General features: G+C 69.5%; 47 protein-coding genes and 1 tRNA gene (2 of these 48 only partly in view). 36 read left to right on the top strand and 12 right to left on the bottom strand.

Annotated features, from left to right (window positions below):
• On the top strand, nt 1–273 hold the 3' portion of the coding sequence (locus KF684_06195) for an adenylyltransferase/cytidyltransferase family protein (GenBank protein ID MBX3352507.1). The gene continues 1,320 nt to the left of window position 1, outside the view; 273 of the gene's 1,593 nt are visible here — the last part of the coding sequence; its start codon lies beyond the left edge, outside the window; the stop codon is at nt 271–273.
• A 97-nt stretch (nt 274–370) separates the two neighbouring features.
• Here the strand turns inward: KF684_06195 and serC are convergent, their stop codons facing one another.
• The 3 genes from serC to KF684_06180 form a co-directional block, all read right to left on the bottom strand.
• Nucleotides 371–1,480, bottom strand: coding sequence for a 3-phosphoserine/phosphohydroxythreonine transaminase (serC, locus tag KF684_06190; GenBank protein ID MBX3352506.1), 1,110 nt, complete (start codon nt 1,478–1,480; stop codon nt 371–373).
• Between the two features lie 63 nt (nt 1,481–1,543).
• On the bottom strand, nt 1,544–2,527 hold the full coding sequence (locus tag KF684_06185; protein ID MBX3352505.1) for a hypothetical protein: 984 nt from the start codon (nt 2,525–2,527) through the stop codon (nt 1,544–1,546).
• 45 nt (nt 2,528–2,572) lie between these two features.
• A complete protein-coding gene (locus KF684_06180) occupies nt 2,573–3,814 on the bottom strand; it encodes a DUF1015 domain-containing protein (GenBank protein MBX3352504.1) in 1,242 nt (413 codons plus the stop codon).
• Between the two features lie 315 nt (nt 3,815–4,129).
• On the opposite strand from KF684_06180, the gene KF684_06175 reads away from it, so the two are divergent.
• A complete protein-coding gene (locus tag KF684_06175) occupies nt 4,130–5,272 on the top strand; it encodes a DUF1573 domain-containing protein (GenBank protein MBX3352503.1) in 1,143 nt (380 codons plus the stop codon).
• A 106-nt stretch (nt 5,273–5,378) separates the two neighbouring features.
• Complete coding sequence (locus KF684_06170) at nt 5,379–6,491, top strand: hypothetical protein (GenBank protein MBX3352502.1); 1,113 nt, start codon at nt 5,379–5,381, stop codon at nt 6,489–6,491.
• 1 nt (nt 6,492) lies between these two features.
• On the opposite strand, the gene KF684_06165 is transcribed toward KF684_06170, so the two are convergent.
• Together KF684_06165 and KF684_06160 are read right to left on the bottom strand one after the other, a co-directional pair.
• Nucleotides 6,493–8,751 carry a DUF2339 domain-containing protein gene (locus KF684_06165; protein ID MBX3352501.1) on the bottom strand — a complete coding sequence of 753 codons (2,259 nt, stop codon included), beginning with the start codon at nt 8,749–8,751 and terminating at the stop codon, nt 6,493–6,495.
• Nucleotides 8,752–8,850: 99 nt separating this feature from the next.
• Nucleotides 8,851–9,369: a hypothetical protein gene (locus KF684_06160; GenBank protein MBX3352500.1), complete on the bottom strand. Its 519-nt coding sequence runs from the start codon at nt 9,367–9,369 to the stop codon at nt 8,851–8,853.
• 123 nt (nt 9,370–9,492) lie between these two features.
• Between KF684_06160 and KF684_06155 the strand changes: the two genes are divergently transcribed.
• The 5 genes from KF684_06155 to KF684_06135 are packed head-to-tail and all read left to right on the top strand — an operon-like array spanning nt 9,493 to nt 14,448.
• Nucleotides 9,493–10,029: a 3-hydroxyanthranilate 3,4-dioxygenase gene (locus tag KF684_06155; GenBank protein ID MBX3352499.1), complete on the top strand. Its 537-nt coding sequence runs from the start codon at nt 9,493–9,495 to the stop codon at nt 10,027–10,029.
• Between the two features lie 6 nt (nt 10,030–10,035).
• Nucleotides 10,036–11,106, top strand: coding sequence for an amidohydrolase (locus tag KF684_06150; GenBank protein ID MBX3352498.1), 1,071 nt, complete (start codon nt 10,036–10,038; stop codon nt 11,104–11,106).
• A complete protein-coding gene (gene kynU / locus KF684_06145) occupies nt 11,103–12,419 on the top strand; it encodes a kynureninase (GenBank protein MBX3352497.1) in 1,317 nt (438 codons plus the stop codon). The genes KF684_06150 and kynU overlap by 4 nt, the downstream gene beginning before the upstream one ends.
• Complete coding sequence (locus KF684_06140) at nt 12,416–13,777, top strand: FAD-dependent monooxygenase (protein MBX3352496.1); 1,362 nt, start codon at nt 12,416–12,418, stop codon at nt 13,775–13,777. The genes kynU and KF684_06140 overlap by 4 nt, the downstream gene beginning before the upstream one ends.
• Nucleotides 13,778–13,791: 14 nt before the next feature.
• Nucleotides 13,792–14,448 (top strand): cyclase family protein, encoded by a 657-nt coding sequence (locus tag KF684_06135; protein ID MBX3352495.1) that lies wholly within the window; start codon nt 13,792–13,794, stop codon nt 14,446–14,448.
• On the opposite strand, the gene KF684_06130 is transcribed toward KF684_06135, so the two are convergent.
• From KF684_06130 to KF684_06115, 4 genes are all read right to left on the bottom strand, one after another.
• The gene (locus KF684_06130; protein MBX3352494.1) at nt 14,445–14,879 is read right to left on the bottom strand and encodes a RidA family protein; all 435 of its coding nucleotides are present in this window, start codon (nt 14,877–14,879) and stop codon (nt 14,445–14,447) included. The two genes, KF684_06135 and KF684_06130, sit on opposite strands and share 4 nt — an antisense overlap.
• Before the next feature lie 69 nt (nt 14,880–14,948).
• Nucleotides 14,949–16,427 (bottom strand): aldehyde dehydrogenase, encoded by a 1,479-nt coding sequence (locus tag KF684_06125; protein ID MBX3352493.1) that lies wholly within the window; start codon nt 16,425–16,427, stop codon nt 14,949–14,951.
• Nucleotides 16,428–16,476: 49 nt separating this feature from the next.
• Nucleotides 16,477–17,274 (bottom strand): SDR family oxidoreductase, encoded by a 798-nt coding sequence (locus KF684_06120; GenBank protein MBX3352492.1) that lies wholly within the window; start codon nt 17,272–17,274, stop codon nt 16,477–16,479.
• Between the two features lie 57 nt (nt 17,275–17,331).
• A complete protein-coding gene (locus tag KF684_06115; GenBank protein ID MBX3352491.1) occupies nt 17,332–18,939 on the bottom strand; it encodes a hypothetical protein in 1,608 nt (535 codons plus the stop codon).
• Between the two features lie 224 nt (nt 18,940–19,163).
• Between KF684_06115 and KF684_06110 the strand changes: the two genes are divergently transcribed.
• From KF684_06110 to KF684_06070, 9 genes are all read left to right on the top strand, one after another.
• A complete protein-coding gene (locus KF684_06110; protein MBX3352490.1) occupies nt 19,164–20,174 on the top strand; it encodes an AAA family ATPase in 1,011 nt (336 codons plus the stop codon).
• Between the two features lie 18 nt (nt 20,175–20,192).
• Nucleotides 20,193–21,128: a DUF58 domain-containing protein gene (locus KF684_06105; GenBank protein ID MBX3352489.1), complete on the top strand. Its 936-nt coding sequence runs from the start codon at nt 20,193–20,195 to the stop codon at nt 21,126–21,128.
• Nucleotides 21,125–22,117 carry a hypothetical protein gene (locus tag KF684_06100; protein MBX3352488.1) on the top strand — a complete coding sequence of 331 codons (993 nt, stop codon included), beginning with the start codon at nt 21,125–21,127 and terminating at the stop codon, nt 22,115–22,117. Before KF684_06105 ends, KF684_06100 begins: the two co-directional genes overlap by 4 nt.
• Nucleotides 22,114–23,253: a VWA domain-containing protein gene (locus tag KF684_06095; GenBank protein ID MBX3352487.1), complete on the top strand. Its 1,140-nt coding sequence runs from the start codon at nt 22,114–22,116 to the stop codon at nt 23,251–23,253. Before KF684_06100 ends, KF684_06095 begins: the two co-directional genes overlap by 4 nt.
• The gene (locus tag KF684_06090; GenBank protein ID MBX3352486.1) at nt 23,250–24,260 is read left to right on the top strand and encodes a VWA domain-containing protein; all 1,011 of its coding nucleotides are present in this window, start codon (nt 23,250–23,252) and stop codon (nt 24,258–24,260) included. The genes KF684_06095 and KF684_06090 overlap by 4 nt, the downstream gene beginning before the upstream one ends.
• On the top strand, nt 24,253–25,500 hold the full coding sequence (locus tag KF684_06085; protein ID MBX3352485.1) for a hypothetical protein: 1,248 nt from the start codon (nt 24,253–24,255) through the stop codon (nt 25,498–25,500). Before KF684_06090 ends, KF684_06085 begins: the two co-directional genes overlap by 8 nt.
• Nucleotides 25,501–25,511: 11 nt before the next feature.
• On the top strand, nt 25,512–27,377 hold the full coding sequence (locus tag KF684_06080; protein MBX3352484.1) for a BatD family protein: 1,866 nt from the start codon (nt 25,512–25,514) through the stop codon (nt 27,375–27,377).
• Nucleotides 27,377–28,183: an SH3 domain-containing protein gene (locus tag KF684_06075; GenBank protein ID MBX3352483.1), complete on the top strand. Its 807-nt coding sequence runs from the start codon at nt 27,377–27,379 to the stop codon at nt 28,181–28,183. The genes KF684_06080 and KF684_06075 overlap by 1 nt, the downstream gene beginning before the upstream one ends.
• A 251-nt stretch (nt 28,184–28,434) precedes the next feature.
• The gene (locus tag KF684_06070; protein ID MBX3352482.1) at nt 28,435–29,367 is read left to right on the top strand and encodes a hypothetical protein; all 933 of its coding nucleotides are present in this window, start codon (nt 28,435–28,437) and stop codon (nt 29,365–29,367) included.
• A 55-nt stretch (nt 29,368–29,422) separates the two neighbouring features.
• Here KF684_06070 and KF684_06065 read toward each other — a convergent pair whose 3' ends face one another.
• Together KF684_06065 and KF684_06060 are read right to left on the bottom strand one after the other, a co-directional pair.
• Complete coding sequence (locus KF684_06065; GenBank protein ID MBX3352481.1) at nt 29,423–32,749, bottom strand: hypothetical protein; 3,327 nt, start codon at nt 32,747–32,749, stop codon at nt 29,423–29,425.
• Nucleotides 32,750–33,017: 268 nt separating this feature from the next.
• Nucleotides 33,018–34,520, bottom strand: a complete 1,503-nt coding sequence (locus KF684_06060; protein ID MBX3352480.1) for a sigma-54-dependent Fis family transcriptional regulator — start codon at nt 34,518–34,520, stop codon at nt 33,018–33,020.
• Nucleotides 34,521–34,664: 144 nt separating this feature from the next.
• Here KF684_06060 and KF684_06055 point away from each other — a divergent pair, with 144 nt between their 5' ends.
• The 6 genes from KF684_06055 (at nt 34,665) to KF684_06030 (ending at nt 40,581) form a co-directional block, all read left to right on the top strand.
• Entirely contained in the window at nt 34,665–35,174 is a 510-nt protein-coding gene (locus tag KF684_06055; GenBank protein ID MBX3352479.1) for a cysteine dioxygenase family protein, read from the top strand.
• Nucleotides 35,171–36,598, top strand: coding sequence for an FAD/NAD(P)-binding protein (locus KF684_06050; protein MBX3352478.1), 1,428 nt, complete (start codon nt 35,171–35,173; stop codon nt 36,596–36,598). Before KF684_06055 ends, KF684_06050 begins: the two co-directional genes overlap by 4 nt.
• A complete protein-coding gene (locus tag KF684_06045) occupies nt 36,595–37,656 on the top strand; it encodes a sulfate ABC transporter substrate-binding protein (GenBank protein ID MBX3352477.1) in 1,062 nt (353 codons plus the stop codon). The genes KF684_06050 and KF684_06045 overlap by 4 nt, the downstream gene beginning before the upstream one ends.
• Before the next feature lie 111 nt (nt 37,657–37,767).
• Nucleotides 37,768–38,604 (top strand): sulfate ABC transporter permease subunit CysT, encoded by an 837-nt coding sequence (cysT, locus tag KF684_06040; GenBank protein ID MBX3352476.1) that lies wholly within the window; start codon nt 37,768–37,770, stop codon nt 38,602–38,604.
• Between the two features lie 10 nt (nt 38,605–38,614).
• Nucleotides 38,615–39,514, top strand: a complete 900-nt coding sequence (gene cysW, locus KF684_06035; GenBank protein MBX3352475.1) for a sulfate ABC transporter permease subunit CysW — start codon at nt 38,615–38,617, stop codon at nt 39,512–39,514.
• Nucleotides 39,511–40,581 (top strand): sulfate/molybdate ABC transporter ATP-binding protein, encoded by a 1,071-nt coding sequence (locus tag KF684_06030; protein MBX3352474.1) that lies wholly within the window; start codon nt 39,511–39,513, stop codon nt 40,579–40,581. The genes cysW and KF684_06030 overlap by 4 nt, the downstream gene beginning before the upstream one ends.
• Before the next feature lie 59 nt (nt 40,582–40,640).
• On the opposite strand, the gene KF684_06025 is transcribed toward KF684_06030, so the two are convergent.
• Nucleotides 40,641–40,713, bottom strand: a tRNA-Ala gene (locus KF684_06025).
• 122 nt (nt 40,714–40,835) lie between these two features.
• Here KF684_06025 and gndA point away from each other — a divergent pair.
• From gndA to KF684_05960, 13 genes are all read left to right on the top strand, one after another.
• Entirely contained in the window at nt 40,836–42,362 is a 1,527-nt protein-coding gene (gndA, locus tag KF684_06020; protein MBX3352473.1) for an NADP-dependent phosphogluconate dehydrogenase, read from the top strand.
• A 351-nt stretch (nt 42,363–42,713) separates the two neighbouring features.
• On the top strand, nt 42,714–43,148 hold the full coding sequence (locus KF684_06015; GenBank protein ID MBX3352472.1) for a helix-turn-helix transcriptional regulator: 435 nt from the start codon (nt 42,714–42,716) through the stop codon (nt 43,146–43,148).
• A gap of 441 nt (nt 43,149–43,589) precedes the next feature.
• Nucleotides 43,590–47,828: a hypothetical protein gene (locus KF684_06010; GenBank protein ID MBX3352471.1), complete on the top strand. Its 4,239-nt coding sequence runs from the start codon at nt 43,590–43,592 to the stop codon at nt 47,826–47,828.
• Between the two features lie 178 nt (nt 47,829–48,006).
• The gene (locus tag KF684_06005; GenBank protein MBX3352470.1) at nt 48,007–48,696 is read left to right on the top strand and encodes a dockerin type I repeat-containing protein; all 690 of its coding nucleotides are present in this window, start codon (nt 48,007–48,009) and stop codon (nt 48,694–48,696) included.
• A complete protein-coding gene (locus KF684_06000; protein ID MBX3352469.1) occupies nt 48,696–49,178 on the top strand; it encodes a type II secretion system protein in 483 nt (160 codons plus the stop codon). The genes KF684_06005 and KF684_06000 overlap by 1 nt, the downstream gene beginning before the upstream one ends.
• A 143-nt stretch (nt 49,179–49,321) precedes the next feature.
• A complete protein-coding gene (gspG, locus tag KF684_05995) occupies nt 49,322–49,765 on the top strand; it encodes a type II secretion system major pseudopilin GspG (GenBank protein ID MBX3352468.1) in 444 nt (147 codons plus the stop codon).
• A gap of 7 nt (nt 49,766–49,772) precedes the next feature.
• Nucleotides 49,773–51,539: a type II/IV secretion system protein gene (locus KF684_05990; GenBank protein MBX3352467.1), complete on the top strand. Its 1,767-nt coding sequence runs from the start codon at nt 49,773–49,775 to the stop codon at nt 51,537–51,539.
• Entirely contained in the window at nt 51,536–52,840 is a 1,305-nt protein-coding gene (locus KF684_05985) for a type II secretion system F family protein (GenBank protein MBX3352466.1), read from the top strand. The genes KF684_05990 and KF684_05985 overlap by 4 nt, the downstream gene beginning before the upstream one ends.
• Before the next feature lie 48 nt (nt 52,841–52,888).
• Nucleotides 52,889–55,150: a hypothetical protein gene (locus KF684_05980; GenBank protein ID MBX3352465.1), complete on the top strand. Its 2,262-nt coding sequence runs from the start codon at nt 52,889–52,891 to the stop codon at nt 55,148–55,150.
• Nucleotides 55,151–55,167: 17 nt separating this feature from the next.
• A complete protein-coding gene (locus KF684_05975) occupies nt 55,168–55,623 on the top strand; it encodes a type II secretion system protein (protein ID MBX3352464.1) in 456 nt (151 codons plus the stop codon).
• Nucleotides 55,617–56,285: a hypothetical protein gene (locus KF684_05970; protein ID MBX3352463.1), complete on the top strand. Its 669-nt coding sequence runs from the start codon at nt 55,617–55,619 to the stop codon at nt 56,283–56,285. The genes KF684_05975 and KF684_05970 overlap by 7 nt, the downstream gene beginning before the upstream one ends.
• Nucleotides 56,255–57,433: a general secretion pathway protein GspK gene (locus KF684_05965; protein ID MBX3352462.1), complete on the top strand. Its 1,179-nt coding sequence runs from the start codon at nt 56,255–56,257 to the stop codon at nt 57,431–57,433. The genes KF684_05970 and KF684_05965 overlap by 31 nt, the downstream gene beginning before the upstream one ends.
• A gap of 85 nt (nt 57,434–57,518) precedes the next feature.
• Nucleotides 57,519–57,671: the 5' portion of a PilN domain-containing protein gene (locus KF684_05960; GenBank protein ID MBX3352461.1), read on the top strand. Its footprint extends 1,179 nt past the window's final position; only the first 153 of its 1,332 coding nucleotides appear in the window; the start codon lies at nt 57,519–57,521; its stop codon lies off the right edge, out of view.

The raw sequence follows: 57,671 nt of genomic DNA, 5'->3' as shown, positions 1-57,671 counted from the left end.
CTCCCCAGTTTCGCCCCTCGCGCCGTCGACCCGCTGGGCTGCGGCGACGCGATGCTCAGCGTCGTCGGGCTCACGCTCGCCGCCGGGGGCGGGCTGTTCGACGCGCTGCTGCTGGGATCGATCGGCGCCGCGATCGAGGCCGAGACGCCCGGCAACCGCCCGCTGGTGCTCGAGCCCTTGCTGGATCGCGTCGAGGACGAGTTCGAAAGCGTCGCCCGCGCGATGAAGCGGCGCGAACGGCGCGAGGACCGGGGCACGCACGCGGTGGCGTGAAACGAACACGGGCCGGACGCGAGCGCCCGACCCGTGGTACGTGCTGTTCGATGAAGACCCTCCCCCGGCCCATCTCGCGAGCGGGAGGGGGGAAAGATCACGCCATCGCTTTGTTCGCATTCGCCTTCGCGAACTTCTCCATGAACGCGACCAGCGCCGTCACGCCCTCGGGCGGGAAAGCGTTGTAGATCGACGCGCGCATGCCGCCGGCGGAGCGGTGGCCCTTCAGGCCGTCCATGCCCGCGGCGGTCGCCTCCTTGATGAACTGCTTCTCGAGGTCCTCGGTCGGCAGGCGGAAGGTCACATTCATCAGCGAGCGCGAGCCCTTCTGGGCGTGGGCGCGGAAGAAGTCCTGCGCGTCGAGGAAGTCGTAGAGGGGCTTGGCCTTCGCCTCGTTGCGGCTCTGCATGGCCTTCAGCCCGCCCTCGCTCTTGATCCACTTCAGCACCTCGCCAACGGCGTAGATCGGGAACACCGGGGGCGTGTTCGGGCGGCTGTCGTTCTTCGCGTACTCGCGGTACTGGCACAGCGAGGGGATCGTCTTGCTGCCCTGCTCGAGGAAGTCCTCGCGCGCGATGACGATCGTCGTCCCCGCGGGGCCGAGGTTCTTCTGCGCGCCGGCGTAGATGAAGTGGAACTTCGTCACATCGAGCGGTCGCGAGAAGATGTCGGACGACATGTCGCACACGATCGGCACGCCCGAGGGGGCTTCCGGCATGCGGTGCCACTCGGTGCCGTAGATCGTGTTGTTGGAGCAGTAGTGCACATAGGCGGGCGACGCCGAGAACTTCAGCGCGTCCTTGCCGGGGATGTACGAGTGGTTCTTGTCCTCGCTGGAGCCGGCGAGGTGGACGCTCGCGAGGGCCTTGGCTTCCTTGTAGGCCTTGTTGGCCCAGACGCCCGTGTCGATGTAGTCGGCGGTCTTGTTCGTGCCGGCGAGGAAGTTCATCGGCAGCAGGTGGAACTGCGCGCTGGCGCCGCCGGTCATGAAGAGGATCTTGTAGTTGTCGGGGATGCCGGCGAGTTCGCGGAAGAGCGCCTGCGTCTCGTCGAAGACGCGGTCGATCGACCCGCCGCGATGGGAGTGCTCGAGCACGCCGATGCCGGTGCCGTGGATGTCCCAGATGTCCTTCTGGATCTGCTTCAGCACGCTCTCGGCGAGGACGCCGGGGCCGGCGGAGAAATTGAAGGTCTTGCGGGTGTGCATCTGGCGTGGTCCTTTCAGGCGGTGTGCTTGCGGCTCAGGTCGGTGCGTGCGTGAAGTCGTTGGTCAGACGGCCGCGGGCTTCTTCTGCGGCTTGTTGACGGTGTTCGGGGGTGTTCCGGTCTTCTTGAACTGCTCGACGATGCGGACGGTCTCGCCCGCGATGGCGTCCTGCGCCTGATCGGTCGACGCGCCGACATGGTGCGTGCCGACGACGCCGGGCTGCTTGAGTAGGTCGTTGGTGAACTCGCCGGTTGGGGTGGTCGGCTCGTTCTCGAAGACATCGAGCCCGGCGCGGACGCCCTTGCCGGTGATCGCGTCGAGCAGGGCCTTCTCGTCGACGACGCTGCCGCGGCTGGTGTTGACGAAGATCGCGCCGGGCTTCATCGCGTCGCAGAACGCGCGGTCGATCATGCCCTTGGTGTCGGCGTTAGCGGCGATGTTCACGCTGATGACGTCGGCGTTCTTCGCGACATCGAGGGGCGTGGCGGCGCGCGCGACGCCCAGTTCGCGGGCGGCGTCGTCGGTGAGGGAGCGCGACCAGACGAGCACGGGCATTCCGAAGGCCCTGCCCACATTCGCGACTTCCTTGCCGATGGAGCCGAGCCCGACGATGCCGAGGGTGCGCCCGCGCAGGCCGCGGGCCTTGCCGAACTCCTTCTTGTTCCACTTGCCCTCGCGGAGCTGCTGCGCCTGGTCTGGCACGCGCCGGTCGCAGGCGAGGATGAGGGCCCAGGTGAGTTCGGCGACGGCGGAGGAGTTCATGCCGGGGCAGTTGGCGACGAACACGCCGTGCTTCGTGGCGGCGTCGAGGTCGATGTTGTCGACGCCGGCGCCGGCGCGCACGATGAGCTTGAGCGACTCGGCCTGGGCGAAGGCCGGGGCCTTGACCTTGGTGGAGCGCACGATGAGGACCTCGGGCGCGTGCTCGGCGAGCAGCGAGCCCATGTCGTCTGCGGTGGCGTCGGGGAGGGAGACGACCTCGCAGCCGAGGCGCTTGAGCCCCTCGACGCCGGCCTTCTCGAACTTGTCCGCGATGAGAACCTTCATCGTTGATCGCGCTCCTTCGTTCTTCGTTCCCGGGTGTCGGTGTGTTCAGTCAAGCATATGGACGAGCAGGCCCGGGCGGATCTTGGGCTCGAAACAGGTGCTTTTCGGGGGCATGGTCTTGTTCGCGTCGGCGACGCTGAGGAGCTGCCCGATCGCGGTTGGGTGGAGCGTGAAGACGACCTCGGCCTCGCCTTCGTCGAGCATGCGCTCGAGCTCCCCGACGCCTCGCGCCCCGGGGACGCACTCGATGCGCGGGTCGCTGCGCGGGTCGGTCACGCCCAGGATGGGCTCGAGCACGAGGTCCGCGAGGAGCGACACATCGAGCGAGCGGACGGGATCGTCGCGGTCGACGCGATCGGCGTGGAAGGTCGCGCGCCGCCAGCCGGGGACGCCCTTGATGCGCACGCCGACCGTGCCCGCGCCGCCCGGCTCGGGGGTCGACGCGTCGGCGATGTCGGCGACCCTCGCCAGCGCGTCGAGGAACTGCGCCGGGGTGAGCCCGCGCAGGTCGCGGATGGCCCGGTGGAAGGGAAGGATCTTCAGCTCGCTCGCCGGAAAGAGCGCGACGAGGTAGCGGTCGCACTCCAGGTCGCCCCGCCCGGCGCCGCGCTCCTCGCGCAGCGTGGACGCGACGCGAGACGCGGCGGCGCTGCGATGGTGCCCGTCGGCGATGTACGCGCCGTCCAGACGCCCGAAGGCCTCGACGAACGCCGAACCGTCCTCGACCGCCCAGACCTCGTGCCGGATCGCGTCCGTGAAGTCGTAGAGCGGCGCCCTGGAGGTGTGCTCGCGAAGCAGGGACTTGATCCGCTCGTCGTCGCGGCAGGCCAGCAGCACGGGCGCGGCGTGGGCGCGCACGGCGAGCAAGTGCGCGACGTGCCGGTCTTCCTTCGCCGAGAGCGTTTTCTCGTGCTTCTTGATGCGCCCCTCGTCGTAGTCGCGAAGGTCGACGCAGCACAGCAGGCCGGTCTGCGAATGAAACTCGCCGGCGACCTCTCCCGACTGGCGATACACGAAGACCCGCGCCGCGTCGTCGCGCACGAAGACGCCCTCGTCGAGCAGGCGCTTGAAGGCCTTGGCCGCCTGCGCCGGGACGCGTGCGTCGCCCTCGACGAGGGGCTCGGGAACATCCGCCTCCGCGTGCACGACATGGAGGAACGACGACGGGTTGTCGCGCGAGAGCCGGATGGCCTCCTCGCGAGAGTCGACGTCGTGGGGGAGACCGACGACCCGCCCGACCTGCTCGGGTCGGGGTCGGACGGCGTGGAAGGGGGAGATGCGCGGCATCGGGGGCGTCGGAGGGGGGCAGGCCGCGGCGATCCGGTCGTGCCGCGTGGGAAGGAAGGGTATCGAGGTCGGGGCCGGATGCGAGCGCCGGGGAGCGCCCCGGGGGCGAATAGTGCGTTCTCGGGCGTTGCCGACGACCCGTCCGGGGGCCATGCTTCGGGCGGGTGGGCGCCCGGCCGGCGATTCGCCCCGGGGAGTTGGAACCCCCCGGGCGCGAGCGCGTCAGAAGGCCACGACCCCCTAAGTGTCTGATCGAGGAGAAAGTGTGCGATGAACAGGTCAAAACGGTGTGAACTTTCCCGGCGAGCCGGCGTGATGCTCGCGGGCGCCCTCGGCGCGACGGTGGCCCTCTCCAGCGCGTCCATCGCCCAGCTCGGCGGCGGCGGCGCGCAGCCCCCGCGACCCGCGGAGCCCGCCGCCCCTGCGCAGCCGCGACCCGTGACGCAGGACGGCGTGCGCGTCGCCCCTCAGAGCGCGCCCACCGACGGTCAGCAGGTCCGGCGCATGATCCCGCCCCTCAAGGCCTCCCCCGAGAAGGTCGAGATGGGCGTCATCCGCCCCCACGGCAAGAAGACCGGCACGATCACCCTCACGAACACCGGCGCCGAGACCATCAACATCGCGCGCGTCAACTCCTCGTGCTCGTGCACCGTCGCCGAACTCCCCAAGCGCACCCTCGCCCCGGGCGAGTCGGTCGAGCTCACCGCGACGCTCGACGCCGGCGAGTTCATCGGCTCCATGCAGCGCACCGTGCGCGTCTATGTCGAGGGCTACGCGCCCCCGTTCGAGGTCTGGGTCACCGCCGATGTCGCGTACGACATCAAGGCCGACCCCGTCTTTGTCGGCGCCTTCCAGTCCGACACCGGCGAGGTCCGCGTCACCGAGATCAACGGCAAGCCCTTCAACATCCTCTCCGTCAACGGGGCCCCTGCGGTCTTCAAGGACTTCGACGCCGCCAAGGACAGCCCGAAGAGCGAGTACTCCCTCGTCTGGAACATCCGCGGCGTCGATTCGAAGGACCTGCCCCTGTGGTGGGTCGTCGAGACCGATCATCCCGACGCGCCGGTCGTCGACCTGCGCGTCCTGCACCCGGCCATCATGCCGCGCCCCGACCCCAGGCGCGCCTGGCAGCTCGGCGCCGATCGCTCCATGCTCGGCTACGTCACCCCGGGCCAGCCCTCGACCTTCACCATCAACGTGAAGGAACGCCGGCGCTCCGAGGATGAGCCCGGCATGCCCACCGTCTCCGGCAAGAGCGAGCACCTCAAGTTCTCGCTCGTGAAGTCCGAGCGCACCGACGAGGGTTACGCCTTCGAGGTCACCGTCGTGGGCACCCTGCCGGCGAACGGCTCGACCCTCATCAACGAGCCCGTCACCATCAAGTGGCGCGACACCGAGGAGACCTACTGGGTCTTCGGGCGTCTCGCCATGCGCCCCGACCCGCGCGCGGCCCGCTGATCCCGCCGCGCCCCGCGCACACACTCCGCGCCGGCGATGGGGATCCCCCGTCGCCGGCGTCTTTCGTCTCCGAACCCACGCATCGCACCCCGCCGCGAGCACGACGATGTCCGACACACCCCGGCGCGCCCCGGCGCGACGACCCGACCATTTCAAAAAAGTTATCTCCCTCGTCGCGGCCCTCGGCGTCGTGGCCTTCCTCGCGCTGGGCGTCTACGGCAAACTGCTCACCACCAAGCCCGTCGACCAGATCGAGCCCATCCCGGGCGAGTATCAGGCGATCTTCGAGGCGGTCGTCGGGCTCATGCTCCTGGCGCTCCATCGATGGGGCGTCATGTGGGCCTTCATCGCCGCGATGTTCAGCGGGTTCGTGGGCGTCGCGCTCCACCGGCTCATCATCGGGGCCGAGTCCTGCGGCTGCTTCGGGGGCATCTCCATCCCGCCCCACATCACGCTCACGCTCGACGCGGCCATCGTCTTCATGAGCGCGTGGCTCGCGCGCGCCTGGGGCCTGCGCCCCTGGGGCTTCGCCCTCACGCTCGTTCTTGCCCCCACGCTCCTGGTCGCCGGCGCGATGTACAGCCGCCACGCCACGCCCCCGGGCGAGCACGACGCCGACTTCGGCGACATCTTCCGCGAGATCGAACCCCCTTCCGAAACGATCCCCTCGCCCACCACGCCTCCCGACGCGGCGCAGCCCGCTGCGCCCACCGACCGGCCCGGAGGCGAGGACTTCGGCGCCGCCGTCGAGACCGGGCGCGTCACGGCGCGCGACGCGCTGCTGCGCCTGCCGCGCGCCTTCGAGCGCGGCGCGCTGGGGCAGGCCGCGAAGCCCGCGTGGATGGACGACCTCGCGAAGGCGTCATCGCCCGACGCGCCGCTGCCCTGGCTGATCTATGTCTACAACCGCAACTGCGACATCTGCCAGAAGCACCTGCCCGAGTGGACCGACGCGCGCCAGATCTACGAGGAAGACCTCGCCGCCGGGAAGGCCGCGATGGGGATCCTCGCGATCGAGTGGGAGGACCTGATCCCGCTCAAGATCCCGACCTGGTCGTGGGGCAACCAGACGCCCATCACCCTGCTCGTGCAGAACGGGCGCATCGTCCGCGACTGGCGCGGCGAGGCGCAGCCGGGCGTGATCGACCTCTACTTCACCACGCAGGACGAGAGTCTCGACGCGGCCCTCGAGCGCGAGCCGGCCAAGGGCGCGCGATGAACTAGGCCGCACGCTCCTTCTCCGTGGTGTCTTTCGACGACGCGGCGCGCGACACGCGCGTGTACCCGGCGGCCACGCCGAGCATGAACAGCCCGACGCCCAGCAGACTCGCGACCCTCCACGCCGGCTCGACCGACGAGAGGTCGATCCCGACCGCTTTCGCCGCCGCCGTCGCGAGCAGCGCCAGCCCGGCGTGACGCACGAGGGGGACCGAGCGCACGAACCCCGCGACGATCATGCCCGACGCGAAGATCGCCCACCACAGCGTCAGCGACGCGAGCTTGGCTGTCTCATCCTCGATATGCAGCGACGCCAGGCGCGCGACCTCCGCCGAGCTGGCGATGAACGCGACTCCGACCACGCCTGCCGCGCACATCGCGCGCACTCCGCCGCCGATCTCCGGCAGGATCGTCGCGCGGCGGGTCGCCCACCGGACGACGGCGTACCCCGCCCCGAGCGCGAGCGCCACGAAAAGGGCGTCGTGCAGCAGGGGCGCCGACGCGTCCTCGTCCCATCGCAGGACGGGCCAGCCCGAGAGCCAGGCGACCGCAGCGATCGAGACGCCGACGCTCGCGAACAGCTGCGCCGGCAAACGCGTCATCGCCGCGGCGCCCAGCGCGTACGCCGTCGCGATCACGACCCACGCCACGCTCAGGCCCCTGGTCGTCGCTTCGTCGCTGACCACCGAGAGCAGGAGCAGGGTCGCGCCGATCCACAGGAAGCCCAGGCGCGTCGCGTCGCGCACGCTCGTCGGGCTGCCCGGGCGCGTGAACACTGCCGCGAGCGTCCAAGAAAGGAAGCCCAGCGACGCCATCACCGTCCAGCGGGTCAGCACCACGCCGCCCAGGTCGATCGTTTTCCAGGGCGAGATCGTGAACAGCCCGCTGTTGGTCAGCTCGAACGCCAGCTCGACGAAGACGAGTCGCGCCGTCGCGAGCGCCAACGCCACGACGCCGTAGACGCGCAGCCCGCGAGAGCCGATCGCGCGCGCCGCCGCCAGCGACGCGACCGCGAGCGCCAGCCCGGCGAAACTCAGCGCTTCGTCGCTCAGCGCCATCGCCAGCGCGAGCGCCAGCAGCGCGCCGCACTGGCACGCGAGCGCGACGCCCAGACTCGAGGACGCGCGATCCACCGGCGCGCGCAGAACCGCCAGCCCGCGCCCGAGCGTGAACGCCAGCGCGCCCGTCAGCGCCGCCCCGATCGCCGGCGCGTGCCAGGTCGTCAGCCCGCGATCATCAAGGACGAGGATCGCGAAGGAGATCGCCCACGCCGTCAGCGTGAAGCTCGTGAGCAGCCGGGGCGCAGCGCGCTCCCACGCGTTCGTGTGTCGCTCTCCGGATCGATCGTCGCGCCGGCACGCCCAGACCGTCTCGGCGTGGACCAGGGCCCAGCACGCGCTGACGAAGGCGATCGCCAGCGCAGGGTGCGTGGCGCCAGCGTCATACACCCACAGCGTGCCCAGGCCCAGCGTGCCCAGCAGCGCCGCGACGCGAGGCGCCGTGAACACCGGCCCGAGGCGCGCGTTCAGCACGAGCCCCGTGACCAGCAACGCCAGCAGATAGGAGGGCAGGAACGCCGGCGCCGCCGCGGAATCGCGCAGCAGGATCGGCGCGAGATACCCCCCGGCAAGCGCGAGCGTCGCGACGAACGCGAGTTTCGCCCGGCTGCCGAGCACCACGCCCAGCGCGACGATCACGAAGAGCAGCCCGAACGCGCCGGAGGGCGACACCAGGGAGTACATCGCGTGCGACGCGAACGCCGCCGCGTACATCACGCCCAGCCCGGCCGAGGTCAGCCCGGCCGACGCCAGACGACCCCATCGACGCAGCGCGATCTCGCCCGCTGCCAGCAGGGCCGCGCCGAACGCGCCGGCGCTCAGGCACTTCCACCCGTCGGGGATCCGTCCCAGCCAGCCCTGGTCGTACGCGAGCTTGAGGAAAAGCCCGGCCGCGACGACCACAGCCACGGCGCCCGCCGCGGCGAAGGTCTTGCCGCCGATGAGTCGCTCGATCTCGAAGGACGATCGCCGGTGGGTTTGCGTCGGGCCGTCCTGCGCCGCTCGCGTGGGCGTCTCGCCCAGCCCGGTCAGCTCGCGGGTGGGGATCGACCGGCTCTCGGCCTGGTCCGGCTCCGACGCGAGGGGTCTCTCGGGCTCGGGGGTGGGCGCGAGGGCTGGGAACACAGCGTTCTCGAGGCGCTGAACGCGGCAGGCGAGTTCCGCGACCCGGAGACGAAGCATGTGGTCTGGCGAAGCGGTCATTCGGGCTCCTTCGCCCCGAGGGGCGTTGCGGGACCCTTCCAGACTAGCATTTGCTAACTGTATGTCAAGTAAATATTAACTTTTCTCTAAATGCATGTTCTACATCGAGTTGCGCTGCTGCTTCGCGCGGGTTGGCGTGCGGCTCGCCCCGCACTCCGGGCAGACCGGCGCTCGCGACCGGGGCAGGCCGGCGAAGTCGTACCCACACCGGACGCAGGTCGCCCCGGGCGACGCGACGACGACGCGCCGGTCGAAATGGAACCTCGCTCTCGCGGCGACCACGAGGGACGCGTACAGAGTGAGGGCGGCCAGGATCCACAGCAGCGGGCCGATCCACACCAGGAGGAACAGGCACAGCAGCAGGGGGGGATAGACCACGGGCAGCGAGCGTCGCAGGTCGGTCCGCCACAGCGCCGCCATCACGGCCCCGGTGAACGCGAAGTTCGCCGCAAAAACCCCGGCCACCAGCATCGTCGTGCCCAGCGCGACCGGCTTGCCGGCCCCGGTGAGCGCCGCGATCGCCCCTGCGCCCCCGATCAGCGCGTGCGCGGCGCTCACCACGCCAAAGAGCGTCGCGAACCGCGCGGGCCCGAGGTTTGGTTGCGCTCGATCGGCCACCGCGCCATGCTACAAGCCGCACCCTCGTGGGGTTCCCCGTGCCCGGGTCTGATACGATTGGGCGATCTCCCGTCGCGGGCATCCCGCTCGCGGCTGTCCCTCGAAGCCGAAGGAGGATGCGCCATGGGCGTCGCCGCACCGATGAACCTGAAGAAGTGGGTCAACGACCACCGCGACAAACTCAAGCCGCCGGTCGGCAACCAGTGCATGTACGACGAGGGCGACTTCATCATCATGATCGTGGGCGGGCCCAACGCCCGGCGCGACTACCACATCAACACCACCGAGGAGTTCTTCTTCCAGATCGAGGGCGACATGAACCTGCGCATCCTCGAGAACGGCAAGCCCCGCGATGTCGTCATCCGCGAGGGCGATGTGTTCATGCTCCCGGCCAACATCCCGCACTCGCCCCAGCGCCCCGCCGGCACCGTCGGGATGGTCGTCGAGCGCAAACGCCCCGAGGGCGCCGTCGACATGCTCCGCTTCAACTGCGAGAAGTGCGGCGCCGTGCTCCACGAAGACACCTTCGAGCTCGAGAACATCGTCACGCAGCTCAAGGCCGCGATGGAGAAGTTCTGGAGCAGCGACGACCTGCGCACCTGCAAGAAGTGCGGCGCCAAACTCGAGAAGCCCGACGGCCCCATCATGCCCGTCGACTGATCGCTCATGCTCAAGATCGATGTCCACACCCACATCCTGCCCGAGACATGGCCCAACCTCTCCGAGAAGTTCGGCTACGGGGGGTTCGTGCGCCTCGAGCACTGCGGCGACTGTCGCGCGAAGATGATGATCGACGACAAGTCGTTCCGCGAGATCCAGTCCAACTGCTGGGACCCGAAGGTCCGTCTCGAAGAATGCGACGCCTGCAATGTCGATGTGCAGGTGCTCTCGACGGTCCCGGTGATGTTCAACTACTGGGCCAAGCCGCGCGACACGCTCGACATCTCGCGCATGCTCAACGACCACCTCGCCGGGGTCGTCGCCGATTTCCCCGACCGATTCGTCGGGCTGGGCACCATCCCCATGCAGGCGCCCGACCTCGCGTGCGAGGAATTGGAACGCTGCGTGAAGGACCTTGGCATGCGCGGCGTGCAGATCGGCACGCATGTCAACGGCTGGAACCTCGACGAGCCCACGCTGTTCCCGGTGTTCGAGACAGCCGCGAAACTCGGCGCCGCGGTCTTCGTGCACCCCTGGGACATGCTCGCGCGCGAGCGCATGCAGCAGTACTGGCTGTCCTGGCTCGTGGGCATGCCCGCCGAGACGACGCTGGCGATCTGCTCGATGATCTTCGGGGGCGTGTTCGAGCGACTGCCCGACCTGCGCGTCTGCTTCGCGCACGGCGCCGGCTCGTTCCCCGGCACCTGCGGGCGCATCTCGCACGGCTTCGATGTCCGACCCGACCTCTGCGCCGTGCACAACGGCAAGAGCCCCATGGACTACATGGGCTCGTTCTGGGCCGACACGCTCGTGCACGACCAGGAGTGTCTGCGCCGGCTCGTCTCGCTGCTGGGCGCCAACCGCGTGTGCCTGGGCAGCGATTACCCCTTCCCGCTGGGCGAGCACCGACCGGGCGAACTGGTCGAATCCATGCCCGACCTCGGCGAGAAGACGCAGGCGATGCTGCTCAGCGGAGCCGCGCTCGAATTCCTGAACATGACGGAGCGCGACCTGCGCGCCAAGGGCGCGGGCAAACTCCGCGACGCGATCAACGACACGAGAGGAGCCAGGGGTTGACCAGTCTCGCAGCGCACCACGAGTTCGACGCGAAGGCATTCCTCGCGCAGGTCGACGATTCGGACGAGTGCGCACGCGCCCTCGACGAGGCCGACCCCCTGCGCGCCGAGCGAGCGCTCTTCGCGATCCCGCGCGACAAAGCGGGCAAGGAGCACGCCTACTTCTGCGGCAACTCGCTGGGGCTCATGCCGAAGTCCGTCCCCGACGCGATGGCGCAGGAACTCAAGGACTGGGGCGACCTCGCGGTCGAGGGCCACTTCCACGCGAAGAACCCGTGGTTCTCGTACCACGAGATCTTCCGCGAGATGGGAGCCCGGCTGGTGGGCGCGATCCCGGGCGAGGTCGTGATGATGAACTCGCTCACGGTGAACCTGCACCTGCTGATGGCGTCGTTCTATCGCCCCACGCCCGATCGCTACCGCATCCTCATCGAGAAGGGCGCGTTCCCCAGCGACGAGCACGCCGTCGCGAGCCAGGCGCGGTTCTACGGGTTCGACGCGTCGGACGCGATCCTGCACATCACGCCGCGCAAGGGCGAGGACACGATCCGCGAGCAGGACATCGAGAGCGTGCTGAAGCGCGAGGGCGAGTCGGTCGCGCTCGTGCTGCTGGGGGGCGTGAACTACGCGACGGGGCAGTTGTTCGATATGGCGCGCGTCACGAAGGCCGGGCACGACGCCGGCGCCGTCGTCGGCTTCGACCTCGCCCACGCCGCCGGCAACGCGCCGCTGCGCCTGCACGAGTGGGGCGTCGATTTCGCGGCGTGGTGCTCGTACAAGTACCTCAACAGCGGGCCCGGGGCGGTCGCCGGCGCGTTCGTACACGAGAAGCACTGGGACGCCGACTACCCGCGCTTCGAGGGCTGGTGGGGCAACGACCCCTCGACGCGCTTCCGCATGGGGCCCGACTTCGTGCCCGGGCTGGGCGCCGAGGCGTGGCAGCTCAGCAACCCGCCCATCTTCGCGATGACGCCCCTCAAGGAATCGCTCGCGATCTTCGACCGCGTGGGCATGCACGCGCTGCGCGCCAAGTCGCTGCGCCTCCACGCCTACACGCGCATGCTCGTCGAGAAGATCAGCGAGGAGCGCTTCGGCAGCAAGCTCACGATCGTGACGCCCAGCGAGGACTCCGCCCACGGCTGCCAGTTGTCCATCCGCGTGCAGGGCGCGAAGGCGGCCCAGCAGGCGCTGATGCAGCGGGGCGTCGTCGCCGACTTCCGCGAGCCCGACATCGTGCGCATCGCGCCCGTCCCGCTCTACAACACCTTCGCCGACTGTCTGCGCTTCGCGTGGGCGATGGGTGAACTCGCGTGAGCGTGCACACGCGCCCGGTCGTCACCGTCTTCGGCGCAGGGCTCGCGGGCGCGCTGTGCGCGATCCGCCTGGCGCGAGCCGGCTTCCGTGTCGAGCTCTACGAGCGCCGCCCCGACCCGCGCGTCGCCGGAGCGGCGGGGGGCAGGTCGATCAACCTCGCGCTCTCCACCCGGGGCATCGAGGCGCTGCGCGAGATGGACCTCCACGAGCCCGTCCTCGCCGACGCCATCCTGATGCGCGGGCGGGGCATCCACCCCCTGCGCGGCGAACGCGTCTTCCAGCCCTACAGCGCCGATCCGAATAAGGGCATCTATTCCATCTCGCGCGCCGGGCTCAACGCGATCCTCCTCGACGCCGCCGAGAAAGAACCGAATGTCTCGATCGTCTTCAACACGCGCTGCGTGGGCGTCGACCTCGACAGCATGGAGGCGACGATCGAAGACCAGACCACGCGCGAGCGCACCACGAAGCGCTGCGAGGTCGTGATCGGGGGCGACGGCGCCTTCTCCGCCGTGCGCTCCAGCATGATGAAGCGCGACCGCTTCGACTACCACCAGTTCTACCAGACGCACGGCTACAAGGAGCTCGAGATCCCGCCCGCCGAGAACGAGTCGGGCGAGTTCGGGAAGTTCCGCATTGATCCCAACGCGCTGCACATCTGGCCGCGCCGCTCGTACATGATGATCGCGCTGCCCAACAGCAACGGGTCGTTCACCTGCACGCTCTTCGCCCCCTTCGAGGGCGAGCACGGGTTCGAGTCGATCAGATCCGACGACGATGTGACGCGGTACTTCGAGCAGCGATTCCCCGACGCCGTGCCCCACATGCCCGACCTGCTCGAGGACTTCCGCGCGAACCCCACCAGTTCGCTCGTCACCGTCCGCTGCTTCCCGTGGGCGCTGGGCGGGCGCGTCGCGCTCATCGGCGACGCGGCCCACGCGGTTGTGCCCTTCTACGGGCAGGGCATGAACGCCTCGTTCGAGGATGTCCGCGTGCTGGGCGAGTGCGTCGAGAAGAGCCCGCACGACCTCGGCGCGGCGTTCGCCGAGTACCAGGCCCGGCGCAAGCCGGCGGGCGACGCGATCTCGCAGCTCGCGATCGACAACTTCCTCGAGATGCGCGACCATGTCGGCTCGCCGGCGTTCCGCAGGAAGAAGAAACTCGAGCTCTGGCTCGCGAAGACCTTCCCCCGGTGGTACACGCCCCTCTACGAGATGGTCACCTTCTCGACGATCCCCTACCACCTCGCGGTGCGCAAGGCCGCGGCCCAGGACCGCATGGTCGTCGCGGCGTTCGTCGCGCTCGGCGCGTTCGCGTTCTTCATTGTGGCGGCCACCGTCGTCGCGTTCTCGGTCTAACACCGGAGAGACCCATGCTCTACGACATCACGCCCGCCGTCACGCCGCAGTTGGCGGTGTGGCCCGGCGACACGACGCTGACGCGCGAGACGCTGATGGATATCGACAAGGGCGACTCGGTCACGCTCTCGACGCTCCGCTCCACGGTGCACCTGGGCGCCCACGCCGACGGGCCCAACCACTACGCGAAGGGTGGCGCAGGGATCGGCGAGCGACCGCTGACGCACTACCTCGGTCCCTGCCGCGTCGTGAGCGCGACGGTCTCGCGCGGCGGGCGCGTGCGCGCCGAAGACCTCGCCCTCGACGACCTCGACCAGATCAACGCGCACCGCGTGATCATCCGCACCGGCACCTTCCCCGATCCGTACAACTGGAACACCGACTTCGCGGGTCTCGACCCCGCGCTGGTGGACGCGCTCGCCGAGAAGGCGGTCATCACCGTCGGCATCGACACCCCCAGCGTCGACCTGCAGGAGAGCAAGGACCTGCCCGCCCACGCCGCCTTCGCGCGCCACGACATGGCGATCCTCGAGGGCCTGCGCCTCGACGGCGTGCCCGACGGGAAGTACGAACTCATCGCGTTGCCCCTGAAACTGCTCGGTTTCGACGCCAGCCCGGTTCGCGCGGTGCTGCGGACGATCGATTCGCCGCTGCGGCTGCGCGCGGATTAATCGCCCAGGTACGCGATGACCTTCAACTCCACCGCGATCGGCGTCGGCAGCGCGCCGACCTCCACCGTGGTGCGCGTCGGCCGGTTGTCACCCGTGAAATACTCGGCGTAGACCTTGTTGAAGGCCGCGAAGTCGCGCTCCATGTTCGTCAGGAACACGCTGACATCCACGATGTCCTCCCACGGCACGCCCGCGGCGTCGAGCACCGCCTTGATGTTGCGCATCACCGAACGCGTCTGCACGACGATGTCGTGATCGACGACCTTGCCGCCGGCGTCGAGCGTCACGCCCGGGATGACCTTGCTGCCCCGCTCGCGAGGGCCGATGCCCGAGAGAAACAGCAAATTCCCGACGCGCCGCGCGTGCGGGTACGGCCCCACCGGCTCGGCGGCGGAGGTGGACTCGATGATGTTCTTGTTCGGCTCACTCACGCTGGATCTCCCTCGCGATCTCGTGGCACGGCTGCGCCGTACCACGCCACCCATTCTGGTCTTCTCTTCCTACTGCCTTGTGCCTTGTGCCTCGTGCCCAATCTTCACACACACATTCTTCGGCTCCGTGAAGAACCGCAGCGCCTCGTCGCCCCCCTCGCGCCCGACGCCCGAGTGCTTCACGCCGCCGAAGGGCGTGCGCAGGTCGCGGAGCATCCAGCAGTTCACCCAGACGATGCCCGCCTCGATCCTCGCGGCCACGCGGTGCGCACGCGACAGGTCGCGCGTCCACACGGTCGACGCCAGCCCGTAGGGCGTGCAGTTCGCGAACTCGATCGCCTGCGCCTCGTCGTCGAAGGGCGTGATCGTGACGACCGGGCCGAAGATCTCTTCCTGCTGCACGCGGCAGCGCGGGCTCAGCCCAGTGATAACCGTCGGCTCGTAGAACGCGCCCCTGGCGCAGCGGTCATTCACGGGCTGCGCCGGGGGCCGGCCGCCCAGCAGGATCTCGCCTCCCTCCTCGCGCGCCAGGTCGACATACCGCGCGACCTTTTCGCGATGCTCGCGCGAGACGAGCGAGCCGATGTCCGTGCCCGGGTCGAGCGGGTCGCCAACCTTGAGTCGTGACGCGCGCTCGACGAAGCGTTCAACGAACGCGTCGTAGGCGGGGCGCTCGACGAACACGCGGCTGCCGCAGAGGCAGATCTGGCCCTGGTTCGTGAACGCGGCGCGGACGCTCGTCTCGATCGCGTCGTCCATGTCGGCGTCGGCGAAGACGAGGTTGGGGTTCTTGCCCCCGAGTTCGAGCGAGAGTTTCTTGAAGCGGGGCGCTGCGCTGCGCGCGATGGTCTCGCCGGTGGTCGTGCCCCCGGTGAAGGTGATGGCCTTGATGAGCGGGTGTTCGACGATCGCGCCGCCGCAGGTGGCGCCACGCCCGTGCAGGATGTTCAGCGCGCCCCTGGGCAGCCCCGCCTCGACGCACAGTTTCGCGAGGAGGAACGCCGTCATGGGCGTGACCTCGCTGGGCTTGGCGACGACGCAGTTGCCGGTGGCGAGGGCGGGCGCGATCTTCCAGGTGAAGAGGTAGAGGGGCAGGTTCCAGGGCGAGATCGCGCCGACGACGCCCAGGGGGCGGCGCAGTGTGTAGTTGATCGCGACGCCGTCGGTGTCGTGGAACTCGCTGCGCGTCGTGGTGATCGCGTGCGCGAAGAAGCGGAAGTTGCTCGCGGCCCGGGGGATGTCGACGCGCGTGCACAGCGAGAGGGGCTTGCCGGTGTCGTGGCACTCGGCCAGCGCGAGCGCGTCGAGGTTCTGCTCGATCAGGTCGGCGAGGCGCAGGAGGATTTTCGAGCGCTGCTCGGCGGGCGTGGACGACCAGCCCGGGAACGCCGCGTGGGCCGCACGCACCGCGTCGTCGACATCCTCGGCGCCCGAGTCGGGCAGTCGCGCGATGGACTCGCCCGTCGCGGGGTTCGTGTCGTCGAGCCACGCGCGCGAGCGGGGCTCGCGGAAGTCGTTGTCCAGAAAGTTGAGGATTGAGTCAGGCATGCGGGAGAAGGCATGAGGCACGGGGCACAAGGCACAAGAGAGAGAGGGATCAGATGGTCGCGGTGCGGCCGCCGTCGACGCGGATGGATTCGCCGGTGATGTACGACGCGGCCGGGCTGCAGAGGAACGCGATGAGCGACGCGGCCTCGCGCGGCTCGGCGAAGCGCCCGAGCGGGATCTCGCGCTTCATCTGCTCCTCGATCGCGTCGGTGCTGGTCTCGCCCCTGGTCGCCTTGCTCTGCACCAGCGACGCGAGGCGCTCGGTCGCGGTGAAGCCGGGCAGCATGTTGTTGACGGTGATGCCGAAGGGACCGAGTTCCATCGAGAGGGTTTTGGCGAGCGACGCCATGGCGCCGCGGATGGTGTTGGAGACGCCCAGCCCGACGATGGGCTGGCGGACCGAGGTCGAGATGATGTTGACGATGCGCCCGTACCTCGCGCCCTTCATGCCCGGGACGAGCGCCTGCGCGAGCGCGTGGGCGGCGAGGACATGGCTCTCGAACGCGCGCCGGAAGTCGTCGGGTTTGGCTTCGATCGCGAGCCCCGGCGCGGGGCCACCGGCGTTGTTAATGAGGATGTGCGCGACCTTGTCGACATGCAGGAAGCGCTCGATGGCGCGGGCGCGCGAGTCGGGGTTGCCCAGGTCGGCGGCGATGCAGTCGTGGCCCTGCCCGGCGTGCGCACTTGGGAGCGGGAGTTCGGCGCGGGCCTTCTGGAGGTCGTCCTCGCTGCGAGAGAGGAGCGTGACCGACGCGCCGAGTGCCGCCAGTTCGATCGCCGTCGCCTTGCCGATGCCCTTGCTGCCGCCGCAGACGAGGGCGCGTTTGCCGGTCAGGTGGAGGTCCATGGGGGCAGTGTATGGGTTGGAGAAGGGAGCGGGGAATAGGGAGCAGGAAGAGCGCGATCACTTGATCAGGCGCGTGCGTCCCAGGTCGGGGATGAAGGGCAGGCGCACGGGCCCGAGGTTCAAGACCTGTGGCGCCGGCCAGAAGACGATCACCGCTTCGCCCATCAGCATGTCGCCCGGGACGACGCCCGGCGTCGCGCCGGTCTGGTCGGCGACCCAGGGGTTCACCATGTCCCACAGGCGTGAGTCGCGGCTGTTGCCGCTGTTGTCGCCGGCGGCGAAGAACTCCCAGTCACCCGTCGTCGCGAGGTGGCCCGGGTGCGAGCCGAACCCGGGCGTCGCGATGCCGGGGCCCGTCCAGCGTACGGCGGGCTGGTAGTAGAGATCGCGGTCGATGCCGGCGTTGTGGAGGACCGGGTAGCCGGGGAACGACCCGCTCCGATCCGGCGTGACCTCGATCGACACGCGCGGCTGCTCGTAGATCGCCGGGTTCGAGAGATCGGCGATATCGGGGTTGCGCAGCACCGACTCGAGTTGCTCGTCGGTGAGTCGCGTCGAGTGGCGCAGACGATCGAGGGGAGACCAGTCGTACTCACCCCGCGCGATCGTGCGCCCATCGACGCGCAGTTCGAGCGACTGATCGACATGATGGAACTCGATCTGGACGGCGGCGTGCGGGCGCAGCACGGGCGACCCGGGCTCGCCCAGATTCTTCCAATCGGGGTCGCCCTGGCGGCGCATCTGGATGCGCGATCCGTTCGCGTCCATCAGCGCGCGGAACTCGTGGGAGCGCGCCGCGATGGTGAAGGCGACCTGCGAGGGCGGGTCTCCCATCGGATCGATCCCGGCGCGCACGCGGATGTCGCTCGTGGGATACACTGGCATGCGACCCGCCATCGGGGTCTCGTTGTAGGGCGAGAACTCGACGATCGGGCGGACGGTGTTGTCCCAGACGAGCGGGCCGGGGTTGGGAGAGTCGGCGCGCAGGGTGCGCCCGTCGTGGACCCAGCCCTCGCCGCGCCAGGGGGAGCGCCACGCGCGCCCGTCGAAATCGCGACTGAGCGGGGTGTGGTCGGACCCGTGGATGGGCCACCAGACATCATCCTGGATGTAGCGGGGCTTGCGCGCGATGGACCAGCCGGTGGAGAGATCGTCGGAAGCGCTGGCCGGGCGGGTGAAGACATCGCCGTCGACGAGCCAGAGGTCCTCGTTGGGGAGGCCGAGGAGGCGCTTGATGTAGTTCTCGCGCGGGTTCTCGGGCATCTTGAAGACGATGACATCCCAGCGCTTCGGGTGGTGGAACCAGTTGTACTTGAGGACCGCGATGCGATCGCCCGAGCGGATGGGGAACGACCCGGGGGGCATCGGCACGCCGCTGACCGGGTCGGTGACGCGAACGGGCTGGGCGGGCGTGCCCTGCACGCGCGCCGGGGGCTGGTTGGGGTCGGACCAGGGGTTCACGGCCCAGGTGAAGCCGGACTGGGGCGAGGTGAACTGCATGTGGGCGCCGCGGAGCGTGGGCGCCATGGAGCCGGTGGGGATGTGGAAGGTCTCGAAGAAGAACCCTCGGAAGATGAGCACGACCACGAACGAGATGATCAGCCCGATGATGGATTCCTTGGGGGTCTCCTTGCGGGCTGTCGGTGCGTGGGCGGCGGCGCTCATGGGGCGAAGGATAGCGACAGGGCTCGGACGGGGCCCGATCGCGCGACGGGATCTGCCCCCCGGCGCGTCTGATGCTTCCCGGACCCGCCCTTGCGGGAACCCAACGCCCCCTCGCGTGTTCAATGGAGGGGTTTGATCCGTGCACCGTTCCCGATCCCGCCGGCCGGGCCCGTCCCGAGTCGGGGGGTGTCTTTCGGAGTTCATCGACGCTCATGACGACCGCTATGCCCACAGGAACACGAGAGACGGTTGATGTCCGCGAGGTCGCGCGCGAGGTGGAGGCCCACTCGGGCCCGATCAACGCGCTGGTCGAGCAGGTCTCGCGCGTCGTGGTGGGGCAGCGCCCGATGGTCGAGGGCCTGCTGCTGGGCCTGCTGACCGGGGGCCATGTGCTGCTCGAGGGCGTCCCGGGCCTCGCCAAGACGCTCACGGTCACGACGCTGGCCCGGGCGATGCACGCGAAGTTCGCGCGCATCCAGTTCACCCCCGACCTGCTGCCTGCCGACCTGGTGGGCACGCTGATCTACAACCCGCGCGAGCACACCTTCTCGCCGCGCCGGGGGCCGATCTTCGCGAACCTGGTGCTGGCCGACGAGATCAACCGCGCGCCGGCCAAGGTGCAGTCGGCCCTGCTCGAAGCGATGCAGGAGCGCCGCGTGACCATCGGCGACGAGACGCACGACCTGCCCGTGCCCTTCCTGGTGCTGGCGACGCAGAACCCCATCGAGCAGGAGGGGACCTATCCGCTGCCCGAGGCGCAGGTGGACCGCTTCATGCTCAAGCTGAAGATCGGGCACCCCAGCAAGAACGACGAGCGCGAGATCCTCGACCGCATGGCGTTCACCAGGCCCGAGATCGCGATCGAGCCCGTGATCGAGGTGGACGCGATCATGGCGGCCAGGCGCATCGTGGATCGCATCTACATAGATCCCAAGGTGCGCGACTACATCGTGGAGCTCGTGCACGCGACGCGCGAGCCGAAAGCGCACGGGCTCGACGCGCTGGCGCGGTTTATCGAGTTCGGCGCGTCGCCCCGCGCGACGATCAGTCTGGCGCTGGCCAGCCGCGCCCGGGCGTTTCTGAAGGGGCGCGGTTTCGTGACCCCCGAGGATGTGAAGGGCGTCGCGCTCGAGGTGATGCGCCATCGCGTGCTGCTGAGTTACGAGGCGGAGGCCGAGGGGTACGACTCCGACGCCGTCGTCCGCGAGGTTCTGAACAACATCCCGACTCCCTGAAGCACCGCTTTGCTACGCATGAAGACGAAGGCGCCACAACCCGTCCGGTCGCGCCGCGGCGCGAAGACCCCCGAGGAACTGATGGCCAAGGTCCGTCGGCTCCGCGTGGTGTCGTCGCGACTTGTCGACGAGTTGTTCGCCGGCGAGTACCACAGCGCGTTCCGGGGCCGCGGCGTCGAGTTCGCCGAGGTCCGCGAGTACCAGCCCGGCGACGATGTGCGCACCATCGACTGGAATGTCACGGCGCGCGAGAACAAGCCCTTCGTCAAGCAGTTCGACGAGGAACGCGAACTCACGATCGTCCTCGCGGTCGATCTCTCCGCCAGCGGCGCGTTCGGCACGGGCGAAGAGTTCAAACGCGAGCGGGCCGCGGAAGTGGCCGCCGTCCTCGCGCTGGCCGCGGCTAAGAACGGGGACAAGGTCGGGCTCATGCTCTTCACCGATCGCGTGGAGCTCACCGTCGTCCCCGAGAAGGGCGTGAAGCACGCGACGCGGATCATCCGCGAGGCGCTGGGCTTCGAGCCCCGCGGCGCCGGGACGAACATCGCCGGCGCGCTCGAAGAACTCGCGCGCGTGCTGCGTAAGAAGGCGGTCGTCTTCGTGCTCAGCGACTTCCTGGCGGGCGAGGAGGACGCGTTCGACCGCCCGCTGCGAATGCTCGCGAGCCGGCACGACGTGATCGCGATCACCCTCAACGATGAGCGAGAGAAACGCGTCGAGCGGGGCGGTCTGTTCCGCTTTGAGGACGCCGAGACCGGCGCGACGCGCGTGGTCGATCTGGCGTCGCGTCGCGCGCGAGAGGCGTACGCGAGCGCCGCCGCGGCCCGCGAGGAACGGCTGCTGCGCTCGCTGGGGGCGGCCGGCGTCGATCGCATCGAGGTCCCCATCGACGGGCCCTATGTGAACGCGCTGCTGCGGTTTTTCACGAAGCGCGAGCGGAGGAAGGGCCGATGACGCGCCCGTCTTTCTTCGCGATGGCATGCGCGGCGATCACGACGCCGAGCGTCGCGATGTCGACGCCGCCCGTTGAGTATTCGCGGGTCACCGGGCCCGGCGTGCATATAGAGGCCACCGTGTGGTCGAAAGCGACCGTCGCGCGCACGATCAGTTTGAACATCTCCGTGCGCACCGAGTCGGGCGTTCGTGTGGAGTGGCCCGGGACGCTGGTCGTGGGCAACGAACTGGGAGGGATGACGATCGCGCGTGTCCGCGAGCACGCGGACACGATCGACGCGGACGGGTCGCTGGTCTCGACTCGCGTGTTCTCTCTCGAGCCGTTCCTCCCTGGCGCCGCGACCGTGGGCCCGCTGGAGTTCGTCGCGCAGGACGCCGGGGGCGAACGGCGCACACTCGTGCTCGGCGCGATGACCGTCACGGTCGTGTCGGTGCTTCCCGACGCGTCTGTCGTCGAGGTCACCGAGCCGATGGGCGTGGTCGATCTCCCGCCCGAGGAGGCGTCGCGATGGGGAGGGATCGCCCTGGGCGCCGGCGCGGCGCTGGCGCTCGCTGGCGTGGCGGCGGGGGTCCTCGTGGCGCGGCGCAGGGCGCGTCGCGAGCCGAGCGCAACGCCCTCGGAGCGGGCGCTGGCGGCGCTGGCGATGCTCGAAGAGCGCGTGCGAGGCGAATCGGGCATGTGCGCTCGCCCGAGCAGCGACGAGGCGTACACGGCGCTGTCGACCATCCTGCGCCGGTACATCGAGGAGCGCTTCGCGGTGCGCACGACCGTGCTGACCACGGAGGAGTTCTTCTCGCACGACGCCACGCGCAGCGTGCTGCCTCAGGACGCGACCGACGCGCTGCGCCCGCTGCTGGCGGCGTGCGACGAGGTGAAGTTCGGCGCGTTCGCGCCCGGGCTGCGCGCCGCGGGTGAGGCGATCGATCAGATCCGCGCGTTCGTCGCTCGTTTCGGCGACCCCACGCCCGAGAGCGAGGGGCGCCCGTGACCCGGTTTGAATCCCCGCTCGCGCTGCTGCTGCTTCTCGCGATCCCGGTCGCGTGGCTGCTGATGCGCGCGCGCGACCGGCGCGCGTCGGTCGTGATCCCGTCGCTGTCGCTGGCGAGCGCGGTCGGGCGTTCGTGGCGGACCACCGGCGCCGCGCTGCTGACGCCGATGCGTCTGCTCGCGATCGCGGCGCTCGTGCTGGCGGTCGCCCGGCCCCAGAGCGGCGTGGGGAAGACGAGCGTCGTGACCGAGGGCGTCGCGATGATGATGGTGGTGGATCGTTCGGGCAGCATGAACGAGGCGATCTCGTTCGAGGGGCGTTCCGTCACGCGCATCGCGGCGGTCCGTCAGATCCTGCGCGAGTTCGTGCTCGGTACGCGCGAAGCGGCCGAGCTCGACGGCGACGGCGCGCCGCGCCGCCCCGACACGCTGCCCGGGCGCCCCGACGACCTGATCGGCATCGTGACCTTCGCGCGGTACGCCGAGACGATCTGCCCGCTGGTGCGCGACCCGCGCGCCGTCGCGGCGCTGGTCGACACGATCGAGCTGCCGATCCTGCGCGCCGAGGACGGCACGGCCATCGGCGACGGCGTTGCGCTCGCCGCCGCACGGCTCAAACGCGCCGAAGAGGACCTGACCCGTCGCGCGATGATGCTCGCCAGCGGCAGAGACGCGCCGCTGGCAGACGGAGAGGTATCGGTCGACGCCGGGTTCACGATCCGCGGCAAGGCGATCGTGCTCCTGACCGACGGCGAGTGGAACACCGGCGAGGTGCACCCCCTGGAAGCGGCGCAGATGGCGAAGGAATGGGGGATCCGCGTGTACACCATCGCCGTGGGGGGTGGCGACCGGGTGATCCAGACGCCCATGGGCCCGATGCGCGTGCCCGCGCGCGGCATCGACGAGACGCTCCTGCGCGAGATGGCGTCGATGACCGGAGGAAAGCACTTCTCGGCGAGCGACGCCGACGGGCTGCGCGAGATCTATGCCGCGATCGACGCGCTCGAGAAGACGCGCGTGGAGTCGCGTCAGTACACCGAGTACGAAGAGCTGTTCTGGCCCTTCGCGGCGGCGGGCGCGGGCCTGCTCGCGCTCGAGCTGCTGCTGGGCGCCACGATCCTGAGGAGGACGCCGTGAGCGTGCGATGGCTCCAACCCGAGGCGCTGACGCTGTTGTGGGGCGTCGCGGCGCTGGCGTTCGTGGTCGCGGCGGGCCTTCGCGCCAGGCGTTCGTCGCTCCGCGCGTTCGCGTCGCGATCGATGCTGCGCGAGGTCGTTCGCGGCGGTTCGACATCGGCGGCCGGCCTGCGCGCCGCCTGCGCCCTGGCGGCCCTCGCGCTCGCGTGCGTCTCGCTCGCGCGCCCGGCGTGGGGGGAGAAGGAACGACAGGTCACGCGCACCGGGCGCGATGTCGTCTTCGTGGTCGATGTGTCGCGCAGCATGCTCGCGCGGGACCTGACCCCCAACCGGCTCGAACGCGCGAAGCTCTCCATCCGCGACGCCATGCGCGTCATCCAGGGCGATCGCGTCGGCCTCGTCGCCTTCGCGGGCAGCGCCAGCGTGCGATGCCCCCTGACCTACGACCACGGGTTCTTCCGGCTCGCGCTCGACGAGATCTCGCCCAGGTCCGTGGCGCGCGGCGGCACCATGATCGGCGACGCGATCCGCGTGACCATGGACACGCTCTTCAGCGACGACACGGACGCGCGCACGCGCGACATCATCCTCATCACCGACGGCGAGGACCAGGGCAGCTTCCCCATCGAGGCGGCGCAGGAGGCCGGCGCACGCGGCGTGCGCATCATCGCGATCGGGCTGGGCAGCGAGTACGGCGCCCCGGTCCCGACGGACGACCCGCGCACCGGCCAGTACATGCGCGCCCAGGGCGAGGTGGTCACCAGCCGGCTGGTCAGCGACACCCTCGAGCGCGTCGCCGCGGCCACGCCCGGGGGCGTCTACCTCGAAGTCGGCACCGGCGTGCTCGACCTCGACGAGATCTACGCGCAGCTCATCCGCAGCGCGGACCAGCGCGAGTTCGAGACCGCCGAGGCGCTGTCCGCGATCGAACGGTTCCAGTGGTTCCTGCTGCCGGCGCTGGGTCTGTTGGTGATCGAACTCTTCGTGAAGGGGCGTCGGTATGCGTAAGGCGCTGCTCGCGTGCTCGGTTGCGATGTCGATTGGCGCGCTCGCCGGCGCGTCGGCGTCGCGCGACGCCCGCGCGCTGCTGGCGCGTGGCAACGACGCCGCGTCCAGGGGCGACTGGGACATTGCCGAGCGTTCGTACCGCGAGGCGTCGTTGCTCGAGCCGTCGCGCGTCGAGACGCTCTACAACCTCGCGCGGGCGCTGCACGGCATGGAGCGCATCGAGGATGCCGAGCGCGCCTACGGGGACGCGCTGCGCCACGCCGGCGACCGGCCCGACATCGCGGCGCGCGCCCTGTTCAACCTGGGCGACCTGGCGGTGCGCAGGGCCGACGCGCTCGAGCAGGAAAACCCCGGGGGAGCGATCGACGCGCTGCGCGAAGCGTCGGCGCGCTACCGCGACGCCGGGCGGCTCGTGCCCTCCGAACCCTCCGCCGCCCGGAATGTCGAGGCGGTGAACCGGCGTATCCAGGCGCTCCGCGACCGCATGGCGCAGGAGAAGGCGAACCGCGAGGCGCTCGAGAAGCTCGCGCAGGAACTCGAAGACCTCGCGCAGGAGCAGGAGGAGAACCAGTCGCCTTCGCAGGACGAGCAACCCGAGCAAGGACAGGGCGATCAACCCCGGGATCAGGGCGATCAGTCGGGCCAGCAGGGCGAGCAGAGCCAGCCCGGGCAGGGCTCGGGCTCGCAGCCCGACCCGCTCGCGCAGAAGTCCCGCGACGCGGCGCAGGCGGCGGAGCGTCTTGCGCAGCAGATGGAGAACGCGGCCGACTCGCAGGGGCGCCCGGCGTCGCCTGCGTCTGACGCGCTGCGCGACGCGGCCCAGCGCCTGCAGGAGGCGGCGCAGCAGCGCGAAGAGTCCCGCAGCGCCGATCGGGAGGGGCGCCCCGACGAGGCCTCGAAACGCCGCGAGGAATCCGCGCGCCAGACGCGCGACGCCGAGCGCATCGTGCGCGAGCTCCTCGAGCAGGCCAGGCAGCAGCAGGACCAGAACGCCGAGCAGCAGGGCGAGGGCGAGCAGGGCGAACAGCAGGACAAGCCCGGCGAGGGCGAGCCGGCCGAGCAGGAGGGCCGCGAGGGCAGCCAGAGCGAGTCGCAGCAGTCGTCGGCGTTCGACCGCGACAACGCGCAGCAGAACAGCGTGGACCGGCTGCTCGATCGCGAGCGACGGGTGCGCGAGGCGCTGGAGCGCGCCCGGCGCCCGACGACCGGCCCGCGCGTGCCCGTGGAGCGTGACTGGTGAGGAGCGAACCCATGAGAGCCATCGTCGTCTTCCTTTCGGCTTTGGTATTGGCGCTCGGCGCGTCGCCGGCGTTGGCGCAGCGCGACGGCTCGGGCCCGGTGCGCGTGAGCGCGCAGGTCGAATCCGAACGCGTCTTCGTGGGCCAGCCGTTCCTGCTGCAGATCTCGGTCGAGGGCGACACGCGAAGCCAGCCCCCGGTCGTCCCGCCTATCCCCGGCGCGCGCGTCGAGGAGCTTGGCTCGTCGACCAGCAGCGAGGTCGTGTTCGACGGGCAGCGCACCGTCGAGCGCGCGCGACGGGTCTTTCAGTACCGCCTGACTCCCTCGCGCGAGGGGCAGATCCTGATCCCGCCCTTCGAGGCGCAGACGCGCGACGGCGTCCGGCGCAGCGACCCCATCGTCGTCGAGGCGGTCACGCCCGGCGAGATGGACAACTTCAAGCTGCGACTGATGACCAGCAAGCAGCGCGCCTACGCCGGCGAGCCCGTCACGCTGCGACTCACCTGGTTCCTGGGCGAAGAGGTGCGCACGGCGCAGTTCTCCATGCCCGACCTGCCGGGATCGTTCGGCGTCTACGCCCCGGCGGACGACGGCATCACCCCGGCGCACTTCCAGGGCGGGCAGTACTACGAGGTCTCGTTCCTGGGCGAGCGCAGCGTGGCCCGCGCCGGCCGCGGCGAGATCGACGGGCGCGCGTTCAGCACGCTCACGATCGAGAAGACCATCGTCGCGCGCGAGCCCGGGGTCTATGAGCTGGGCCCGGCGACGGTCGCGTTCACGCAGACCTCTCGCACGCGTCGGCGATCGCTGTTCGATTCGCCGCTGTTCTCGGGCGATTCGCCCATGCAGGTCGTCGCGAGCCCGCCCATCACGCTCGAGGTCGTGCCCCTGCCGACGCAGGGCAGGCCGCAGGGTTTCAGCGGCCTGGTCGGCCGGTTCGCGATCGAGACGAAGGCCGAGCCGACGCGTGTGCGCGTGGGCGACCCCATCACCCTCACGGTGACCGTGACGGGCGACGGGCCGCCCGACGAGATTCCCATGCTCGACCTCTCGCGCGTCCCGGGCTTCGAGAGCGCGTTCCGGTTGACCGGGGACCGCCCGACTGTCGAACCCCTCCGGAACGGCAAGCGTTTCTCGACCATGATCCGCGCGCGCGACCCGGGCGTGACCGAGGTCTCGCCGATCGAGCTGAGCTATTTCGATGCCGACGCCGGCGAGTTCCGCGTCGCGTCGAGCGGGCCGATCGCGCTGTCGGTCGAAGCGGCGCCGCGAGTCACGCTGCCGGGCGCGCCCGCGTCGATCGTCGCGAGCGCCACGGACCGCGCGAGCACGGAGGGCGACGCGTCGCAGACGAATCGTGAGACGGGCGCGCGAGCGGTGACGATCGACGATCTCTCGTCGCGCTCGGGCGGGATCCTGTCGCTCGCGTGGGGCCCGGCGGGCGTGGCGGCGGTGGTTCTGCCGCCGGCGGCGTGCGCCGCGATTGTGCTTGGCGGCGCGGTGCGCAGGCGGATCAAGGCCGACCCGTCGCGCGGGCGACGGGCGCGTGCGCTGCGCGAGGCGCTGGGGTCGATCGCGCGCGTGGACGACGCGCCTGACGCGGCGTCTACGATCAGCGAGGCGGTCCGCCGGTTCGCCGCGGACTGGACCGGTTCGCCGCGAGACGCGATGACCAGCGACGAGGCGGTCCGCGTGGTCCAGCGCGCCGACGAGGGCGTCGCCCGGGAGTTGCGAGAGGCGCTGTCGCTGTGCGACGAGGTGCGGTTCGCGGGCGGGCACGGCTTCGACGCGAAGCGCGTCGCGGCGAGCGTGTCCGACGCCATCACACGCGCCGACGCGGCGCTGCGCGCAACGCGCGGGAAAGTGAGTGCGCCGTGATGCGCCGTGTGCTCATGCTCGTTGTGTTTCTGTTCGCGTGTGCGCCCTCGGTGGCGGACGAGGCGAGTGTCGCTTCGATGCTGGAGCGTGCGAACAGCGCGTTCGCGCGCGGGATCGACTCGCCGGACAACCAATCGCCTGCGCTGCGCGAAGCGGTCGCGGCGTACAACGCGGTGCTCGACGAGGGGCTCGACGGCGCACGCCTGCGCCTGAATCTCGGCGCGGCGCACGCGAGGATGGGTGATCGGGGCCTCGCGGCGCATCATCTCAGGCAGGCGGCGCGTCTGGCGAGGGCGCAGGGCGACGACGCCGACTTCCGTGCCGCGAGCGTGGCGCTGCGCGCCGTGACGAACGACGCGCGTGACGCCTGGCCCCCTGCGAGCGCGACGCCCGGCGAGGCGCGCGCGCTGCGGCTCGTGGATCGCGCGGGCGTCTCGGCGCTGACGACGGTCTTTCTCGCGTCGTGGTGCGCCGGCTGGGGGCTGGCGGCGTGGAGACTGACGCGCCCCGGTGGCACGGCGATCGTGCTCGGTGCGCTGGTGACGATCGCGGTGGGCGCGGCGTCGGGCGGCGCGCTGGCGTGGGGCGCGTGGGCGGAGCGAGGGGTGGCGAGCATCGGGGTCGTGGTGGGGGGCGATGCCTCGCTGCGGGCCGGCCCGGGGGGCGCGTTCCCGTCTTCGGGCGCCGCGCTCGCGCCGGGGGATGAGGTCCGCGTTCTGGGGACGCGCGACGACTGGCTGCGCGTCCGGGCGGGCCGGAGGGGGACCGAGGGCTGGGTCGAGGCGGCGTCGATCGCGCTGCCCTGAGCCGCGAGCGCCCTCGCCCGATATCGCGAGTTCCCTGCTTTCACGCGCGGATCGATCCCGGAGCGTTCGGTCTCCGGGGTGATTTCTTTTCCATTGTGAAAGATCCGGCGCGCGACGGTCAAACCTGGGTGTTCGGCCCCGAGGAACGGCCCTGCGCACACGCAGCAGGATGCGGAGCCCGGCCGAAGGCCCTCTGGACCCCGAGAACCGGATCGTCGTCGAACGCCTGGCTTTGTCGAAGGAGAAGCGAAATGAACCCACTCACCCACCGGGCTCTGGGGCGACTCGCGTCGGCGAGCGCCGCGACCCTGCTCGCCTCCGCCGCCGGGGCGCAGTCGATCGGGTCGGTCGTCGTCACGAACAGCAGCAGCCCGCCTCCCGCGTCGGGCCTCGGGTCGTTCACGACCGAGCCCTCGGTCGTGGCGCCGCCCTCGCTCGACGGGCAGGTCGCGTCGTTCACGCACCGCATGGCGTTTCGCAACACCTTCATCGCGCAGGGGGGCATCGCCCAGACCAACAAGCGCAATGTCGTGTACCGCGTCGATTTCACCGTCGAAGACCCCGACAACATCGGCTTCCTGCTGCGCGTTGAGAGCGTGATGCGCGGCGTGTCGGCGATCGTGCAGGTCAGCGACGAGGGGCGCACCGCCGTCGCCACGGGCCTGCAGCTGGGCGTGACCTTCGACGACTCGACCGACGCGCCCGACACCTTCACCAACCTGGCTCTGCTCACCGGGCAGATCACGCCGGGCGTCTCGATCGTCGGCGCCGGCAGCTCGCAGGCGCAGCAGGAGAGCGCCAGGCGCGGCGGGATCGGCGTCTATGTCGGGACGACCTCGTTCAGTCTCGTCTTCACCTCGTCGCCAACGCCCACCACCAATGTGTTCTTCCAGAACGGGCAGGTCGGCGACGGCTTCGTGTACTACGGCGCCGGGAACCCCCCGGAGGGCGCCGAGGGCGCGGAGCCCGAGACGCTCGGGCACTTCCTGACCCTCGCGGCTCGCTTCCTGCCCGGCGACATCAACGCCGACGGCACGGTGAACTTCGCCGACCTCAACGCGGTGCTCGGCGCGTTCGGGCAGACAGGATCGCCCGGCTTCGTGAACGCCGACGCGAACGAGGACGGCGCGGTGAACTTCGCCGACCTGAACCTGGTGCTGGGGACCTTCGGCGCGTCGTTCTGAGACTCGATCTCAAGCGCACTCCACGCGCACGCCGATGCGGCCGAGTGGTGTCGCCTTACGCTCCCGCCCGCCGGAGGTTCAGCGCGAGCAGCGCGCCCAGCACCGCTTCGTCCACTTCCTTGCGCTTCGCCGCGAGGGGGTGCGACGTCGGCAGGGGCTGGCCTGCGCCGGTGTCTTCCCAGACCTGCGCCCAGTCCGCGGCCCAGCCGCCGCCCCCGGGGGTGGGGTCCACGCTCGCGTACGCCGCGAGGACCGCCTCGTCGAGGCGACGGTGCGCGAGCCGGAGCCAGGTGGGGCGCTCGTTGTAGAGGTTCGTGAGCGTGCGCTTCTTGAGTTTGGGGTCTTTCGCGGCGGCGGCCATGATCGCCGACTCGCGGATGAGCCGGCGCGCCTCCTCGCCGCTGACGGCGGCGACATCGGCGAAGTCGTCCTGCGCGTCGATCTTCTTCGCGATCGCGTCGATCCACGCCGGCGGGTTCAGCCACTGCTCGCGCTGCTCGTTCAGGTCCTTCGCGGCCTGCGCGATGGCCTGCGCGAGCGGGCTGCCCGAGGGTTCCTTCCCGGGGGGCCAGGGCAGGGGGAAGGTCTCGAAGCAGGTGGTGGGGGTGTAGCGGAAACCGGACTCGGCCTCGCGCAACTGCGTGCCCATCCGGCGCGCCCAGAGTTCGTGGACGGAGGAGTGGAGGACGCCGAAGAAGTAGTTGTCGGAGCGGGCGAAGGCGACCAACTGATGGTCGGGAAGTGCCGAGCCTTCGCTCCACGCGAACAAGCGGAATTTGGTCAGAACCGGCGTGACGATAAACCGAGAGCATGGCTCAACTGCCGCGCGCATAGCGTCGCAGGGCTCTGCATGAATCCACCAGTAGTCGCGGTACTTCTTGCGCTTGACCTCGTCGCGCTTCGGCTTCACATGTTCCCGAGCGTGTTCGAAAGGGGCGCCGAATTTGGATGCCGTCGCGACTGGCATGTCAGATGGAAAATCAATGATCCACATGGCACGCCGTCTTGAAGTGATGTCCAAGCCGTTGAACCAAGGCCGAAGCACTTTCGACGGTGAGTCCGTTGCGGCGTTTGGCTCTGCAAGCCAGTTGCTTGCCGTACGCCACTCAACATCAAACGCTCCGGACTTGACATCGCCCACGAAGCCAATCTTGGAATTCTCTGGCAGCCGAAGAGCCTGCGTGGTATCAGATTGCGAAGTGAGATCCGGATTGATGACCGTTACGACGACACCGTTCAGAATGGGTGGTTCACTTGGCTTTCCAGCGAACCCGACGATGGAAATCTGTACCGCAGCCCCGTCAAGCATCCAAACCCGGTCGGACCAAGCCATGAAAACTTCGCCCGTCTCCTTGATGCGTTCGAGCACCTTTCGGGCCGCGCCGTTACGGATTGCTTGTGTCGCGAGTAGGCCTGCACGAACATGCGGCGACTTCTCGATCTTCTCGCGAGCAAGTTCGAACCAGTAGCAGCACAAGTCGCTGAAGCCGGGTATTCGACCTTCGTATGTTGCGAACAGCGCTTCGACATACTCGTCGCCGAGGTGTCCTCGCAGCATCTTCGTTCCCAGGAACGGCGGGTTCCCGACGATGAAGTCGGCGTCGGGCCAGGCGGCGGGGCCGGTGCAGACGGCGCCTTCCTGATAGACGGGGATGGGGCGCATCAGGTCCCCCTCCCGGCCCCCGGCGCGGGAGGGGTGAGGGGAGGGTCTTGGATCTGACGGTGCTTGATTCAGCGGAGGAAGACCCTCCCCCTGCCCCCTCCCACGAGTGGGAGGGGGGAAAGAAGACCCTCCCCCTGCCCCCTCCCGCGAGCGGGAGGGGGGAAGAGGAGAAGACCCATTGCCCATTGCCGAGTGCCCGTTGCCCTCCGGCGATTGCCCATTGTCCTCCATCGCCCACGCCAGGATCGCGTCGCGGTTCTCGATGGATTGGAAGGGTTTGAGGATGGGGTTGGCGGGGGGCTTGAAGCCGTTGTCGCGCATCCACTGCAGGTAGCCGATCCAGATCACGACCTGCGCGAGTTCGGCGGCGTAGGGGTTGATCTCGATGCCCAGCAGTTGGGTGGGGCTGACCTGGGGGAAGAGCGACTGCGCGATGTGCTCTTGCGCGGCGAAGTTGATGATTTCTTTTTCGAGGTGCAGCAGGCGCTGGAGAGAGACATAGAGGAAGTTCCCGCTGCCGCAGGCCGGGTCGAGGACGGTGACGGAGGCGAGGCGTTCCTGCGCTGATTTGAGGAGCCGGTCGATCTGCTCGTCGGCTTTTTTCTTGGTGGGCGCGGTGGTGGCGGCGCGTCGGCGTTCGACCTGTTCGTCGATCTTGCTGCGCGTCTCGTGCCATTCGCGTCGGAGGGGATCGACGATGACGGGCTCGACGACGAGGAGGATGTCGTCGCGCGAGGTGTAGTGCGCGCCGATCTGGGCGCGCTTGGAGGGGTCGAGGGAGCGTTCGAAGAGCGTGCCGAAGATGGCGGGCTCGACGGAGGACCAGTCTTGTGCCGCGGCGAGGGAGAGGATGCCGAGGTCGTCGCGGGTGAGGGGGATTGCGGGCTTGTCGTCGAAGAGCCCGCCGTTGAAGTGGCTGATCTCTGCGCCCCAGAAGAAACCGCCCTCGCGCATGGCGTGGAAGAGTTCGGTGAACCAGGCGGTGACTTTGTCTTCGGTGGCGGTGCCTTTGGCGAGCGCGTCGGCGGCGCGGGTGAGCAGGTTGTGGAAGGTCTTGGGCGGGAGGAGCTGCACATCTTCGGCGAAGAGGCAGAACATGCACTTCATGAGGAAGTGCGCGGCGTCGTGCGGGTCGTGGCCGCGATCGCGCAGACGCTGGGCGAGTTCGCCGATCTTGCGCGCGACGAGTTCGGTGACCTGCTCGGTGGTCTGTTCGGGGCGGAGGGAATAGGGGTCGTTGAAGACGCGCCGGAGGGTGGCGAGGGCGTCGGGGTTGTTGGCGATGTCGTCGAGGGTGAAGGCGTAGACGCGTTTGGCGGCGCCGGTGAAGTTGGTGTGGATCTCGATGCGTTCGAGGTCGGAGACGATGAGGAGCGGGGGGTTGTCGAGGGCTTCGCGGTATTGGAGGAGTTGCTGGTAGGCGGCGTGGAGGTCGCGGTGGCGCCCGGCGCGCTTGAACTCCCAGGCGAACTTGTTGCGCCACCAGACATCGGCGAAGCCGTACTGGCCTTTGGAGCCGGAGGAGGCCGGGGCGCTGACGCTGATGCCCTTCTCGAAGGTGTACTCGGCGCCGGTCTTGTCGTGGGAAGCGGGGGAGGGCTGGCCCAGGAGGTCGCAGAGGTCGAGGAAATACTGCTGGGAGGCGGAGCGCTCGGTGAGCGTCGCGCCGGACCATTTGGCGACGAAGGCGGCAGGGGTGAGGTGGCCGGAAGGCGACATGGGCGGGCATTGTCGCGGGATGGGGGCGAAGTGCAAGCGGCCCCCGGCCCCCGGCCCCCCGGCCCCCGGCCCCCGGTCCGGCCCCCGCCCCCGGTCAGGCCCCCTCTCCCTGTCGCGCAGCGGCGGGGAGAGGGTTGGGGTGAGGGGTCTTCGTTGGTTGTGTTTGTGTGGAAGGTGAATCGCTGGCAGCGCTCCCCTCACCCGGCCGCTGCGCGTCCACCCTCTCCCCGCGAGCGGGGCGAGCGGGGCGAGGGGGCGGGGGCGGGGGTCAGCGTTGGACGCGGAGCTTTCGCATCTTGGAGCGGAGTGTGTTGGGGTTGATCGCGAGCATCTCGGCGGCGCCGCCGGGGCCCTCGACCTTGCCTCGGGAGCGTTCGAGGGCGGCGCGGATGTGCGCGCGGATCGCGTCGTCGAGGGTTGCGGGCGCGGCGGGGGAGGGGGCGTCGGCGCCGGGGCGGGGCGATGGGGCGGGGGTGGCGCCCATGGCGGCGGCGAGCGCGAGGCGACCGTTCGCGCCCAGGAGCGCGGCGCGGTCGATGACGGCGGCGAGTTCGCGCACATTGCCCGGCCAGTCGTAGCGTGCGAGCATTGCGAGGTCGTCGGTGGTGACCACGAACTCGGTCAAACCGAAGCGAGTCGAGGCGCGGCGCGCGAAGTGATCTGCGAGCGAGGAGAGGTCCTCACGCCGCTCACGCAGAGGGGGCAGCACGATCGGGAAGACCGCGAGCCGGTACCACAGGTCCTCTCGGAAGGAACCCGTGCGGACCATACCGGCGAGGTCGCGGTGCGTCGCTGCGACAATTCGGCAATCAACACGGATCGCGCTCTGCCCACCGACGCGTTCTAACGCGCCCTCCTGAATGACGCGGAGCAGGCGCACCTGCGCGGCGGCTGGCAGATCGCCGATCTCGTCGAGGAAGAGCGTGCCGGTGTCGGCGCGCTCGAACCACCCCTGGCGTTGATCGGTGGCGCCGGTGAACGCCCCGCGCTCGTGTCCGAAGAGTTGCGAGTCGATGAGTTCGGGCGGGATGGCGCCGCAGTTGACGCGAATGAAGGGTCCTTCACGTCGGGACGAGCGATCGTGGATGGCGCGGGCGATGACCTCTTTGCCCGAGCCGGTCTCGCCGAGGATAAGAGTGGGGACATCGGACTTCGCGACGAGGTCCACGCGTTCAAGCACGGCGCGCAGGCCGCCGCGTGCGCCGATGATCTCTTCGTCGAGTGATTCGCGCCCGAGCCGGCGCATCGCGGCCTGACGGTCGGCTTCGGCGGCGCGTCGGAGTGATTCCAGTTCGTGGAAGCGGTTGGAGGTGTCGAGCGCGACAGCAAGCGGTTCGAGGGTTGCGGCGAGGAGTCGCGAGGCTTCGTCGGTGAGTTCGGCGTCTCGCGCGAGACGCCACGCGACGACGCCCTCGGGCTGTCCTTCACGACCGAGGGCGCCGCAGATCACTCGTTGATCGCCGAGGGTCGGGGCGAGGGGGCGAAGGAGACTCTGCCCGGGACGCGATGGGTTGAATGTGGCGATGCCCCCTCGGCGCGCGAAGCGTTCGAGGGAGAGGGCGTCGTCGCGATCGACCGACACGCGCACCGGTTTGACGCCCCACGACGCGGCGAGGGCGCACCGGCCGCCCGAGAGGGTAAAGACCCACATCGCATCGAGAGGGACAGCGGCAGCGATGGCCCCCGCCAGGTCCGCGATCGAGTCGACGACATCGATATGGCGACACGCCTCGCGCCAGAGTGAGAGTTGGAGCAAAGTGAGGGGGTCCATGCTGTTGTATATCGCGGGAATCCGTTGCCAGCAACGGCTCAAATCGTGAAATATCGTGGCTAAGCATGGGATGTGGGTCTCTGTGGCTGGCACGAAGCTTTTCTCGGACTTTTGCTGAGGCACGGGGATTGCCATTCTCCCGGCGTGTCGTCACGACTGGTCATCCCAGACGCGTTCCCTCTGGGCGAACCCCTCGCGGCCGTGTTCGTGGAGGCGGCGGGGGCGGAGCGTCCCGAGGGCGTGGCCCGGGCGCTGTCGGGAGATCTCGCGTCGATGCTGCCGGACAGGGTCCCGACCGACGACGCGCGGTATTGCCGCACAGAGTTGTGGCGCGACGATCGGGCGGTCGCGCTGCTGATCGCGTGGCTGCCCGGGCAGTTCAGCGACATCCACGACCACGATGGGGTTGAGTGCGTGTTCCGCGTGGTGCGCGGCGTGGCGGTGGAGCGCCGATACGCGCTCGACACGGAGGGCCTGGCGCGGCTGGAGAGTGAGGACCGCTTCCTGCCCGGCTCGGTGATCGCGTCGCTGGGCGACGACATCCATTCGCTGGGCAACGACGCATCGTCGGGCGAGACGCTCGTGACGCTCCATGTGTACCGGCCCGATGCGCGGATGCGCGTGCACCGGGCAGCGGAAGGGGAGGGCGCGTGATCCAGGCAAGACCACATTGTCCGACGATCGTGGTGATCGGGGGTGGCTTTTCGGGGGCCGCGGTCGTCAGCCATCTGGCGAGGAGCGCGCGGCGCCCGGTGCGTGTGCGGCTGTTCGAGCCCTCGCGCCGGCTCGCGCGTGGGATCGCGTACAGCCCGACCGGCGAGCACCTGCTGCTGAATGTTCCGGCGTCGAAGTTGAGCGTGTGGCCGGACAAGCCGGGGGACTTCGCGTCCTGGTGCGCCTCGACGGGCAGGCCCGTGGAGCCGGGCGCGTTCCTGCCTCGCGCATGGCTCGGGGAGTACGCGGAGTGGACGATGTCTTCCGCGCTGCGCGAGTGCGACGCGTCGGTCGAGTTTGATCGCCTCGCCGAGCGCGCCGTCGCGGTGCGCCGCCGGACCGACGGGGCGCTGGATGTTCTCGGGGAGTCTGGCGTTGAAGTCGGCGCCGATCAGGTCGTGCTGGCGACGGGCCACGGCCAGACGAAGATACCGCCTGCGTTCCGGCATCTGGCGGGAGACCCGCGACTCATCACCAACCCGTGGGACGAATCGCTGCTCTCGCAGGCGGCGCGCCGATCCGAGCGTCTGCTGCTCATCGGCGTGGGGCTGACGATGATGGACGCGGCTATATCGCTCGCGCGTGCCGGGTACACGGGCGAGATCGTGGCGTTGTCGAGGCGCGGGCTGCCCTCGCACACCCACGGGCCCTCGGACCCCGCGTTGCACAAGGAGTGGGCCGCGGCGCTGGGGGGCGGCGACCTGATGTCGCTGACCCGCGCGGTGCGTGAACGCGCCGGCTCGCACGAGTGGCGCGGGGTGCTGGACTCGCTGCGCCCCCACACGGCGCGGCTGTGGAGGTCACTCTCGCACGCGGAGCGCCAGCGCTTCATGGCGCGACTCTCGGTCTATTGGGATGCGCACCGGCACCGCTGCCCGTTGGAAACGGCGGCGTGCGTGGCGCTGCTGCGCGATCGCGGCGTGTTGCGGGTTGGCGCTTCGACCATCCTGAGCGTGAACGATCGCGCCGGCAGGATCGAGGTCGAGCACCGGGAGAAGCGGTCCGGCACGGTGACGCGCGAGGCCTTCGGCGCGGTGATCCTGTGCACCGGGCCCGAGCCGGACATCGCGAAATCGCGCTCGGCGCTGCTCGAGTCGCTGATCGACTCCGGGGAGATCCGGCGCGACCCGCTGGGCCTGGGCGTCGACTGCGACGAGCACGGGGACGCGATCACCCGCGGCGGGCGCCCGAACGACCGCGTGACCCTCGTGGGCCCGCTCCGGCGCGGCGAGTCGTGGGAGAGCACCGCTGTCCCCGAGATAAGCCAGCAGGCGGCGGCGATCGCGCCGCGCGTGCTGAAACGCCTCGACTTGACCGTTCCGATCCAGAACGCACACCAGCCGATCAAGGAGATCATCCGATGAGAATCCGTCGTTTCCTCGCGGGTGTCGTCGGCGCGGCCGCGCTCGCGGCTGTCGCCTCGGCGCAGAATGTCACGCTGCTGAATGTCTCGTACGACCCGACTCGCGAGTTGTACCGGGAGTTCAACGAGGCGTTCGCGAAGCACTGGAAGGAGAAAACGGGGCAGACCGTGAATGTCCAGATGTCGCACGGCGGTTCGGGCAGCCAGGCGAGGGCCGTGATCGACGGGCTGCAGGCGGATCTGGTGACGCTCGCGCTGGCGTACGACATCGACGCGATCGCGGAGAACTCGGACCTGCTCCCGAAAGACTGGCAGGGGACGTTGCCCCACAACAACGCGCCCTACACCTCCACGATGGCGTTCCTGGTGCGCAAGGGCAACCCGAAGAACATCAAGGACTGGGGTGACCTCGCACGGGCCGATGTGCAGGTGATCACGGCGAACCCGAAGACCTCTGGCGCGGCGCGGTGGAACTACCTCGCGATGTGGGGGTATTCCCTCAAGCGCGACCTCGGCGACGGCTTCGTCGCGGCGCTGAAAGACCCGGCCAGAGCGGACGAGGTGAACGCCGCCCAGCGACGCGCGCAGGAGTTCGTCGCGGCGATCTACAGGAATGTCCCCGTGCTCGACCGGGCGGCGCGCGGGTCGACCAACACCTTCATCCAGCGGCGCATCGGCGATGTGCTCATCAACTGGGAGAACGAGATCCTTCTGGGCGCGAATGAGCTGAACAAACAGGGGCTCGAGATGGTCGTCCCGCCCACCAGCATCCTGGCGGAGCCGACCGTCGCGCTTATCGATCGCAACGCGCAGCGGCGCGGCACGACCGAGGTCGCGAAGGCGTATCTCGAGTATCTCTACTCACCGGTCGGTCAGGACATCGCGGGCAAGAACTATTACCGGCCGGTCGACCCCGACGCGGTCGCCAAGTATCGGAGCCAGTTCCCGTCGATCGACCTCTTCACGATCGACGAGGTGTTCGGAGGGTGGAACGAGGCGAACCGCGTGCACTTCGCCGATGGCGGCAAGTTCGACCAGATCTACGCGCCCGGGCGCTGAGCGGTCGTGTGCTCTTCCTCCTCGCGTTCTCGCACCCGTGCGCTGCCGCCCGGGTGCGGTGCGCGTTCATGAATCGCTCCCGGTTCTCGGCCTTCGCGAAGGGTTGCAGGCATGGCTTCGTACAGGTTCCGACAGCACAGCGTTCTGCCCGGCTTCGGCCTGACCATGGGCTTCACGCTGCTGTACATGACGCTGCTGCTGCTGATCCCGCTGGGTGGGCTGGTGCTGTTTACCACGCGGATGTCGTTCTCGGAGTTCTGGGGCAGCGCGGTCACCGATCCGCGCGTGGTCGCCGCGTACCGGGTGACGTTCGGCGCGTCGCTCGCTGGTGCGACGATCAACATGGTGTTCGGCTTCATCGTCGCGTGGGTGCTCGTGAGGTACTCGTTCCCGGGCAAGCGCATCGTTGATGCGATCGTTGACCTGCCCTTCGCGCTGCCCACGGCGGTGTCGGGCATCGCGCTGACAACGCTCTACGCGCACACTGGCTGGGTCGGGCGCTGGCTCGAGCCGCTAGGGATCCAGGTCGCGTACGCGTGGCCCGGGATCGTGATCGCGCTCACGCTGATCGGTCTGCCGTTCGTGGTGCGCACGCTGCAGCCGGCGCTCGAGGAACTGGAAGCGGAGATCGAGGAGGCGTCGGCGTCGCTCGGCGCGTCACGCTGGCAGACCTTCCGTCGCGTGATCCTGCCCACGGTGCTGCCATCCCTACTCACCGGGTTCTCGCTCGCGTTCGCGCGGGCGGTGGGTGAGTTTGGGTCCGTGTACTTCATCGCCGGCAACATGCCCTTCAAGACCGAGATCGCGCCGCTGCTGATCCTGATCCGTCTTGAGCAGTTCGATTACCTCGGCGCGACGGCGATCGGGGTGGTGATGCTCATCGTGTCGTTCGTGATGCTGCTCGTCATCAACGCGCTCCAGTGGTGGAGCCGGCGCTTCCAGGCGTAAGGAGACTCGCATGGCCGGTGCTGTGTCAATACGGGTCGGACGCGCGGACACCCACGGCAGCGGTCGTGGCGAACCGGCGTGGGTGCGATGGTCGCTCATCGCGATCGCGCTTGGGTTCCTCGGGCTCTTCCTCTTCCTGCCGCTGGTCCTGGTGTTCACCTACGCGTTCGGCGAGGGCGTCCGGACCTACTTCGCGGCGCTGACCGAGCCCGACGCGAGGTCGGCGATCCGGCTGACGCTGATCACGGCGGCGATCGCCGTGCCGCTGAACACGGTGTTCGGTGTGTGCGCCGCGTGGGCGATCGCCAAGTTCGAGTTCCGGGGCAAGAACCTGCTGACCACGCTCATCGACCTGCCCTTCGCGGTCTCCCCGATCATCGCGGGGCTGATCTTCGTGCTGCTGTTCGGTGCGCGCGGGTGGTTCGGCCCCTGGTTGATCGAGAACGACTACCGGATCATCTTCGCGACGCCCGGGATCGTGCTCGCGACGGTGTTCGTGACCTTCCCGTTCGTGGCGCGAGAGCTGATCCCCCTCATGCAGGCGCAGGGGACCGAGGAAGAACTCTCGGCGCTGACCCTGGGCGCGAACGGGTGGCAGATGTTCTGGCGCGTCACGCTGCCCAACATCAAGTGGGGGCTGCTCTACGGCGTCATCCTGTGCAACGCGCGGGCGATGGGCGAGTTCGGCGCGGTGTCCGTCGTGTCGGGCCACATCAGGGGGCTGACCAACACGATGCCGCTGCACATCGAGGTTCTGTACAACGACTACCAGTTCACCGCGTCGTTCGCGGTCGCGTCGCTGCTGGCGTTTCTGGCGTTGATCACCCTGATCGTCAAGAGTCTCATCGAGTGGAGGGGGGCGCGCGAGCACGCGATCGCGCTCCGCGAGGCGGAGAAGAACCAGTCATGAGCATCGAAGTCCGTCATGTGAGCAAGACCTTCGGATCGTTCAAGGCGCTCGACGATGTCAGTCTTGTCGTGCCGGCCGGAAAGCTCGTCGCGCTGCTGGGCCCATCGGGCTCGGGCAAGACGACGCTCCTGCGCATCATGGCGGGGCTCGAGCAGGCCGATCGCGGCAGCGGGAAGATCCTCTTCCACGAGGAGGATGTGGTGGGCACGCATGTGCGCCACCGGCGCGTGGGGTTCGTATTCCAGCACTACGCGCTGTTCCGGCACATGACGGTGTTCGGGAACGTCGCGTTCGGCATGCGCGTCAAGCGGCGCGCCGAGCGGCCTTCGAAGGAGGAGATCCGCGCGCGCGTGCACGAGCTGCTGCGGCTGGTGCAACTCGAAGGTCTGGCGGGGCGGTACCCGCACCAGCTGTCGGGCGGGCAGCGCCAGCGCGTGGCGCTGGCCCGGGCGCTGGCCGTGCAGCCGCGCGTGTTGCTGCTGGACGAGCCCTTCGGAGCACTCGACGCGAAGGTGCGCAAGGAACTGCGCTCGTGGCTCCGGCGCCTGCACGACGACATCGGCATCACCAGCGTCTTTGTGACCCACGACCAGGACGAGGCGCTCGAGGTCGCCGACGAGGTCGTCGTGATGAACAAGGGGCGCATCGAGCAGGTCGGCACGCCCGACGATGTCTTCCACCATCCAAGCACCGAGTTCGTGATGCAGTTCCTGGGCGAGGTGAACACCTTCCACGCCGAGGTGGGCGGCGGGCGGGTGCGATTCGGCTCGCTCGACGCGCCGTACCCGCACTTCCAGCAGCAGGTGGCTGGGGACGCTCGCGTGTTCGTGCGGCCCCACGATGTGACCATCGACACCAAGACCAACGGGGTGGCGGCGATGTCGGCGACGGTGCAGCGCGTGCACTCGGCCGGGGCGAGCGTGCGGGTGGAGGTGCTCACCTCGCAGGGCCAGACCCTGATCGCGGAGCTTTCTCAGGATCGGTTCGCCAGCATGGGCATCGCCGCGGGCAGCACGGTGTACATCCGCCCGAGACATATCCGGGTGTTCGGGGCGAACCCCGCTTGAGCGCCTGGCCCGGGGCGCCCGGAGGCCCGGGGGGCGGCCTCGTGGACCGGTTGATGGAATGGAGCGGACCGGGGTCGAACCGGCAACCCCTAGCTTGCAAAGCTAGTGCTCTCCCAATTGAGCTACCGCCCCTTTTCGGCGTGCGGGTCGCTCGCCGGGGTGACCGATGATAGCGTGGCTTGCACGCCCGCCGAGGGCGGCGGCCACTCTCTCACGCCCCCACGGGCGACGGTTCTCACTCGCGGAGCGCACGGATGACGCAGCACGGCGGCGACGACACGGCCACCTGTCATGTCGGGATGATGGGTCTGGCGGTCATGGGCAAGAACCTGGCCCTGAACATGGCGGACCACGGGTTCCGCGTGGCCGCGTGGAACAGGACCCAGAGCGTCGCGGAGGAGTTCGCTATCGAGGCGGCGTCCAGCCCGGGGGGCGCGACGGCGGCGAAGGACGCGCGTCACTTTGTGAGGTTGCTGAAGAGGCCGCGGGTCGTAGCGATGCTCGTCAAGGCGGGCGAGGCGACGGACTGGACGATCGATCAGGTGAAGGACCTGCTCGAGCCCGGGGATGTGATCATCGACGGCGGCAACGCGCACTGGGAGGACACCAACCGGCGCGAGCGCGACCTGAAGGCGAGGGGCCTGCTCTTCGTGGGCAGCGGCGTGTCGGGCGGGGAACTCGGCGCGCGGTTCGGGCCCAGTCTGATGGCGGGGGGCGACGCGCAGGCGTGGGAGGCGATCCGGCCTATCTGGGAAGGCATTTCCGCGAAGGTCGACGCGAACGGGCGCGAGATGAAGGGCGCGGCGCCCGGGAAGCCGGTGGCGGGCGGCACGCCGTGCGCGGCGCATGTCGGGCCGGGCGGGGCGGGGCACTATGTGAAGATGGTGCACAACGGCATCGAGTACGCCGACATGCAGACCATCTGCGAGGCGTACGACCTGCTGCGGCGCGGCGCGATGCTCGAGCCGGGGGAGTTGTCGGGGATCTTCGCGGAGTGGAACCGGGGCGAACTCGAGAGTTTCCTGACCGAGATCACGGCGGACATCCTGCAGCAGAAAGACGCGCGCACCGGCAAGCCCTTCGTGGATGTGGTGCTGGATGCGGCGGGTCAGAAGGGCACGGGCAAGTGGACGGCGATCTCGGCCCTGGACCTGGGGGCGGCGGCGCCCACGATCGCGGAAGCGGTGTTCGCGCGAACGGTGAGTTCGATGGTGGACGAGCGCCGCGCCGCGAGCGCGATGATCGCCGGTCCGAGCGCGGATCACATGGAGCACGGCGACCGGGCGCGGGTCGTGAGCGATGCGCACGACGCGCTGCTGTGCGCGAAGATCGTGGCGTACGCGCAGGGGTTTGCGCTGATCGCGGCGGCGGGTCGCGAGCAGGGCTGGGCGCCGCGCATGGATCGGATCGCGAAGATCTGGCGAGGGGGGTGCATCATCCGTGCGCGGCTCCTGAGCCGGATCATGGCGGCGTACGAGCGTCGAGAGGACCTGCCTAACCTGCTGCTGGACCCGGAGATCGGCGCGATGGTGTCGAAGGCGCAGGCGGGGTGGAGGCGGACGGTGGCGCGTGCGGCGACGCTGGGCGTCCCGACGCCCACGCTGAGTTCGGCGCTGGCGTACTTCGACGGGTACCGGGCGGACCGCCTGCCGGCTAGTCTGCTGCAGGCGCAGCGGGACTATTTCGGCGCGCACACCTATGAGCGGGTGGACGAGCCGAGAGGAAAGCATTTTCATCTGGACTGGCCCGACGCGTCGCGTCCGGAGGTCGTGGTGGGGTGATTCGGGGTTTGTGAGAAGGCGGCGGGGTTTTTGTGGGGTTGTCCGGGTGCGGGGGGTGTGTGTACCCTCGTCATCGATGACGCTGAATCTGCGCGAGATTGGAACCAAAGGGCTTGCGTGCGCGGAAAGAGCGTCGTACCTTGTAACCCGTGGCCAGCAAGGGGCCACGGCATTAGGGGAGATACGACGCACATGACCCGAGCAGTAGGACGCGCCACAGCGCGGGGGACAACCCCGGGCTCGACGGCGGCCGCGCTGACTCAGCGGAACGCGGCCCGGAGCGAGAGCGCCGGCACGCGTGAAGCGGGCGAGTGCTGGTCACTCCGGTTGACACCCGAGGAGCGGCGCGCGTTGAGCGAAGAGCTCGACGCGCTGACCGACCGAGAGCGAGAGGTCGCGCTGGCGATCTGCGACGGCGGCTCGAACGAGGCGATCGCGGAGCGGATGTACATCGCGCTGCCGACGCTGCGGACCCACCTGATGCGGATCAACCAGAAGCTGGGGACCAAGGGGAAGGGGGATGTCGTCCGCCTGATGGTGGGGCGTCTCCTGGACTCGTACCGGGTCGGGCGGATCGCGCCCCCTCGCCCTCAGCCCGTGAACGGGCTGGCGACGAGGATGGCGGAGCCGAAGCCGGCGCCGGGTTTCGCGCGAGCGGCACCCGGTCGCGAGGGCGAGGCGTCCCCGAACGGAACCCCGACCCGCCCAGGGCTTGCCAGGCCGAAAATCATCGCTGCCGATGATGACAGTCGGGCGGAGTCAGCGACAATGGCGGGAAGTTTGTAGGCACTCCCTTGCGTTTGACGAAGGAGAGGCCGATAGTTCCCCGCTCTGCCGGGGCCCCGTGTTGTTGTGTAGCCGGTAACCGGCCAGTCCGGAAGGTCTTCGGGCCTCTCGGTTTGAAAGGTCCGGAAACCGGCGACGCGGAAATGTGAAGGGAAGCCGACAGGCCCGAGTGTGGGGGCCGGGCCAGGGAAGTCAGGCACTTGGCAGTGAGGAGAACTCGGAACAGCAGACAAGGGCGAGTCGGTCGAGCGTTCATCGACATGGCCGCAGAGCCCATCACCGTTTGACACGTGTGTGCACGCGTCGGGAAGGAAACCCCGATTCGGGCACTGGATCCATACCGAGCAGCGTGATCCTTTCGTTTCGAAGTAGAAGAAAGGAAACCACCGAATGAGGCGTCTCATGAATAATCGAACTCGTACCTTCGGGAAGAGCGTGGCGATGTCCGCTACCGCTCTCTTCCTCGCGGCCGGCGCGGCTTTCGCGGCCGACGTGCCCCTCAGCGTCCTGAACGCTGGTCCCTCCAGCGCGTCCATCCCCGGTCTGGCGGACGATCGCGTCGCCACCCTCGGCTTCCCGCGTCAGATCGTGGACCTCAACGTCCCGTACAACCTCGCGGCGAACCTGAACAACAACGCGCTGACCGTCGAGGACTCGTCTGACCCGACCGTCGGCGTGCGCAACCGCTCGCGCGCGTTCATCTCGTTCTTCGACACCAACGTGAACAACACCATCCTGCTTCAGGCCAACCTGAACTTCAACGCGGTGGTGGCTGACTCGTTCATCCTCTTCCTGAATCAGGCCGACGCGCAGAACATCACGACCCTCGGCCAGCTCGACGCCTTCGTCGGCAACGCCGCGTCGCAGTTCGTTCGTTACGACTTCGACAACGCCGCGTTCGGTCTCAACGCCGGCGACCTCGACGACAACCTCCTGAACGTCGGCGTCCCGATTCTCCCGGCCGATATTCTCGCCGCAACGCCGGACGCCGGTCCTGCCGCCCTGCTCAACCCCGGCGCCGCCGGCAACTTCGAGCTGGCGATCGTCGTGTTCGTCAACGGCGCCGACCGCGTCGCGACCGAGTACATCTGCGTCCGCAACGGCCCCGAGCTGGTCCGCCCGATCGCGGCCGCCTCGGTCGGTCCCATGATGAACGCGCAGGTTGACACGATCGTCGTGGTTGCCTCCGAGCAGCTCGTCGACGACAACGCGCTCAACCCGATGATGACCGACCCGGGCGCCCTCACCGGCGCGGACTTCCGCGTCCGTCTGAACGGCGCCGGCCCGGCCGTCCTGCTCACCGACTTCCTCGCGAACAACCTGAACGTCGCGAACAGCATCGCTGGCTTCGCCATCAGCGGCGACACCAACGAGGTCATCGAGATCGCCCTCAACGCGACCGCCGCCGACGCGGGCGACATCACCCTGATCCGCGCGTCCACCATCGGCTTCACCGCCGGCGGCACGGGCGGCCAGGTCTTCTCGTTCGCCGGTGAGTTCGCCAACGGCAGCACCGCGATCTTCCAGCCCATGAGCCTCCCCGCGCCGATCACCTTCGGCGTGACCGAGCTCCTCCAGGGCACCGGCCAGACCGGCTTCGGCAACGGCGGCACGGAGATCTGGACCGCTCTGAACTTCTCCGACGCCGTCACCAGCGTCGGCGACAACAACCAGTTCGAACTGGTCAACGCGGCCGGCCAGGTCATCGCGACCAGCAACCTTGTCCAGAACACCCTGCCCTCCAACGCGCAGGTTCTGGGCATCGACGACGCCAACCTCGACGGCACCACCGGCGACAACGTCATCGACGTCGCCGCGACCCGCCTGTTCGCTCGCTTCACGCTGGCCGACGGCGACGACGCGATCAACAGCGACGGCACCTGGTCCGACGACGGCCAGGACGACATCAACAACCGCGCGACCCGCTCGGCGATCACCGTCCGCATGGTCGACGGCTTCGTCGGCAACGTCGCCACCAACGCCATCGGCGGCGCGCTCGACCCCGACTCCAGCAGCACCCTGGGCGACCGCGCCCGTCCCTTCGCGATCGGGTTCCTGACCCGCGCCGGCGACACCGGGGACTTCTGCGAGTTCGTCGACTCTCTCGACGTGATCTTCGACGAGACGGTCCAGACCAACGCCAACACCGGCTCGTTCTCCTTCTTCGGCTATCGCAGCGGCGAGACCATCTCTGACCTCACCACCGGCCTGGGTGCCGGCCTGTCGATCCCCACGATCGACATCGTCACCACCGCGACGGTCAACGATCGTCGCCTGACCCCCTCGTCGCTCGCGCTTCGCACCTCGTTCGCGAGCAACGACACCGCCCGCGCCAACGCCCCGGCGGTCCCCGTCGACGGCACGGCCAACGACGGCTCCACCAGCATCCTCACCGGCACCGGTGACGAGGGCTACATCTTCGCGCACCGTCGCGGCGCGGTCTCCGACGCCAACGGCCGCGGCGCCGTCGCGCTCGGCACGTTCAACATGGCCAACGAGCTCACCGGTGGCTTCGTGACCGTCCAGGACGGCGCTGCCCCGGCCCTCATGGCCGCCAACGTCGTCGGCGACGAGATCTCCGCCGGCTTCAGCGAGGACGTCAACCTGGCGTTCCCGAACACCGGCGAGGCCGAGTCCTACTTCTTCATCATGGAGAACACCTCGGTCGGTCGTCGCGTGAACCTCAGCGGCGCTGACATCGACTTCGTCAACAACAACATCATCGGCATCGAAGACGTCTTCGGTCTCGACAGCGACTTCGCGCTCGACCCCGGCTACCTGCTGTCGGTCTTCAACCCCGGCTTCCCGATCACGGACAACGCCGGCAATCGCGTTGACCCCAACATCGCGAAGACCAAGATGGTCCTCATCACCCCGCCCGCCGCGGGCTTCAAGCCCGACGGCGTCGCGCTCGTCGATGACGCGAACGACAAGGTCATCGAGATCCTCCTCAAGGTCACCGGTCCCGTCGAGCTCAGCTCTGGCGGCACCCTGACCGCTCTCGCGGATCGCTTCTACATCCGCGGCGACGACTTCGGCACCGACAACGGCGAGTCCCTCACCCTCGGCAACCTGCTCGAGGACATCGAGATCTCCGACGAGCCCGATTCCGACGGCTGCTACACCGTGACCCTCTTCCTCATGGACGGCATGCCGTTCCCGCAGGAGGACTTCTACGTCCAGTACGTCGACACGAACGATCAGTCGTCCCCGGCCGCTTCGTTCCTCGTCACCCCGACCGACAACGGCGAGCTCGAAATCGCCAGCGCGTCGATCTACGTCAGCGTTCTGCGTCCCCCGGTCGTCGAGGGCGTGAACGACAACCGTGACGGCAACCCCCTCACCATGACCATCGTCGGTTCGCTGAACCTCAATGGTCGCAACGCGCTCGGCTCGACCGTCACCGCGTACATCTGGAACGCCAACTCGGGCGTCGGCACCGCGTCCTTCGTCTACAAGGGCGTCGTCCACACCCTCCAGCTCGACGGCGTCGCCAACGGCGAGGTCCGCTACTTCCACCCCCAGCTCCTCGGGTCCGGCATCGGCTCCGTTGAGCCCATGGGCATCCTCAACCGCAAGCCCGAGCTCGACATCACCGCCACGGTGATCCTCGAGCAGAACGGCCAGGACGTCGAGACTCTGGTCTACCAGGAGCTCAACAACCTCGGCGTTCCCGCCGTCATCCGTCCGATCCAGGTCACTTTCCGCACCGACCCGACCTGCCCCGGTCGCTTCACCTTCACGGGCCCCGGCATCACCAACGGCCGCGTGACCTACCCCGGTGGCTTCACCAGCATCGGCTCGACCGTCGTGACCTCCCCGGTCCTCGCCGGCCAGCCCGCTGAGATCGGCGCCCGCCCCTACACCCTCCACACCCGCGGCGCCAAGTCCTACAACGGTCGCCCCGTCGTGATCGTGGTCGAGCCCGAGGACTTCTTCGCCCCCGGCGCTGACTGCTTCCTCGCCAACAACTTCGTCGCCAACCGCCTCACCTTCACCAGCGACATCAACCGCACGGGCGCCAACGCCACCCCGCGCACCTTCAACATCAACCGTGGCCAGATCACTCGCATGGACCTCGACGACTACGAGTTCGGCGACTGGGCGATCCTCCCCGTCCTGACCAACCAGGGCGACTTCGGCGCTGCCGGCAACCTCCCCAACCGCGTCTCCTCCGGCAACACCCCGGTCACCACCACCGCCACCTTCCCCACGGGCACCGACGCCCGCGGCGCGTTCGTGGTCCTCAACGGCGGCTGCACCCCCGAGCTGCTCAGCATCAGCACCGCTCTGGCGATCGATAACCGCGGCGTGTACTGCGGCGACATCTGCCTCCTCAACCGCGTCGCCAGCGGCTACGCCTACGCCGTCGAGGCCGGTAACCTCAACGGTCGCACCTGGTACACCTTCGGGCCCCGCTTCACCAGCGGCCAGAACCTGTCGGTCGTGACCAACAACACCAACGGCGGCTGGAACCTGCTCGCCAACCTCCGCAACGCCCCGATCACCCCGACTTCGGCTTCCACCGGCTTCGGCGGCACGATCAACATCACCATGAACGACGCCAACGGCGTTCGTATCTGGGCTAACGGCTTCACCGAGTTCAACGATCTCTCTTCCATCGGGACCAACGAGGGCGTCCTCGTCTTCACCCCGACCAACTTCGTCTCGACTCCCTGAGTCGGTCTGAAGCACTCGTCTGAATCCAAGGGCGGGCGTCGGAAGGCGCCCGCCCTTCTTTCTTTTCCCCGGTTCTCCTCGGGCGCGACGACGCGGCGCGTCCCGGCGCGAGGTATGATCTACCACGACGGTCGCGAAGGCCCGTCGCACCTGGGCGAACCCGCCCGTGGAGTCGACCATGACCCATGGACCGATTCAGAAGCTTGTTGTCCGGCTCGCGGCGCCGCTGATCGCGCTCATGCTCTTCGCGACCCCTGCGCTCGGGCAAGAGTTCTTCATGATCTTCAACGGTCGCGTGAGCGGGGCGAACAACATCAACGCCGCCGCTGGCGACCGCGTCGTGGCGCTGATCGACGGCCAGACCTTCTCGGCGCAGACCGACGCCGCCGGCCTTTTCCAGGGGCTGACGGTGATCCGGACCAGCAACAACCCAGACCCGGTGCGTTTCGAGTTGCGCAAGGGATCGACTCGGTACTCGCTCGTGCTCGCCGCCGGCGATACCTCGCCCCTCACGGTGCCCTATGAGGGCTCGCCTAACCCGCTAGGCGCCGCGTTCAGCCCGACCACGGTGAACGCCTTCGTGGGCCCGCGCGCCACGGGAAGCGGGACCGACGGAGGCGGAGGCGGCGATGGCGACGGCGCCGACGGCGATTCGGCCGATGTCGACGGCGACGGCATGATCACGGTCAACGACGCCCGTCTCGTTCTGCGGTTCATCGTCGGAGACCGACGCGGCGTGACCGACGCCGCCCGCTTCGATGTCAACGGCGACGGCATCGTGAACACCGACGACGTCGTGGTGATCCTCCGTCGCGAGGGCGAAGAGGCGATCGTCCCGCCGCCGTCCGAGGGCGAAGAGGGCTCGTGATGCCCGGCTGCCCGGTCGTCCGAGGCGCCCGGCGCGGGTTCACGCTCCTCGAGCTCACGCTCGTTCTGGCGATCCTTGCCGTCGCGGCGCTCGTGGTCGGGCCGTCGCTGGTGCGATCGAGCACGCTGGGCGAGCGGCGCGAAGTCCGCAACGACGTGACGCAGCTTCTTCGCGACGCCCGGCTCGACGCGACGCGTTCCGGCCAGCCGGTCGAGGTCCGCTGGGTCCCGTCGGAGCGCCGACTCTCGTCGACGAGCGAGCGCGCCCGCCCGGTGACGCTGCCCGCGCGATGGACGGTGACTCCCGACGGCGCGCCCCTCGGGGCGCCCGACCCGGGTGCGGCCCAGGGCCCGATCGCGCCCTCGACGCTCGTGGTCTTCAGCCCCTCGGGGCTGGCGAGCCGGTCGGCGTGGAGGGTCAGAGGCCCGTCGGGCGAGGTCCGCGTGCGAACGGACGCGATCGACGGGCTGCGCGTGGAGTGAGCGGGCTTTCACCGGGTGAAGGCCGTATATTGACCATGGAATCACGCGGGCGCACGGTCGCCCGCCGGACAATCGGGCGGCTCTGGGCGGGCGTTGCCTGCAGACCGGGGAGAGCCGCACGCGAACAAGAGGGACCTGACGCGATGGACCGCCGCAGACGCAAAGCGTTCACGCTTCTCGAACTGATCGTGGTGCTCGGCATCATCTCGCTGCTGGCGGTGCTGATCGCGCCGCGCGTGGTGGGTCGACTGGGAGAGGCCAAGCCGGTCGTGACGCGCCAGCAGGTGCAGAGCACGGCGCAGGCGCTGGACCTGTTCCGCATCGACGTCGGTCGCTACCCGACGACCGAGGAGGGCCTGCGCGCGCTGCTCGAGCGCCCGAGCGGGGTCGAGGAGTCGAAGTGGAAGGGGCCCTACCTCGCGCGGAAGTCGATGCCCAAGGACGGCTGGGGGCGCGAGCTGCGCTACCGCTCTCCGGCGCAGAGCGAGCGCGCGCGCGACATCCCCTTCGAGGTCTACTCGCTCGGCAGCGACGATCAGCCGGGCGGGCAGGACGACAACGCCGACATCTTCCACTGGGACGAGTGACGCACCCATGACCTCTGCGCCCAGCGCCGCGACATCCAGAGCGGTCGAGGTCCTCGCGAGCGAGCGGGGCGCGCGCACCAACGACACCCCCATGACACCCGACGCGATCGATCGCGCCATCCTCGACGACCTCATCGCGCGCCGGCGCATCAGCGCCGAAGACGGCGAGCGCCTGCTCGAGCTGCACCGCGCGCAGGGGCAGCGCCTCGCTCGTCTGCTGGTGACGGCGGGGCTGATCTCGTGGGAGCAGCTGCGCGACCAGCTCGCCGAGCGCCTGTCGCTGCGCGTCTGGCAGTTCCCGACCTCGCCCGAGGACCTGGACAAGCAGGCCGCCGGCGCGCTGCCCCCGGCGTTCCTGCGCTTCAACCAGGTCTTGCCGGTCGCGATCACCGACGAGCGCGTCACGCTCGCGATGGCGCTGCCCCCCGACGAGGCGCTGGTCGAGAGCGTGAGCCAGGCGTCGATGCGCGAGGTGGAGGTCGTCTGCGCGACGGCGGCGGAGATCGAGAGCGCGCTCGACGCGGTGCTCGCCGATATCGAGGCGCAGGAAGAGCAGTCGTCCGAGGATGTGCGCGTGCTCGACGCCGACACGCTGCGCGACCTCGCGTCCGAAGCGCCGGTGATCCAGTTCCTCTCGTCGGCGCTCGATCGCGCCGTCTCGCTGGGCGCCAGCGACATCCACTTCGAGCGCCTCGAGCGGCGCACGCGCCTGCGATACCGCGTCGACGGCGAGCTGCTCGATGTCGATTCGCCCCCGGCCTCGCTGTACGCCGGCATCGTCTCGCGCATCAAGATCATGGCGAAACTCGACGTCGGCGAGCGACGCCTCCCCCAGGACGGGCGCATCCAGATGCACGCCGGCGGTCGCTCGATCGACCTTCGCATCAGCGTGCTGCCCTCCATGCACGGCGAGGACGTGGTGCTGCGCATCCTCGATCGCGGAGCGGTGCAGCTGGACCTCGACATCCTCGGCCTCTCCGAGGCGCAGCGGGCGCGGTTCCGCGAGCTGATCCACACGCCCGAGGGCATGCTGCTGCTGACCGGCCCCACCGGATCGGGCAAGACCACCACGCTCTACTCGGCGCTGCGAGAGGTCTGCCGCCCCGAACTCAAGGTCGTGACGGTCGAAGACCCGGTCGAGTACCACCTCGACGGCGTGAATCAGATCCAGGTGAAGAGCGAGATCGGGCTCGACTTCGCGCGCTGCCTTCGATCGATCCTCCGTCACGACCCCGATGTCATCATGGTGGGCGAGATCCGCGACAAAGAGACCGCCGCGATGGCGGTCCAGAGCGCGCTGACAGGCCACCTGGTGCTGAGCACGCTGCACACCAACTCCGCGGCGGCGACCTTCGCGCGACTGATCAACATGGGCGTCGAGGACTACCTCATCGCGTCGGCGGTGATCGGCGTCATGGCGCAGCGCCTCGTGCGCAAGGTGTGCCAGGAGTGCAAGGAGCCCTACCAGCCCGACGCGGCGATCCGCGAGAAGCACGGGCTGGACGCCGACGCGAGGTTCTACCGCGGCGCCGGCTGCCGCGCCTGCCTGAACACCGGGTACCGGGGGCGCACCGTGGTGGGCGAGCTGCTCGTCGTCGACGAGGCGATCCAGCGCGCGATGCTCGACGGCAGGAGCAGCGGCGAGATCCATCGCGTCGCGGTCGAGCGCGGCATGACGACGCTGTGGGGCCACGCGATCGAGAAGGTTCTCCTGGGCGAGACGACTTACGAGCAGGTGGTCGAGAGCATCCAGCAGACGGAAGGCGCCGCGTGAGCGCGATCTCGTCCAGAGCGGGGACGCGCACGCGCGCGCAGGGCGGTTCGTTCGTGTACCGGGGGATGCGCCCCGGCGAGGGCGTGACGACCGGCGAGGTCACGGCGACCGACGAGCATTCGGCCCGCAAGGCGCTGCGCGATCGCGGCGTGGTGGTGCTCGACCTGCGCCCGGCGGGCGGGCGAGCGCGGCGGGCCGGCGCCGGGTCGGACGGGCCGGTCGCCGCGAAGCGCGGGCTGTTCGCGAGGTCGCCCGGGCAGCGTGCGTCGTGGCGCCGTGTTCGCGCCGAGGTCTTTGCGCAGCTGTCCCTGCTGATCGAGGCGGGCATGGCGCTCGATTCGGCGCTCAAGAACGTGGTGCCGATCGCGAAGCGTCCCGACGACCTGGCGTCGCTGGAGAAGCTGGCGACGGACGTGCGCGAGGGCCGGTCGCTCGCCGAGGCGATGCGAGACCAGCCGGGGCGATACGACGAGTCGCACGTGGGGCTGACGCAGGCCGGGCAGGACGCCGGCAAACTCCCGGAGGTGCTGCGCCGGCTCAACGAGCAGGAAGAGCGCGCCGAGCGCCTGCGCGACCAGCTCATCTCGAGTCTGATGTACCCCTCGATCCTGCTGTTCGTGCTGGTGCTGACCGTCGCGGCGATCGTGAGCTTCGTGGTCCCCCGGATCTCGGCGATGTTCGACGAGATGGACATCGAGATGCCGGTCTTCTCGCGCGTGGTCATCGGCATCGCGCGGTTCGCGGCGGATTACGGGGTGTTCTTCCTCGTCGCGATGCTGCTGGGATCGATCTACGCACGGGTGCAGTGGCGCAAGCCCGACACCCGGCGCGCGATGGAGCGCCGGATCATGTCGATCGGGCTGATCGGCCCGATGTGGTGGAAGCACCAGGCGGCGATGTTCAGCGGGTCGATGTCGATGATGCTCCGCTCCGGCCTGCCCATGCTCAAGTCGCTCGAGATCGCCCGGAGCGCGTGGTCGAGTCTGGAGATGCGTTCCCGTCTCGACGCGGTCTCGTCGGACCTGCGCGAGGGGTCGCGCCTGAGCGACGCGGCGGGGCGCCACGGGCTGCTGCCCGACCGGACCGACCGTCTCGTCGCGGTGGGGGAGGAGTCGGGCAACCTGCCGGAGGTCTTCGACCGGATGGCGGAATCGTTCGAGGGCGAGGTGTCCTCGCGCCTGAAGCGTGCTTTGACGCTCGTGGAGCCGGTCGCTATCGTCGCGGTCGGCCTGTTGGCGGGAACGCTCGTCATAGCGCTCCTGCTCGCGGTTTTCAGCATGAACGACATGCGGATGAGCTGATCGCGCCGGAGGATCCGGCGCGTCCCGCCAGAGGTTGGAGAGCCAGACATGACACGGGCACATCGCCGGTTGAATCGCGCAGCGTCCTTCGTGGCAGTCTCTGGGTGCTGCGCCGCGCTGGTCGCGTGCTCTGCCGACAAGCAGGCGAAGGCGCCGGAAGAGGTCGCGCCCCCCCGGGCCGGGCTCGTCGACGGGCGCCTGCCGGGCTCGGGGTTCGCGTTCGATCCGGCCGCCGCCGTCCGTTCTCCCGATATGGAGCTGCGCGGGGCCGATCGTCAGCTCGCGGAGCGCCAGCGCGTCGCGCCGGTGGATCTGTCGATCCCCGGCTCGGCGCGGACGCCCGGGGCCGATGTCGCGGTGGGCGCGATCCCCGTGCAGCGCGACCTCGACGTGACGCTGAACTTCAAGGCCGCCCCGATGCAGGAGGTGCTGCGCGAGATCTTCGAGAACGTGCTGCGCCTGGACTACGCGATCTCGCCGGCGCTCAAGGACGAGCCAATGTCGTTCCTGCTCGAGGGTCGCATCGGGTACGAGGAGCTGTTCCGGACGATCGACTCCGTCCTGCGCATGCACGGCGCCGCGCTGCAGGTCTCGGGCGGGCTGGTGCAGGTGCTCCCGACCGAGCAGGCGAAGCGAGGGACCGCCGGCCCCATCGTGCGCAACATCGGGCCGGACTCGCAGACGCCGCTGACGACGGCGACCTACATCGTGCCGCTGACGAACATCCGCCCGGCGGACGTGAAGAAGACGCTCGAGCCGCTGCTGACGGAGCGCGGGCAGATCATCGAAGGGCCGCCGAGCACCTCGCTCGTGCTGCTGGTGGAGTCTCCGGACAACGCGCCGCGCCTGGTGCAGCTGCTGCGTGAGCTGGACCAGCCGTTCTTCGCGCGTCGCGCGCTGCGTCTCTACACCCCGGTGCACATCAGCGCGACCGAGCTGGCCACCGAGATGACGAGTTACGTGTCGCGGATGGGCGTGCAGACGGGCGCGCAGGACGCGCAGTTCGCCGCCGCCGCCCTCACGCGATCGGGCCAGGTGCTCGTCGCGACGACGCTGCCCTCGATCCTCCCGGCGGTCGACGACTGGTTCGGGAAGCTGGACGTCGCGCTCGATTCGGAGCGCACGCGTCTGTATGTCTATCGCGCGCAGCAGCTCGACGCCGAGACCCTCAGCCAGGCGGTGCTCGCGTCGTTCAGCGTGCTCGAGGAGGACGCGCCCACGATCGTCGTGGTGAACCCCGGCGGCGTGAGCGGCGGGCTGTCCTCGCTGCTGGACTCCGGCCCGGCGCAGCAGACGACGACCGCGCCGACCACGGGGCGCGGGACCACCGGCGGCGCGACCGGGCAGCGTCAGCAGACCGGCGCCGGGTCCGGCTCGCGCGGCGGCGGCGGGTTCGGCACGACCGGCGACAAGGGCCAGCTCATCATCCGCGCCAAGCCCGATGTCTACAAGGAAGTCCGCGAGCTGCTCGACGTCCTCGACGGCCCGCCCCGTCAGGTGTACCTGCAGGTCGTCATCGCCGAGGTCACGATCTCGGGCGACGTGCAGTTCGGCATCGAGCTGTTCACGCAGCAGAGCGTGGGCGATTACGACATCGAGCTGCGCTCGGCGAACAACCTCGTCGAGGCGGCGACGGGCTCGTTCTTCGCGATCGGCAAAAACGCCTTCGCGCTCATCGAGGCGGCGCAGAGCAAGGGCGATGTCCGCGTGCTGGACGCGCCGTACATCTTCACGGTGTCGGGCCAGTCCGCGAACCTTGAGGTGGGCGTCGACCAGCCGATCATCACCCAGTTCATCCGGGGCGGCGTCGACGCCGTCGACCCGACGCGCCAGAGCAACCAGGTCGAGTACCGGCAGACCGGCGTGGTGCTCAACGTGAAGGCGATCGTCAACGACCGCGCCGAGGTGATCCTCGACATCCGCCAGGAGGTTTCGAGCGTCGAGCAGCCGCGCGTGAGCGCGGCGATCCAGAGCCCGGCGTTCCCCAACCGCATCCTGCAGACCCAGGTGGTCGTCCCCAACGGGCGAACGGTGGTCCTGGGCGGCACGCGCAACGAGAACGACTCGCTGCAGCGCAGCAAAACGCCCCTCCTGGCCGAGATCCCCCTGCTGGGGCTGGCGTTCCAGGGCAAGGACGTCCAGCGCCAGCAGTCGGAACTGGTGATCCTGATCACCCCGACGATCGTCATCCAACCCGCTGACGCGGTCCGGATGAGCCAGGAGATCCTCGCGAACGTGGTGAACCTCGGCCGGATCGACGCCCTGCTGACCCCCGGCGAAATCAACGAGAACGAACTGCTCTGGCGTTGAGGCGTAGGATTCGGGCGGTGATGCAGGACCCAAGGTCCATCGTGGTCCCGTGGCGCGCGGCGCGCGCCGTGACGCTGCTCGAGGTGCTCGTCGCGCTGGTGATCGCCGTCGCCGGGCTCTCGGTCGCGATCGGCTCGATCGCCCAGAGCCAGCGAGCGTCGGCTGTGACCGAGCGGGCGGCGCGCGAGCTGGCCCTGGCTCGCACGATCATCGAAGAGGCCTTTCTGGGGGTCCTGCCCGAGGAGCTGATCGCCGAATCCCGCGGCGCGTCGACCGTGTGGCGCGGCGCAGGGCCCGACGGGCTCGCGTGGGAGGCCGAGATCCTCGTCACCCTCAACGCCGGCTTCAACGCGCGCGCCGCCCAGCGCGACGAGGGGCTCGGCCAGGTCGGCGGTTTCGGCGCCGGACAGATGCCCGTCGAAATGATCACGGTGCGCGTGGGCGGCGTCGAGCTGAGGACCACGCGATGGTGACCCGGCGCGCCCGAGCGGGCCTCACGATCCTCGAGATGATGGTCGCCATCGCGCTGGCCACGATGGTGGTGCTCATCGTGGGCGGCGCGTTCCAGCTCGTCGTGATGCGCTACGCCGACGACACCGGCTCTCGCGGCGAGGGCGAACGCTCCGAACGCGTGCGCTCCGTCCTGCTCTCGCAGGTCGCCTGGCTCGAACTCGAGCCCGATCACACGGCGCGGATGTTCAGGGGCGCGCCCAACTCGCTCGAGTTCCGGACGCTGGTGGGCGCCGACGACCCGCACCTGCGACGCTCGACCGCGGTGCGGTATCTCATCGAGCCCGTCGCCGACGCGCCGCCCTCGCAGCGCCTCGTCTATCGCGAGCGCGGCATGCGCCCGGAGGACCTCGACCGCGAGGACCATACCGGCGAGCCGGCGGGCGTCTCCGAGGCGCGCGCCTCGGTGATCGTGGACGCGCTGCGAGAGAGCAGCCGCGGCGCGGTCCTCATCGCGGGCGCGAAGTCGATCCGCTTCGAGTACCTGCGCCTCAACGCCGGCGAGGCGACCTGGCTCCCGGCGTGGACGGAGCCCAACTCGGTCCCGCGCGCGGTGCGCGTCACCTTCGAAGAACACTCAGGGGAGGTGCGTCGATGGGTTCTTCCCGTCATGGCTACGTTCTGATCGCGGTGCTCTGGTCGCTCGCGCTTATCGGCGCAGTCGCGGCGGCCTACGGGCTCGCGACGCGCACCATGGTCTCGCAGGCCAGCGCCGATATCGAGCGCGCCCAGGCGCACTACGCGGCGCGCGGCGCGTGCATCCAGGCGGTCAAGGACCTGTCCATCGGCGTCCGGCGCGCCCAGCTCAGTCTCGGCGCGACCCAGCTCGCGCGCAGCGAGAACATCCGCGTCGACAACCAGTCGGGCGGCGTGCAGGTCGGCAACCTCCCGGTCTTCCCGGCCGAGATGGCGGCGGCGGGCGGGTTCCTCGGCGCGATCGCGCAGCGCCTCGAGGGCATCCAGGGCGGCCAGCCCTCACAGCAGGCGCAGGGGCAGCCCGCACAGGGTTCTGGCGCTGGCGACCTCGCCGGCACGGGCGTCAACCAGCCCGCCGGCGAGGGCTCCGGCGCCGAGTCCCAGCCGGCGCCGCTGATCGCGACGGGCTACGGCACGATGATCCTGCACGGCACCCGGGTCGAGGTGTGGCTCGAGAGCGAGACGGGCAAGCTGAACATCAACACCTCGCCGCGCGTCATGATCGAGTCGCTGATCGCCCAGCTGGCGATCGAACCGGCGCAGGCCCGCGCGATCGTCGACGAGATCGAGGACTACCGCGTGGCCCGGCTGGCCCCCAACGACCCGCGCCGTCGCGGCAAGCGGGAGCGTCTCGCCCACGAGCCCCTCGAGGGGCGCCAGTTCGCGTCGATCGAGGAGCTGTCCAACATCGCGTCCCTCGACGGGGCGATGCGCGACCGGCTCATGGAGACGATGACGGTCTACGCGTCCGGCGCGATCGACCCGAATTACGCCCCGATCGAGGTTCTTCACGCGATCGGCCTGCTCGACACTCGGTCGATCGAGATGATCCTCGACGCGCGGGCGGTCGGAGCGCAGGTGACGCCCGAGTCGCTGCGCCAGAGCATGGGAACCGCGCTGTACTCTCGGGCGTCCCGGTGGTTCACGTTCAACGCGCCCCCGGTCTTCACGGCCCGGACCCGGGCGACGGTCGGCGAAACCACGGCGCGGTACCTGATCCGCGTCGCGCCGGCCGGGGGCGAGGCGGGGCAGGCCGGCGTCACCCGGCTGCTAGAATCTCGCGAGGATTGGCTGTGAATCGCCCCGCGAGGCGTCCGCTCGTCGGAACCGACGCGTGCGAGCAGGCGCCGCCCCAGACCACGATACGGAGTGACTCGTCGCGTTGAACCCGCTCTCGAAAAGATCCATCGTCGGGCTCTGCGTCGTGGGCGACGACCTTGTCGTCGTGGATGCTTCGGCGCGCGGCGACCAGATCCGCTGGACCGCCCGGCGCGTCCAGGGCTTCCTCAGCGAGTCGGCACAGGGGGGCGCCGGG

Source organism: Phycisphaeraceae bacterium, assembly GCA_019636675.1.
Classification (GTDB): Bacteria; Planctomycetota; Phycisphaerae; order Phycisphaerales; family UBA1924; genus JAHBXC01.
Note: the sequence above shows the minus strand (reverse complement) of the source record. Positions and strands in the feature narration are given on the sequence as shown.

Bases quoted from the DNA above. Each gene is read 5' to 3' on its own strand.
- gspG (MBX3352468.1), top strand. From the start codon at position 49,322: ATGGACCGCCGCAGACGCAAAGCGTTCACGCTTCTCGAACTGATCGTG.
- cysW (MBX3352475.1), top strand. From the start codon at position 38,615: ATGGCCGGTGCTGTGTCAATACGGGTCGGACGCGCGGACACCCACGGC.
- KF684_05990 (MBX3352467.1), top strand. From the start codon at position 49,773: ATGACCTCTGCGCCCAGCGCCGCGACATCCAGAGCGGTCGAGGTCCTC.
- KF684_05980 (MBX3352465.1), top strand. From the start codon at position 52,889: ATGACACGGGCACATCGCCGGTTGAATCGCGCAGCGTCCTTCGTGGCA.
- KF684_06065 (MBX3352481.1), bottom strand. From the start codon at position 32,749: ATGTCGCCTTCCGGCCACCTCACCCCTGCCGCCTTCGTCGCCAAATGG.
- gndA (MBX3352473.1), top strand. From the start codon at position 40,836: ATGACGCAGCACGGCGGCGACGACACGGCCACCTGTCATGTCGGGATG.
- KF684_06030 (MBX3352474.1), top strand. From the start codon at position 39,511: ATGAGCATCGAAGTCCGTCATGTGAGCAAGACCTTCGGATCGTTCAAG.
- KF684_06125 (MBX3352493.1), bottom strand. From the start codon at position 16,427: ATGCCTGACTCAATCCTCAACTTTCTGGACAACGACTTCCGCGAGCCC.
- KF684_06170 (MBX3352502.1), top strand. From the start codon at position 5,379: ATGTCCGACACACCCCGGCGCGCCCCGGCGCGACGACCCGACCATTTC.
- KF684_06110 (MBX3352490.1), top strand. From the start codon at position 19,164: ATGCCCACAGGAACACGAGAGACGGTTGATGTCCGCGAGGTCGCGCGC.
- KF684_05970 (MBX3352463.1), top strand. From the start codon at position 55,617: ATGGTGACCCGGCGCGCCCGAGCGGGCCTCACGATCCTCGAGATGATG.
- cysT (MBX3352476.1), top strand. From the start codon at position 37,768: ATGGCTTCGTACAGGTTCCGACAGCACAGCGTTCTGCCCGGCTTCGGC.
- KF684_06185 (MBX3352505.1), bottom strand. From the start codon at position 2,527: ATGAAGGTTCTCATCGCGGACAAGTTCGAGAAGGCCGGCGTCGAGGGG.
- KF684_06180 (MBX3352504.1), bottom strand. From the start codon at position 3,814: ATGCCGCGCATCTCCCCCTTCCACGCCGTCCGACCCCGACCCGAGCAG.
- KF684_05965 (MBX3352462.1), top strand. From the start codon at position 56,255: ATGGGTTCTTCCCGTCATGGCTACGTTCTGATCGCGGTGCTCTGGTCG.
- KF684_06080 (MBX3352484.1), top strand. From the start codon at position 25,512: ATGAGAGCCATCGTCGTCTTCCTTTCGGCTTTGGTATTGGCGCTCGGC.
- KF684_06135 (MBX3352495.1), top strand. From the start codon at position 13,792: ATGCTCTACGACATCACGCCCGCCGTCACGCCGCAGTTGGCGGTGTGG.
- KF684_06165 (MBX3352501.1), bottom strand. From the start codon at position 8,751: ATGACCGCTTCGCCAGACCACATGCTTCGTCTCCGGGTCGCGGAACTC.
- KF684_06105 (MBX3352489.1), top strand. From the start codon at position 20,193: ATGAAGACGAAGGCGCCACAACCCGTCCGGTCGCGCCGCGGCGCGAAG.
- KF684_06085 (MBX3352485.1), top strand. From the start codon at position 24,253: ATGCGTAAGGCGCTGCTCGCGTGCTCGGTTGCGATGTCGATTGGCGCG.
- KF684_06005 (MBX3352470.1), top strand. From the start codon at position 48,007: ATGACCCATGGACCGATTCAGAAGCTTGTTGTCCGGCTCGCGGCGCCG.
- KF684_06060 (MBX3352480.1), bottom strand. From the start codon at position 34,520: ATGGACCCCCTCACTTTGCTCCAACTCTCACTCTGGCGCGAGGCGTGT.
- KF684_06045 (MBX3352477.1), top strand. From the start codon at position 36,595: ATGAGAATCCGTCGTTTCCTCGCGGGTGTCGTCGGCGCGGCCGCGCTC.
- serC (MBX3352506.1), bottom strand. From the start codon at position 1,480: ATGCACACCCGCAAGACCTTCAATTTCTCCGCCGGCCCCGGCGTCCTC.
- KF684_06075 (MBX3352483.1), top strand. From the start codon at position 27,377: ATGCGCCGTGTGCTCATGCTCGTTGTGTTTCTGTTCGCGTGTGCGCCC.
- KF684_06150 (MBX3352498.1), top strand. From the start codon at position 10,036: ATGCTCAAGATCGATGTCCACACCCACATCCTGCCCGAGACATGGCCC.
- KF684_06175 (MBX3352503.1), top strand. From the start codon at position 4,130: ATGCTCGCGGGCGCCCTCGGCGCGACGGTGGCCCTCTCCAGCGCGTCC.
- KF684_06120 (MBX3352492.1), bottom strand. From the start codon at position 17,274: ATGGACCTCCACCTGACCGGCAAACGCGCCCTCGTCTGCGGCGGCAGC.
- KF684_06000 (MBX3352469.1), top strand. From the start codon at position 48,696: ATGCCCGGCTGCCCGGTCGTCCGAGGCGCCCGGCGCGGGTTCACGCTC.
- KF684_06010 (MBX3352471.1), top strand. From the start codon at position 43,590: ATGTCCGCTACCGCTCTCTTCCTCGCGGCCGGCGCGGCTTTCGCGGCC.
- KF684_06155 (MBX3352499.1), top strand. From the start codon at position 9,493: ATGGGCGTCGCCGCACCGATGAACCTGAAGAAGTGGGTCAACGACCAC.
- KF684_06070 (MBX3352482.1), top strand. From the start codon at position 28,435: ATGAACCCACTCACCCACCGGGCTCTGGGGCGACTCGCGTCGGCGAGC.
- KF684_06115 (MBX3352491.1), bottom strand. From the start codon at position 18,939: ATGAGCGCCGCCGCCCACGCACCGACAGCCCGCAAGGAGACCCCCAAG.
- KF684_06100 (MBX3352488.1), top strand. From the start codon at position 21,125: ATGACGCGCCCGTCTTTCTTCGCGATGGCATGCGCGGCGATCACGACG.